The organism is Streptomyces sp. NPDC093568 (assembly GCF_044764945.1).
Classification (GTDB): domain Bacteria; phylum Actinomycetota; class Actinomycetes; order Streptomycetales; family Streptomycetaceae; genus Streptomyces.
Genome location: NZ_JBIWJD010000014.1, coordinates 5750 through 61042, shown reverse-complemented (window position 1 = coordinate 61042; position 55293 = coordinate 5750). Strand labels below are relative to the sequence as shown.

General features: G+C 68.9%; 55 protein-coding genes and 9 pseudogenes. 29 read left to right on the top strand and 35 right to left on the bottom strand.

The features are described from left to right. The first annotated feature begins 113 nt into the window (after positions 1–113). Positions 114–380, top strand: coding sequence for a GNAT family N-acetyltransferase (locus ACIRD7_RS37395; protein ID WP_403460489.1), 267 nt, complete (start codon positions 114–116; stop codon positions 378–380). An 82-nt stretch (positions 381–462) separates the two neighbouring features. On the opposite strand, the gene ACIRD7_RS37390 is transcribed toward ACIRD7_RS37395, so the two are convergent. Next, entirely contained in the window at positions 463–1923 is a 1461-nt protein-coding gene (locus ACIRD7_RS37390; protein WP_403460355.1) for an FAD-dependent oxidoreductase, read from the bottom strand. A 49-nt stretch (positions 1924–1972) separates the two neighbouring features. Beyond that, complete coding sequence (locus ACIRD7_RS37385; protein WP_403460487.1) at positions 1973–3184, bottom strand: polysaccharide pyruvyl transferase family protein; 1212 nt, start codon at positions 3182–3184, stop codon at positions 1973–1975. Between the two features lie 785 nt (positions 3185–3969). On the opposite strand from ACIRD7_RS37385, the gene ACIRD7_RS37380 reads away from it, so the two are divergent. Continuing rightward, positions 3970–4827 (top strand): NAD-dependent epimerase/dehydratase family protein, encoded by an 858-nt coding sequence (locus tag ACIRD7_RS37380; protein WP_403460354.1) that lies wholly within the window; start codon positions 3970–3972, stop codon positions 4825–4827. Positions 4828–4993: 166 nt separating this feature from the next. Beyond that, a complete protein-coding gene (locus ACIRD7_RS37375) occupies positions 4994–5893 on the top strand; it encodes a LysR family transcriptional regulator (protein WP_403460353.1) in 900 nt (299 codons plus the stop codon). 136 nt (positions 5894–6029) lie between these two features. Here ACIRD7_RS37375 and ACIRD7_RS37370 read toward each other — a convergent pair whose 3' ends face one another. The 5 genes from ACIRD7_RS37370 to ACIRD7_RS37350 all read right to left on the bottom strand — a co-directional run bounded on the left by ACIRD7_RS37370 (position 6030) and on the right by ACIRD7_RS37350 (position 9587). Next, positions 6030–6167, bottom strand: a complete 138-nt coding sequence (locus ACIRD7_RS37370; protein ID WP_403460352.1) for a hypothetical protein — start codon at positions 6165–6167, stop codon at positions 6030–6032. Next, positions 6164–6838 (bottom strand): LysR family transcriptional regulator, encoded by a 675-nt coding sequence (locus ACIRD7_RS37365; RefSeq protein ID WP_403460351.1) that lies wholly within the window; start codon positions 6836–6838, stop codon positions 6164–6166. The genes ACIRD7_RS37370 and ACIRD7_RS37365 overlap by 4 nt, the downstream gene beginning before the upstream one ends. Positions 6839–6907: 69 nt before the next feature. After that, entirely contained in the window at positions 6908–7813 is a 906-nt protein-coding gene (locus ACIRD7_RS37360; protein WP_403460349.1) for a transposase family protein, read from the bottom strand. 71 nt (positions 7814–7884) lie between these two features. Then, the gene (locus ACIRD7_RS37355; protein WP_403460348.1) at positions 7885–8388 is read right to left on the bottom strand and encodes a winged-helix domain-containing protein; all 504 of its coding nucleotides are present in this window, start codon (positions 8386–8388) and stop codon (positions 7885–7887) included. Positions 8389–8735: 347 nt separating this feature from the next. After that, complete coding sequence (locus ACIRD7_RS37350; protein ID WP_403460347.1) at positions 8736–9587, bottom strand: tetratricopeptide repeat protein; 852 nt, start codon at positions 9585–9587, stop codon at positions 8736–8738. Between the two features lie 44 nt (positions 9588–9631). Between ACIRD7_RS37350 and ACIRD7_RS37345 the strand changes: the two genes are divergently transcribed. From ACIRD7_RS37345 to ACIRD7_RS37335, 3 genes and pseudogenes are all read left to right on the top strand, one after another. Then, the gene (locus tag ACIRD7_RS37345) at positions 9632–9955 is read left to right on the top strand and encodes a transposase family protein (protein WP_403460346.1); all 324 of its coding nucleotides are present in this window, start codon (positions 9632–9634) and stop codon (positions 9953–9955) included. A 14-nt stretch (positions 9956–9969) separates the two neighbouring features. Next, positions 9970–10404 (top strand): annotated as a pseudogene (locus ACIRD7_RS37340) (nuclear transport factor 2 family protein); the annotation flags it as partial. 58 nt (positions 10405–10462) lie between these two features. Beyond that, entirely contained in the window at positions 10463–10873 is a 411-nt protein-coding gene (locus ACIRD7_RS37335) for an alcohol dehydrogenase catalytic domain-containing protein (protein ID WP_403460345.1), read from the top strand. On the opposite strand, the gene ACIRD7_RS37330 is transcribed toward ACIRD7_RS37335, so the two are convergent. From ACIRD7_RS37330 to ACIRD7_RS37315, 4 genes are all read right to left on the bottom strand, one after another. Next, entirely contained in the window at positions 10834–11226 is a 393-nt protein-coding gene (locus tag ACIRD7_RS37330; RefSeq protein ID WP_403460343.1) for a DUF2267 domain-containing protein, read from the bottom strand. The two genes, ACIRD7_RS37335 and ACIRD7_RS37330, sit on opposite strands and share 40 nt — an antisense overlap. 82 nt (positions 11227–11308) lie before the next feature. Next, positions 11309–11854, bottom strand: coding sequence for a nucleotide exchange factor GrpE (grpE, locus tag ACIRD7_RS37325; RefSeq protein WP_403460342.1), 546 nt, complete (start codon positions 11852–11854; stop codon positions 11309–11311). A gap of 2 nt (positions 11855–11856) precedes the next feature. Beyond that, positions 11857–13713 (bottom strand): molecular chaperone DnaK, encoded by a 1857-nt coding sequence (gene dnaK, locus ACIRD7_RS37320; protein WP_403460341.1) that lies wholly within the window; start codon positions 13711–13713, stop codon positions 11857–11859. A 37-nt stretch (positions 13714–13750) separates the two neighbouring features. Continuing rightward, complete coding sequence (locus ACIRD7_RS37315) at positions 13751–14113, bottom strand: J domain-containing protein (protein ID WP_403460340.1); 363 nt, start codon at positions 14111–14113, stop codon at positions 13751–13753. Positions 14114–14318: 205 nt separating this feature from the next. On the opposite strand from ACIRD7_RS37315, the pseudogene ACIRD7_RS37310 reads away from it, so the two are divergent. From ACIRD7_RS37310 to ACIRD7_RS37295, 4 genes and pseudogenes are all read left to right on the top strand, one after another. Further along, positions 14319–14669, top strand: a pseudogene (locus tag ACIRD7_RS37310) (STAS domain-containing protein); the annotation flags it as partial. 70 nt (positions 14670–14739) lie between these two features. Continuing rightward, complete coding sequence (locus ACIRD7_RS37305) at positions 14740–15129, top strand: hypothetical protein (protein ID WP_403460339.1); 390 nt, start codon at positions 14740–14742, stop codon at positions 15127–15129. Between the two features lie 199 nt (positions 15130–15328). Further along, positions 15329–15481: a hypothetical protein gene (locus tag ACIRD7_RS37300; protein WP_403460338.1), complete on the top strand. Its 153-nt coding sequence runs from the start codon at positions 15329–15331 to the stop codon at positions 15479–15481. A gap of 463 nt (positions 15482–15944) precedes the next feature. Beyond that, positions 15945–16487, top strand: coding sequence for a GNAT family N-acetyltransferase (locus tag ACIRD7_RS37295; protein ID WP_403460336.1), 543 nt, complete (start codon positions 15945–15947; stop codon positions 16485–16487). Between the two features lie 171 nt (positions 16488–16658). On the opposite strand, the gene ACIRD7_RS37290 is transcribed toward ACIRD7_RS37295, so the two are convergent. Further along, entirely contained in the window at positions 16659–17099 is a 441-nt protein-coding gene (locus ACIRD7_RS37290) for a transposase (RefSeq protein WP_403460485.1), read from the bottom strand. Positions 17100–17196: 97 nt separating this feature from the next. Then, positions 17197–17670 (bottom strand): GNAT family N-acetyltransferase, encoded by a 474-nt coding sequence (locus ACIRD7_RS37285; RefSeq protein ID WP_403460335.1) that lies wholly within the window; start codon positions 17668–17670, stop codon positions 17197–17199. Between the two features lie 126 nt (positions 17671–17796). Here ACIRD7_RS37285 and ACIRD7_RS37280 point away from each other — a divergent pair, with 126 nt between their 5' ends. Beyond that, the gene (locus tag ACIRD7_RS37280) at positions 17797–18108 is read left to right on the top strand and encodes a hypothetical protein (protein ID WP_403460334.1); all 312 of its coding nucleotides are present in this window, start codon (positions 17797–17799) and stop codon (positions 18106–18108) included. Positions 18109–18174: 66 nt separating this feature from the next. On the opposite strand, the gene ACIRD7_RS37275 is transcribed toward ACIRD7_RS37280, so the two are convergent. Then, entirely contained in the window at positions 18175–18597 is a 423-nt protein-coding gene (locus ACIRD7_RS37275; protein WP_403460333.1) for an Hsp20/alpha crystallin family protein, read from the bottom strand. Between the two features lie 551 nt (positions 18598–19148). Further along, on the bottom strand, positions 19149–19736 hold the full coding sequence (locus ACIRD7_RS37270) for an HdeD family acid-resistance protein (RefSeq protein ID WP_403460332.1): 588 nt from the start codon (positions 19734–19736) through the stop codon (positions 19149–19151). A 235-nt stretch (positions 19737–19971) separates the two neighbouring features. Here ACIRD7_RS37270 and ACIRD7_RS37265 point away from each other — a divergent pair, with 235 nt between their 5' ends. The 3 genes from ACIRD7_RS37265 to ACIRD7_RS37255 all read left to right on the top strand — a co-directional run bounded on the left by ACIRD7_RS37265 (position 19972) and on the right by ACIRD7_RS37255 (position 21788). Continuing rightward, positions 19972–20394 carry an Hsp20/alpha crystallin family protein gene (locus tag ACIRD7_RS37265; RefSeq protein ID WP_403460331.1) on the top strand — a complete coding sequence of 141 codons (423 nt, stop codon included), beginning with the start codon at positions 19972–19974 and terminating at the stop codon, positions 20392–20394. Between the two features lie 46 nt (positions 20395–20440). Beyond that, positions 20441–20620: a hypothetical protein gene (locus tag ACIRD7_RS37260; RefSeq protein WP_403460330.1), complete on the top strand. Its 180-nt coding sequence runs from the start codon at positions 20441–20443 to the stop codon at positions 20618–20620. Positions 20621–21119: 499 nt separating this feature from the next. Next, complete coding sequence (locus ACIRD7_RS37255) at positions 21120–21788, top strand: peptidase E (RefSeq protein ID WP_403460329.1); 669 nt, start codon at positions 21120–21122, stop codon at positions 21786–21788. Between the two features lie 249 nt (positions 21789–22037). On the opposite strand, the gene ACIRD7_RS37250 is transcribed toward ACIRD7_RS37255, so the two are convergent. Further along, positions 22038–22643, bottom strand: a complete 606-nt coding sequence (locus ACIRD7_RS37250; RefSeq protein ID WP_403460328.1) for a dihydrofolate reductase family protein — start codon at positions 22641–22643, stop codon at positions 22038–22040. 277 nt (positions 22644–22920) lie between these two features. On the opposite strand from ACIRD7_RS37250, the gene ACIRD7_RS37245 reads away from it, so the two are divergent. Next, a complete protein-coding gene (locus ACIRD7_RS37245; protein WP_403460327.1) occupies positions 22921–23094 on the top strand; it encodes a hypothetical protein in 174 nt (57 codons plus the stop codon). Between the two features lie 47 nt (positions 23095–23141). On the opposite strand, the pseudogene ACIRD7_RS37240 reads toward ACIRD7_RS37245, so the two are convergent. Then, positions 23142–23453: pseudogene (locus ACIRD7_RS37240) on the bottom strand (hypothetical protein); the annotation flags it as partial. A gap of 63 nt (positions 23454–23516) precedes the next feature. Between ACIRD7_RS37240 and ACIRD7_RS37235 the strand changes: the two are divergent. Further along, positions 23517–24085: pseudogene (locus tag ACIRD7_RS37235) on the top strand (transposase). A 228-nt stretch (positions 24086–24313) separates the two neighbouring features. Here the strand turns inward: ACIRD7_RS37235 and ACIRD7_RS37230 are convergent. The 7 genes from ACIRD7_RS37230 to ACIRD7_RS37200 all read right to left on the bottom strand — a co-directional run bounded on the left by ACIRD7_RS37230 (position 24314) and on the right by ACIRD7_RS37200 (position 31006). After that, complete coding sequence (locus tag ACIRD7_RS37230; protein ID WP_403460483.1) at positions 24314–24775, bottom strand: ATP-binding protein; 462 nt, start codon at positions 24773–24775, stop codon at positions 24314–24316. A gap of 186 nt (positions 24776–24961) precedes the next feature. After that, positions 24962–25954 carry a hypothetical protein gene (locus ACIRD7_RS37225; RefSeq protein WP_403460326.1) on the bottom strand — a complete coding sequence of 331 codons (993 nt, stop codon included), beginning with the start codon at positions 25952–25954 and terminating at the stop codon, positions 24962–24964. Positions 25955–26075: 121 nt separating this feature from the next. Continuing rightward, on the bottom strand, positions 26076–27098 hold the full coding sequence (locus ACIRD7_RS37220; RefSeq protein ID WP_403460325.1) for an ROK family protein: 1023 nt from the start codon (positions 27096–27098) through the stop codon (positions 26076–26078). Further along, positions 26992–27771 carry a glucosamine-6-phosphate deaminase gene (gene nagB / locus ACIRD7_RS37215; protein WP_403460323.1) on the bottom strand — a complete coding sequence of 260 codons (780 nt, stop codon included), beginning with the start codon at positions 27769–27771 and terminating at the stop codon, positions 26992–26994. Before nagB ends, ACIRD7_RS37220 begins: the two co-directional genes overlap by 107 nt. A gap of 2 nt (positions 27772–27773) precedes the next feature. Further along, positions 27774–29444 carry a phosphoenolpyruvate--protein phosphotransferase gene (gene ptsP, locus ACIRD7_RS37210; RefSeq protein WP_403460480.1) on the bottom strand — a complete coding sequence of 557 codons (1671 nt, stop codon included), beginning with the start codon at positions 29442–29444 and terminating at the stop codon, positions 27774–27776. 17 nt (positions 29445–29461) lie between these two features. Continuing rightward, the gene (locus ACIRD7_RS37205; RefSeq protein WP_403460322.1) at positions 29462–29728 is read right to left on the bottom strand and encodes an HPr family phosphocarrier protein; all 267 of its coding nucleotides are present in this window, start codon (positions 29726–29728) and stop codon (positions 29462–29464) included. 42 nt (positions 29729–29770) lie between these two features. Further along, positions 29771–31006, bottom strand: coding sequence for a PTS transporter subunit EIIC (locus ACIRD7_RS37200; RefSeq protein WP_403460321.1), 1236 nt, complete (start codon positions 31004–31006; stop codon positions 29771–29773). 319 nt (positions 31007–31325) lie between these two features. Between ACIRD7_RS37200 and ACIRD7_RS37195 the strand changes: the two genes are divergently transcribed. From ACIRD7_RS37195 to ACIRD7_RS37160, 8 genes and pseudogenes are all read left to right on the top strand, one after another. Beyond that, positions 31326–32054 (top strand): GntR family transcriptional regulator, encoded by a 729-nt coding sequence (locus ACIRD7_RS37195; RefSeq protein WP_403460320.1) that lies wholly within the window; start codon positions 31326–31328, stop codon positions 32052–32054. A 426-nt stretch (positions 32055–32480) separates the two neighbouring features. Continuing rightward, positions 32481–32657 (top strand): hypothetical protein, encoded by a 177-nt coding sequence (locus tag ACIRD7_RS37190; protein ID WP_403460319.1) that lies wholly within the window; start codon positions 32481–32483, stop codon positions 32655–32657. Between the two features lie 297 nt (positions 32658–32954). Continuing rightward, positions 32955–33185, top strand: a complete 231-nt coding sequence (locus tag ACIRD7_RS37185) for a glucose PTS transporter subunit EIIB (RefSeq protein ID WP_403460318.1) — start codon at positions 32955–32957, stop codon at positions 33183–33185. Continuing rightward, positions 33182–33646, top strand: coding sequence for a PTS glucose transporter subunit IIA (locus tag ACIRD7_RS37180; protein WP_403460317.1), 465 nt, complete (start codon positions 33182–33184; stop codon positions 33644–33646). The genes ACIRD7_RS37185 and ACIRD7_RS37180 overlap by 4 nt, the downstream gene beginning before the upstream one ends. After that, entirely contained in the window at positions 33643–34407 is a 765-nt protein-coding gene (locus ACIRD7_RS37175; protein WP_403460316.1) for an HAD family hydrolase, read from the top strand. Before ACIRD7_RS37180 ends, ACIRD7_RS37175 begins: the two co-directional genes overlap by 4 nt. Further along, positions 34404–35420 (top strand): Gfo/Idh/MocA family protein, encoded by a 1017-nt coding sequence (locus ACIRD7_RS37170; protein ID WP_403460315.1) that lies wholly within the window; start codon positions 34404–34406, stop codon positions 35418–35420. Before ACIRD7_RS37175 ends, ACIRD7_RS37170 begins: the two co-directional genes overlap by 4 nt. Then, positions 35417–36454 (top strand): Gfo/Idh/MocA family protein, encoded by a 1038-nt coding sequence (locus tag ACIRD7_RS37165; RefSeq protein ID WP_403460314.1) that lies wholly within the window; start codon positions 35417–35419, stop codon positions 36452–36454. Before ACIRD7_RS37170 ends, ACIRD7_RS37165 begins: the two co-directional genes overlap by 4 nt. A gap of 150 nt (positions 36455–36604) precedes the next feature. Next, positions 36605–37091 (top strand): annotated as a pseudogene (locus ACIRD7_RS37160) (transposase); the annotation flags it as partial. Positions 37092–37700: 609 nt separating this feature from the next. Here ACIRD7_RS37160 and ACIRD7_RS37155 read toward each other — a convergent pair. The 3 genes and pseudogenes from ACIRD7_RS37155 to ACIRD7_RS37145 all read right to left on the bottom strand — a co-directional run bounded on the left by ACIRD7_RS37155 (position 37701) and on the right by ACIRD7_RS37145 (position 39501). Continuing rightward, entirely contained in the window at positions 37701–37910 is a 210-nt protein-coding gene (locus ACIRD7_RS37155; RefSeq protein WP_403460313.1) for a hypothetical protein, read from the bottom strand. Between the two features lie 376 nt (positions 37911–38286). Beyond that, a pseudogene (locus ACIRD7_RS37150) lies at positions 38287–38471 on the bottom strand (2,3,4,5-tetrahydropyridine-2,6-dicarboxylate N-succinyltransferase); the annotation flags it as partial. A gap of 223 nt (positions 38472–38694) precedes the next feature. Next, positions 38695–39501, bottom strand: coding sequence for a hypothetical protein (locus tag ACIRD7_RS37145; RefSeq protein ID WP_403460312.1), 807 nt, complete (start codon positions 39499–39501; stop codon positions 38695–38697). Between the two features lie 543 nt (positions 39502–40044). Here ACIRD7_RS37145 and ACIRD7_RS37140 point away from each other — a divergent pair. Further along, positions 40045–40434 (top strand): DUF6368 family protein, encoded by a 390-nt coding sequence (locus ACIRD7_RS37140; RefSeq protein ID WP_403460311.1) that lies wholly within the window; start codon positions 40045–40047, stop codon positions 40432–40434. Between the two features lie 1115 nt (positions 40435–41549). On the opposite strand, the gene ACIRD7_RS37135 is transcribed toward ACIRD7_RS37140, so the two are convergent. The 5 genes from ACIRD7_RS37135 to ACIRD7_RS37115 all read right to left on the bottom strand — a co-directional run bounded on the left by ACIRD7_RS37135 (position 41550) and on the right by ACIRD7_RS37115 (position 47834). Continuing rightward, complete coding sequence (locus ACIRD7_RS37135; protein ID WP_403460310.1) at positions 41550–42548, bottom strand: endonuclease/exonuclease/phosphatase family protein; 999 nt, start codon at positions 42546–42548, stop codon at positions 41550–41552. Between the two features lie 114 nt (positions 42549–42662). Then, on the bottom strand, positions 42663–43025 hold the full coding sequence (locus ACIRD7_RS37130; protein ID WP_403460309.1) for a hypothetical protein: 363 nt from the start codon (positions 43023–43025) through the stop codon (positions 42663–42665). Between the two features lie 11 nt (positions 43026–43036). Further along, positions 43037–44506, bottom strand: a complete 1470-nt coding sequence (locus ACIRD7_RS37125; RefSeq protein ID WP_403460308.1) for a S8 family serine peptidase — start codon at positions 44504–44506, stop codon at positions 43037–43039. Positions 44507–44973: 467 nt separating this feature from the next. Continuing rightward, on the bottom strand, positions 44974–45342 hold the full coding sequence (locus ACIRD7_RS37120) for a hypothetical protein (RefSeq protein ID WP_403460306.1): 369 nt from the start codon (positions 45340–45342) through the stop codon (positions 44974–44976). Positions 45343–45566: 224 nt separating this feature from the next. After that, on the bottom strand, positions 45567–47834 hold the full coding sequence (locus tag ACIRD7_RS37115) for a M4 family metallopeptidase (RefSeq protein WP_403460303.1): 2268 nt from the start codon (positions 47832–47834) through the stop codon (positions 45567–45569). A gap of 808 nt (positions 47835–48642) precedes the next feature. Here ACIRD7_RS37115 and ACIRD7_RS37110 point away from each other — a divergent pair. Next, a pseudogene (locus ACIRD7_RS37110) lies at positions 48643–48896 on the top strand (ArsR/SmtB family transcription factor); the annotation flags it as partial. 56 nt (positions 48897–48952) lie between these two features. On the opposite strand, the gene ACIRD7_RS37105 reads toward ACIRD7_RS37110, so the two are convergent. Continuing rightward, positions 48953–49159, bottom strand: a complete 207-nt coding sequence (locus ACIRD7_RS37105; protein WP_403460302.1) for a hypothetical protein — start codon at positions 49157–49159, stop codon at positions 48953–48955. Between the two features lie 186 nt (positions 49160–49345). Here ACIRD7_RS37105 and ACIRD7_RS37100 point away from each other — a divergent pair, with 186 nt between their 5' ends. From ACIRD7_RS37100 to ACIRD7_RS37090, 3 genes and pseudogenes are all read left to right on the top strand, one after another. After that, on the top strand, positions 49346–51664 hold the full coding sequence (locus tag ACIRD7_RS37100; RefSeq protein ID WP_403460301.1) for a PAS domain S-box protein: 2319 nt from the start codon (positions 49346–49348) through the stop codon (positions 51662–51664). 357 nt (positions 51665–52021) lie between these two features. Continuing rightward, positions 52022–52519 (top strand): NACHT domain-containing protein, encoded by a 498-nt coding sequence (locus ACIRD7_RS37095; RefSeq protein WP_403460479.1) that lies wholly within the window; start codon positions 52022–52024, stop codon positions 52517–52519. A 57-nt stretch (positions 52520–52576) separates the two neighbouring features. Further along, a pseudogene (locus tag ACIRD7_RS37090) lies at positions 52577–53069 on the top strand (helix-turn-helix domain-containing protein); the annotation flags it as partial. 1191 nt (positions 53070–54260) lie between these two features. Here the strand turns inward: ACIRD7_RS37090 and ACIRD7_RS37085 are convergent. After that, complete coding sequence (locus ACIRD7_RS37085; RefSeq protein ID WP_403460477.1) at positions 54261–54515, bottom strand: hypothetical protein; 255 nt, start codon at positions 54513–54515, stop codon at positions 54261–54263. A 440-nt stretch (positions 54516–54955) separates the two neighbouring features. Continuing rightward, positions 54956–55138, bottom strand: a pseudogene (locus ACIRD7_RS37080) (transposase); the annotation flags it as partial. Positions 55139–55293: the final 155 nt, after the last annotated feature.

Sequence of the window (55293 nt, the reverse complement as noted above, 5' to 3'; positions counted from 1 at the left end):
GACGGAAGACTCGGTCGCCAACGAAATGCATTTGCACATCATGAACAGTTCACCCGATCCGGTAACTGGCGTGTCTGTCAGCCTCTATGTGAACTCCACACGACAGCGGCGAGATCGGCGGCACTCTCGCGCCCGACCATCGAGGCCAGGGCCTCGGCGCTGAACTTTTCCTCGCAGGCGCGGAGTTCACGCACGGCCACGCCGGTCTTCAGGCGGTACGGGCGGGCACGGCGACAACTGGCCTTGCGTGCCGCCGCGCCCTGGAACGCGCTGGCATCGTCCCAGCCCACCACACCCCTCGAAACCCGGCCGTGGCCAGCTCCAACCCGACAGGAACGGGCAGGGACACGGTCAGCCGGGCTCGTGCCGGGCACTCCTGACGTAGACGCCGCCGGACGGCCCGGAATGAACCGTCACCTCGCCGCAGTCCGACAGCGGTCGCTCAGCGGGTAGATCTTCCGGTCATGGGCTTCCGTTCTTTCCCTGCGTGGGCTCTCGCGGTCCAAGGCGTAGGTGGGCGCCTTGGCGTAGGAGCGCGCGTTGGACGAGGTGGGGAGGCACCCCGCGGGGAGTTCGACCGAGGCGGACAGACAGTGCGGCGCAGACCCCGGCCGCTTGGCCGGTCGCCATAGCGATGGGCATGACGCGGTAGGACGAGTGCGCCACGTGCGAGCCGGAGATGCAGCGACCGGCGACAAGCAGGCGATCGGTGCCCTGGGGAAGCAGACAGCGCAGGGGAATGTCGTAGAAATGGCCACGGGGGACTCGTTTGAGGACGGTGCCTCTGCCGCGGGGATTGTGGATGTCAACCGGGTAGGCACCGTGGGCGACCACGTCCGGGAAGGAACGAGCCGCAAGAATGTCGTGGCCCGTCAGGTGGTAATCACCGAGGATGCGGCGTGTCTCGCGGACGCCGATCTGGACGCCGCTCTGCGCCACGTATGACGTCTCGAAGCCCGGAACACGTCCGCGCAGGAAGCGGTCGATCTGTGCCAGTTGTCGTCGCGCTCGGTACTCGGCCCTACTGAGGTCCCACACATCGATGCCGAGGGCTCTGGTGACCCGGGTGCTGTTGACGCTGACCTCTCGGGGGTGAGGGGTGGCGAAGAACAGGATGTCCTCGCGGGGCAGGCGCAGTTCGCCGGCCTCCGTGGCCTCCTGGACGAGGTCCCATAGTCCGTGCACCCCCCGCCACTGGTCGGGATGCTCGCTGACGTACGCCGAGAAGTCGGGCTGGAGGAAGTCCACGACGCGGAACATCAGCGTCATCGGCTGTACGAGCCCATCCTCGGGCCGCCCGATTTCGTACGGCGACCCGCAGGCGGCAGCGATGTCACCGTCGCCCGTGCCGTCAACGACAACTGCCGCGTCGATCACCACCGGGCCGGACTTGGTCTCGAAGACAACACGCCAGCCGTCATCGAGGGGCAGCGCGGTGGAGGCGAAAGAGTGGAAGAGCATGCGCACGCCCACCTCGTCGAGCAGCTCGGTGAGGACGAGTTTGTAGACCTCCGGGTCGAACGGCACCGTGTAGCCGGTGTCGAGAGCAGGCGGGATGCAGCCACCGCGCGCGATAAGCCGGTCCAGCAGAAGCCACAGGAAGCCGGCAACCACCGGTTCGCCCTCCCCGTGGTCGGTAGGTAGCAGCCGTCCGCCACGCCCGCCTTCTTCGAACACAGCCTGCTTCTGCTCGTTGTGGAACGACATCAGCGGCATCACCAGCGCCACGGTGGCGTTGCCGCCGAGGAATCCGTAGCGCTCCACAAGGACGACGTCCGCTCCGGCGTCGGCTGCCGCGTAGGCAGCGGCGGTGCCGGCCGGGCCGCCGCCGACGACCAGCACATCCGTACGACCGCCGTGCCGGGCAGCTCGCGGGGGCAGGGTGACGGTCCGCTCGTCGCGAGGTGGTTCAAGGATTGGCATCGCTTCTCCCGTCGACTCGGCCTCGGCTGCGGCGCGTGCCCCTCTTCCCTCAGGCCGGCGGCCTCGAGCCCGGCGACAGCATCAAGGCCGGGCCGGCTGACCGCCGGACATCGCGCGGTGCGTGACCATCGATGGAGTCAAGGATGGCTCCACAGCGGTCGCCGGTCTCCCGAGCCAGGGCCCTCAGCGCCTGCACCCGGGCCTTCAGGTCCGCCTGCCGCTGCGGGAACTCGTCCCAGAGCCGGTCCACCTCCGCGAGCAGGAGTCCCGCGTGCTCCCGCGCCACGCCCACCAGCGCCGGCGCCCCGGTCCGGCGAGCGAAGTCGAAGACTTTCCCGGAGTACGGCAGCGGCAGGACGGGCAGGCCGGACAGCGCGGCAAAGATCACGACGTGCAGCCTCATCCCGACGACCAGGTCCAGGTGGTTCATGAAGCCGAGGACCTCACCCGGGCTGTAGGAGTTGTGCAGGATACGGCCCAGGTCCGGGGCAGTCATCCGGGACAGCACTCCGTGCGCGTGCCGGACGTCCTGGCGTTCCATCGGCACGAAGACCACGTACGCGTCCAGGCGCCGCGCAAGGAACTCAGCGACGTCGGCGAGCAGCGCATGGTAGTCATCCTCGTCGAGCTTCTCCGCCGCCCGCCCGGGCTCGCGAACGGACATCCCGACCAGCCGGGTGTCGGTCGGCAGGCCCTCCTGCCGCATCATCTGCTCAGTGAAGGGTTCCGGCGTGAGCAGCAACGCCGGGTCGGCGGTGACGGCGAGCTCTCGGTCGACACCGACCTCCTCCAGGACAAGACGCGACTCCTCGTCGCGCACGACGATTTCGGTCATCTCCGCCAGCACGGTGCGCACGGCCTCCCGGTCATCCGCCTCACGCAGCGGCCCGGCGCCGACGGCATAGGCAAAGGTAGGGACGCCGCGCTCGTGAGCGGCCCTCACCAGCCGCAGATAGCGCCGCGCCTCACCGTCGTAGAGGATCCCACCGCCGCCGAGCACCAGCAGGTCAAGGCCGTCGAGGGCGTGGAGTACAGGTTTTTGCGGGACACCCTCCCAGTCGACCACCTCATCGGCCTCCGGCTGATGGCCGCGGGTGTGGGTGGCGTTCCGGCTGAAGACGACGAGTCGGGCCTGCGGCCGATGCACGCGCAGGCACCTCAGCACACACTTCAGAATCGCCTCGTCGCCGATGTTGCGCCCGCCGTAGGAGCCGAGCAGGCCGATCCGCAGATCTGGCGGGGGGTACGGATTGATCGTCATCCGGAACTCCCATTCGAGGGAAGTGGACGGACCCACGCGAGGTCTTCCATAGCCGACAACACGCGTTCGTGGCGTCGGCCTGAGGCAGCCCGGGTTTTTGGAGGGGATTTCGCCTTGGTTCCGGTAGAGGTGCCGGTCCGGCATGGTGCAAGGCACGGACGGACATGCGCCCACACGGCCCAGTACCAGTATGGGTCCTCCTGGCTGGCCCGCCCTGGCCGCCGCCGAACCTTGGAAGGGCCGCACATCATGCGGTCGGTATGCGTCGCCCGGCGCCTGACACGGGCGGCGAGGGCCTGCGCTGCCACGCCGATCAGGTCGTGCCCGTCGCTCACCGGAAGCCGACGTACTTTGTGCTCCGCCGTCGCGCAGCGCCGGAAGCGGCACTTTGCGAGTCTTTCCCCGCTAATCCTCATGAGGGCCGGGTTCCGCCCCGTGCCCGGCTACCGGGCCTCACCACCCCTTTCGAGCTTTCCATTGCGTTGAACCGGTGAGGTGGTCGGCAGCGACGTGGCTGCCCCGGTCTGCCGGGAGCTTCGATGGTTTCTGCAGGGCGCCGGGTCTGAGGAAGAGGGCTCTGGCCATCATTCGGGCACGGCGGGTGTCCAAGACCTCTTCTGCCTCCGCTGATGCCCGATGGGCATCAGCGTGGGTGCGTCCGGCCACTGACACATGTGTGATGCCTGGCGGGTATCAGAGGCGTCGAAAGAGGTCTTGGACGGAGTGCCGTCGCCGGACGGAGGCTGTGGGGGCAAGACAATGAGCCACTCACAGGAGCTAAGACCATGAGGGTTTTCCTCACCGGCGGATCCGGATACATCGGCAGGGCGACCATCGGCGCACTGATCCGGCAGGGACACACCGTGGCGGCCCTGGTCCGCAGCGACCGCGCCGCCGAGACCGTCCGTGCCCTCGGCGCGACACCGGTGCGGGGCGGGCTCGGGGACCTCGGCGTGCTGAACGCCGCGGCTGCCCGTGCGCAGGCCGTCGTCCACCTGGCGCAGGCCGAGACCGGTGCCGAGGATCTGGAGGCGGCCGGTGCCATGCAGGACGGCATCGGCAGCGGCCCCTACGTGCACACCGGCGGTACCTGGGTCTACGGCGACACCCAGGGCGTGGCCGACGAGAGCGCCCCGTGGAACCCGCCGGCCCTGGTCGCCTGGCGCAAGGCCGTGGAAGACGCCGTCCTCGAGCGCGCCCGGCGCGGTGGCCGCCCCGTCGTGGTACAGCCCGGCCTGTTGTACGGCGGCGAGAACCGTCTGATCGACGTCTTCTACACCACCCCGGGCAAGGAAGCCGGCGCCATCCCCTACATCGGCGACGGGACCAACCGCTGGGCGCTGGTGCACATCGACGACATCGCCGAGCTGTACGTCGCCGCACTCAAGGCCAAGCCGGGTTCGGTGTACGTCGGCGTCGGCGGCGTCAACCCCACCGCCAAGGAGTGCGCCCTGGCACTGAGCCGGGCCGCGGGCATCGAGGGCAAGGTCTCGTCGATCAGCCTGGAACAGGCCCGTGAACAGATGGGCCCGATCGCCGAGGCCTTCGCTCTCGACCAGCAGCTCACTCCGGCCCGGGCCGGGGAGGAACTGGGCTGGACTCCCGCCCACACCGACCCGCTGGCCGTTCTCGCCCGTGGCTGAGCACGCCTGCGCACCGCCGGCCGACAGCGTCTGCGGCGGCGCGCACGCGCCCGGTAGATTGGTGATCGACTGCCATGGCCGTGCCGGAGGAGGTCCGGGACGGCCGTGGTCCACAGCGGCCGACCGACCGGGTGCGCCGTGGCGACGGAGCAGGCGGTGATTCCGGGTGGATCTTGATCTGCGGAAGCTGCGCTATTTCGTGGCCGTGGCGGAGGAACTCCATTTCGGGCGGGCCGCGGAGCGGCTGCACATTGCCCAACCGGTGCTGTCCCGGCAGATCCGCAGTCTCGAGGACGATCTCGGAGCGGAGGTCTTCGACCGTGGCCGCCGCGGGACGCTGCTCACTCCGGCGGGAGAGCAGCTGCTGGAGGACGCCCTGCCCTTGCTCGCCTCTGCCCAGGCACTGATGAGGCGTGTGAGATCGGCGGACCAGGGCACACAGTCGCTGACCATCGGCTTCATGCCCGGCATCACGGTCACCCCGGCCCTGGTCGCCTTCACCGCGGACCATCCGGACGTGAATGTGCGCCTGTTGCGCACCACTTGGGACGACCAGGTGGAGGTGCTGCTGGACGGCCGGGCCGACGTCAGCATCGTGCGTCTGCCCATTGAAGGCAACGGTCTGCAGATGCGTCCGCTCTTCCGGGAGCCCCGCGTCGTCATGGTGCCGGCCGGGCACCCCTTGGCCGACAGGACGTCGGTGAGTATCAAGGACCTCGCCGCCGAGCACCTGCTGCAGGATCCCAACGCCGTTCCGGAGTGGCGCGACGTGGCACTGGAACTGCAGGGCGGGCGGCGCCCCGAGGTCCCGGTGATCCGCCAGGTGGAGGAGAAGCTTGAAATGGTGGCTGCCGGAGCGGGTGTCTGTCTGCTCCCGCTGTCGACCGCCACCTTCTACACCCGGCCGGACGTGATCCCGCTGCGCGTGGAGGACATCGGCCCCAACGAGGTGGCCCTGGCCTGGGTGGCGGCCCGCCGCTCCCGCCTCATCCACGACTTCGTCCAGGCCGCCGCCGACACCCTCGCCCGGCCCCACACCGAGGAACCGCAGCCGTCTTCGGACTGAGGCGATCTCCACGCGGACAGGGGCTGCTCGACTCCAGCCGCGGGCCGTGCGCTCGCCGGGCGAGGTCGTCGTCGCCCAGCGGCAGCCATGAGTCCGCCGGACCCATGTGGCCCAGCGGACCACGAGCCCTCACTCCCTACGCCGCAAGGGACGTCAGCGGCCTCCGGGAGCCCACCGTGTCCACCAGGGCCGCCAGATGCGGGGTACTCGTCCCGGACAACCAGCACAGGGCGAGCGTGGTGGGCGGCAGGTCGGTCACCGGTACGGCGCTCATCTCGCCCGGCAGACGGTCGGTCGCCGCCGATCCGACCACGGTGACGAGACGGCCGAGGGCGTCACGGTCCATGATCTCGTCGAACCCGGACTCGGGGCACTGGGCACGATAGGCCGGCTCGCCCTGGACATCGGCGACGGTGACTCCCGCCCGGCTGGCCAGCGGTGGTCCCTGGGCAGCAGTACGACCGGGAACTCCTCTCCCATCTCAACTCCCTGAAGGCCCGTCAGGTCGTCACTGCCGACACACACCAGGGCCGCGTCCGCGGTCCCCTCGCGCACCGCGTCCGCCCGCCAGTGGGTGAAGACCAACTCGGGCTCGGCCCCGGGGTAATTACACAGAAGCTGGGAGAACAGGCCGCTACCGGTTCCGGGACGGACAGCGATGACGAGGCGGGAGGTGCCGGCGGACCGCTGGGTGCGCCGTACCGCGCCGTCGAGCTGGCGCAGCAACGGCCGGCACTCGTCGCGGAAGGTGCGGCCCGCTTCCGTCAGCTGCGCACTCCGGCTCGTACGGTCCAGGAGCCGGACGCCCATGCGCCGCTCCAGGCGGGCGATGGCACGGGAGAGCACCGGCTGGCTGATGCCCAGGTTCTCCGCCGCGCGGCTGAAGTGAAGTTCGTCGGCCAAGGCCGCGAAGTACTCCAGTTCCCGGGTCTCCAAGCGATCCATGCTCTCAGGGCATAGCCGCATGTCCTCATGGTCATGGCCAAAGAGAAGTTTCCATCCTGACTTCCCAGGTCACCGGGCCGGTGTGTGGCTGCGGTGATGTACTCGCGCCGGTCGGGGGCGTGATCTTCTGCGGGAGATCGTCTGACACTTGTGGATTTCGGTGTTCGCGAGGACGAGCAGGGCGCGCAGGAGGGTGGTGGCGTGCCGGGCGTTCATGCGGATCTTGGTCAGGAAGCGCCAGGACTTCAGGTTCGCGAAGCCGTGCTCGACGGCGGCGCGTTCGCGATTGAGCAGGCGGTTCGCTTCCTTCTCCGCGTCGGTGAGGCGGTGGCTGCGGGTGGCCTTGCGGCCAGTGATGATCACCGGGTCGTCGGGATCGTCGTCCAGGCCGACGAAGCCGAGGTCGGCCAAGGCCCCGAGACCAGCCTCGTGCAGATGGCCGGTGATCTTGTTGTGGCGGGCCGCGGTGATCTCGCTGGACCGACCGGGCTTGGCCGCGGAGATCCAGATCAGGTTGCCCTTCTCGTCGGTCAGCGCGAGAAACAGCAGGCCATGGGCTTCGTGCTTGCCGGAGAAGTTCTTCCGGTTATCCGCCCCGGTGCGACGGCGAGTGCGCACGAGGGTGCCGTCCAACAGCACTACGACACCGCCGCGGCGGGCGATCTTCTTCAGCGCCCGGTCCAGTCGCGGGGCGCGGCCGGACAGCAGGGTGAGGACTTCCAGCGCCCAGCGGCGCACGGTGGAAGCGGAGACGTGGTTGCCGCCGGCCATGTCAGCCAGGCGCTGGTCGTGACGGAGCACGGCGAGCACGATGACCGCCTGGGCGCCCGGGGCGAGTTTGCGCCATCGAGTACCCAGCTGGTTGCGCCGGTGGCGTATCAGGCCGGCGACGAGATCGATGGTCCGCTTCGACAGCGGGAGGCGGACCTGGTAGACAACATCCTGAGGGCCTTCGGCGGACTGGTTTTTCGTCACAGATTCACCAACCACTGCCCGGGCCGTCTTGTTACGGCCGGAATCGGCCGGACCGCCACTGCCCTGACCGGTCAGCGCGTCAGATAGCGTCCCGCGCCGGTCCGCGAGATCCAGCCCCGTTCGGCGAGCTTGCGCAGCTGCCCGCGAACCGGCTCCGCCTTCGCCGGTGTCGTCTCCCTGCCCAGCGCGACCGCGACGTCCTTGGCCATCACCGGACCATCCGAACTGGCCACGATCTCCATGATCCGCCGGTACTCCGGGGTTAGGACCTCCACCCCCATGCCCTCGACACGGTCCGGCACCAGCCGCATCCCACCCGCACCCGGACCAGCCGCCACCGGCTCCGGCTCCGGCTCCGGCTCCGGCTCCGGCTCCGGCTCCGGCTCCGGCTCCGGCTCGATGATGCCGGACGGCAGCCGCCCGCCGTCGGTCGCCTCCGCCCACTGCCCGAAGACGACCTCGGCGGCCTCCAGCCGGGCCACCTCCACCTCGATCTCCGCTAGTTCCTTGCGCAGCAGTTCAGCCCGCTCGGCCAGGTACATCCGCCGCTCGATGGTCCACGTCAGCACGCCCACGATGACGATCCCTCCCGCGGCCGAAGCTACGCGGCAAGCCGAGACCCGCACCCGGGAACCGCGGATAACGCCCCTGACCGACGATCACGTGCTACTGATCTCCGCCCCGACCAGCACGAGAACCCCATCGAAACGGCACACCAGCACCGCTGACCAGCAGGAATCAGGATGACGGGTCCTCAGTGGTGCCCGTGGCTCGGCAGTTCGGGCCGTCGGCTACGGCTTCTTGAAGCCAATGTGCGCGGCGAACCAGACCGCGAAGGAGAACCAGATGATGGGAAGAGCTGCGGCGGAAGGCTCCGCTTCGGCGCCGCAGCGACCAACTGTTGATCGCCAATCAATGGTCACTACGGATCAGATGAGGGGGACGCGGGGCGCTGGTGCATCTCCAGGAGCTGGGCGTCGCGGACGTGCCGGAGTAGGTTCCTATGCACCAGGCGGGCCTCGTTGTTGTTCAGACCGGCGATGTCGTCGATACCTTGACGGATCGTGTTCATTGCGTCCGACGCACGCCCCCACCAGATGTAGACCATGCCGAGCTCGCCGCGTCTGAACGCCAGCAAAGGCCGCGGACAGTCAGCCCGCTGCAATGCCGTGATGTTGCGTTCCAGCAGCGGTATGCCCTCAGGCAACTCGGCATCGAGGTATGTCCAGGCCAACTGGTGACGCAGGTCGACGCTCTCAGGTGCGTCGGGCCCGTAGGTCCGCTCGCAGCTGGCCAGTGCATCCCGGTAGAGCCCGAAGGCATCCTGGATGCGTCCGGCGGACCAGTACGCACCAAACAGTTTCGACCTGCTGCGCACGGTTCGCCGGGCGGCCGTTCCGTGCGGGAGATCAGCGGCGAGCCTTTGCTCCAGCCGCGGGATCGCCTTCACCGGTTTGCCCTGCTCCTCGTAAGCGTCGGTGAGCAGGGCAAGTAGGTACCTGACCTGTGGGTGGTCGACGCCGAGTTGACGTCGGCGGCATTTCAGCGCGTCTTTCAACGACGGCTCTGCGCGGGCGGGCCTGGCCTCCAGCAGATACAGCAGACCCAGCCACTCCAGGCCTACAACCAGGTCCTCGGGGTAGTCAAAGAGGCGGAGCCCCCTCGCTTCCCACAAGGCGTGTTCGATGACGCGGATGCTCCCTCTCCTCGTGCTGGCTTGTAGTGCTTCCCGCGCCAAAGGCGACTTGTGTGCAGGATGCGGGTAATCAGGCATCGAGGTCTCCCCTTCCGAGTGACATCATGCCGAGAACTCGCCCAGTGCTGAAGCGATGGGCGAGGAGAGAGGGACATGTTGGCAGCGCAGGGCAGGCCACCCGCAGCCACCGCCTCACCGACGCGGAGAAGGAAGCGAACCGCCTACTCAATCGCGAACGCGCCGCCGTCGAGCACGGCTTCGCGAACCTGAAGTCCTGGCGCTTCCTGACCAAGATCCGCATGAACGCCCGGCACGCCACCACCCTCCTGCGCGCCCTGCTCGTCCTCGCGAACACCGAAATCCACAAGTGTCAGACGATCTCCCGCAGAAGATCACGCCCCCGACCGGCACGAGTACATCACCGCAGCCACACACCAGCCCGGTGACCTGGGAAGTCAGGATGAAAACTTCTCAAAGGCGACGCCCCTTTGGTCGACTGAAAGCACGTCGTCCCGCCCCATCGGGCGGCATGAACCACGATCACAGGGAGAGCTCAATGATGAGCGACGAGCGCGAGGTGCAGGAAGTGCTCGCCCGCTACGACCGCGCGACCGACGCGCGCGACGGCAAGGCCCAGGGCGCGCTGTTCACGGACGACGCGGCCGTGAACCTCATGGCGCCGCATCCCGAGGGAGGCTCCACATCACCTCGGACCACATCATCGAGGTCGACGGCGACCGCGCGCACTGCGGCGCTCAGTTCGTCGTGTTCCGCGTCCGGGCCGAGCGCCGTCCGAACGCCGGCCGGCCGGGGCGCCTTCGGTGCGCAGGGCACCGTGGAACCGCACGAGTCCGGTTACTACGAGACCGAGCTGCGCCGCGTCCACGGCGCATGGAAGATCGTGCGCCACGACATCCTGCTGGACATGCCGATGGCAGTGCCGGGGGTGCGATGTGAAGGCCGTGGTCTACCGCCGGTACGGCGGTCCCGAGGTGCTCGAATCCGTGGAGCTTCCCAGGCCCAGGACACACGTCGACTCCGTGCCGGTCCGGGTGCGGGCGGCCGCTCTCGATCCGGCCGACCTGGCACTGCATGGCGGCAGGCTGGACAGCGCGGTTCCCACATTCTTCCCGGGGGTCCCCGGCTGGGACATTTCCGGGGTGGTGGTCGGCGCCGGCCCCGGCGCTGCCGAGTTCGCTCCGGGTGACGAGGTCGTCGGCTACATCCGCAGTGACGTGCAGCATGCGCACGGCGGGCTGGCCGTGCGGACCGATGCCGGCGCCGGCGACGTGGCCATACTCGGGGTGCCCCCGGGGTTGTGGTGTCAGCCGGCCAGGTCGGCTTTGCCGAACAAGACGGCGTAGCCGGAGGGGAGCTGGCTGATGATCTGGTTCAGCTCTCCGCCGGAGACGGCGCCGCCCAGGGTGGTCAGGACCGCGCTGGCGTCCCACACCGCGGTGCGCGGCCGGGCGCCGGTGCGCTCGGCGACTCGGCGGTAGAACTCCTCGATTCCGAAACTCTCGGCCTGCGCCTGCTTGGCCTGGGCCAGTGCCTGTCCGAGCGGAGCGGGCAGCTGGGAGGCAAGGTCGTCGACCTCACCCGGGCTGATGCGCTGGGCGAGCACGCTCAGCACCGCGTTGGTGACCTTCGCGGCTTCGTCCTGGCTGGCGTATTCGCCGAGCTCGCGTACGCGAGCGAGGAACTCGTGGTGCTGCATGGTTCGTCACCTCCGCTTGCCTGTGATCTCAGGGCATCGAAAGCGATGCCCTCTTCCCCGGTACCCAGATGGGGCAAGCCTGTCAGTTCCGCATGACAGGCAACGGCGGCTTGTCTGGGTGGGCGGATGGCCCGCGTCCGCCGCACTCCGGCGCCGATGCGCTCCTCGCGGGCGGGGCCGGCCCGGTGACCTCCACAGTCGCCGGGCGCAGCAGGTTCTCGCCCAGCCGGTAGCCGGGACGCAGGACTGCCGAGCACACCAGGCGGTCCGCGGCGGCGCAGACGTGGTGGCTGAGGGCGTCGTGGCAGGCGGGATCGAACGGATCGCCCACCTCACCGAACGAGGTGACGCCCAGCGAGCCGAGCTGCTCATTGAGGCTGTCGGCGATGTCCTTGAGACCGGGCGTGAGCGGTTCGTTGGCGCACGCCCGGTCGACGGCGTCCAGCACCGGCAGCAGCGCCCTGAGCACGTTGGCTGCGGCGATCTCGCGCACGGCCAGGCGGTCCCGCCGCACCCGCTTGCGGTAGTTGTCGTACTCGGCCTTGACCCGCTGCAGGTCGGCGGTCCGCTCCTGAACCAGGCGCCGCAACTGGTCCAGCTCGGTGCTGTGCGGACCGCTCCTGGTCATCGTCAGCCAGCCTCCGCCTTGTCGTCATCAACGATCTCGGCGTCCACCACATCATCCTCGGCCGGACCACCGCTCCTGCCGTCCGTGGAGGCTCCGGTCGGCTGCTCGGCCTGGGACTGCTGATACAGGGCGGTGCCGATCTTCTGCGCGGCCTGGGCGGTGCGGTCAATGGCCTGCCGGATCGCGGCGGTGTCCTCGCCCTGCAGCTTCTCCTTCAGGTCGGCCAGCGCCGTCTCCGTCTCGCTCTTCGCGTCCGCCGGGATCTGCTCGGGGTTGTCCTTCAGGAGCTTCTCGGTGGAGTAGACGAGCTGTTCACCCTGGTTGCGGGTCTCGGCCGCCTCACGCCGCTTGCGGTCTTCCTCGGCGTGCTGCTCCGCTTCCCGGACCATGCGGTCGATGTCGTCCTTGGGCAGCGCGGAGCCACCGGTGACGGTCATCTTCTGCTCCTTGCCGGTGCCCAGGTCCTTGGCGGAGACATGCATGATGCCGTTGGCGTCGATGTCGAAGGTGACCTCGATCTGCGGCACGCCGCGCGGAGCGGGGGCGATGCCGGTCAGCTCGAACATGCCGAGCTTCTTGTTGTAGGCGGCGATCTCCCGTTCGCCCTGGTAGACCTGCACGGTCACCGAGGGCTGGTTGTCCTCGGCGGTGGTGAAGATCTCCGAACGCTTCGTCGGGATGGTGGTGTTGCGCTCGATGAGCTTGGTCATGATGCCGCCCTTGGTCTCGATGCCGAGGGACAGCGGGGTCACGTCGAGGAGCAGGACGTCCTTGACCTCACCCTTGAGCACACCGGCCTGCAGGGCGGCGCCGACGGCGACGACCTCGTCGGGGTTGACCCCCTTGTGCGGGTCCTTGCCGGTCAGTTCCTTCACCAGCTCTGTGACGGCCGGCATCCGGGTCGAGCCGCCCACCAGGACCACGTGGTCGATGTCGGACACCTTGATCCCGGCGTCCTTGATCGCGTTGTGGAACGGCGCCTTGCACCGCTCCAGCAGATCGGCGGTCAGCTGCTGGAACTGGGCGCGGGTCAGCTTCTCGTCCAGGTGCAGCGGGCCCTCCGAAGAGGCCGTGATGTAAGGCAGGTTGATGGTCGTCTCGGTGGACGACGACAGCTCGACCTTCGCCTTCTCAGCCGCCTCCCGCAGCCGCTGCACGGCCATCTTGTCCTTGGACAGGTCCACGCCGTAGTGGTTCTTGAACTGCGTGACCATGTGGTCGACGATCCGCTGATCCCAGTCGTCACCGCCCAGATGGGTGTCACCATTGGTGGCCTTGACCTCGATGACGCCCTCACCCATCTCCAGAAGCGACACGTCGAAGGTGCCGCCGCCCAGGTCGAAGACGAGGACCGTCTGGTCGTTCTCCTTGTCCAGGCCGTACGCCAGCGCCGCCGCCGTCGGCTCGTTGATGATCCGCAGGACGTTCAGGCCCGCGATCTCCCCGGCCTCCTTGGTCGCCTGCCGCTGGGCGTCGTCGAAGTACGCGGGCACGGTGATCACCGCGTCGGTGACGTCCTCACCCAGGTAGGACTCCGCGTCCCGCTTCAGCTTCTGCAGCACGCGCGCGGAGATCTCCTGCGCCGTGTACCGCTTGCCGTCGATTTCCCCGTGCTCCGGGAACCGCCAGGCGTGGTCGCCCATGTGCCGCTTGACCGAGCGCGCCGTGCGGTCCACATTCGTCACGGCCTGCCGCTTGGCCACCTCACCGACCAACACCTCACCGCCCTTGGCGAAGGCCACCACCGACGGGGTCGTCCGCGCGCCTTCGGTGTTGGTGATCACAGTGGGCTCGCCGCCCTCCAGGACCGAGACCACCGAGTTCGTCGTACCCAGGTCGATACCAACCGCCCGTGCCATCTGAGCTCTCCTCCTCGTCCTCACCTCGTTCTCCGTCTCACCGGCAGGGAATCCACCGGACCGGCCCCACACGTAGCGGCGGCTCGGGATGCACGTCCCCGAGCACCACTGCGTACCGCCGTACGGGCCGCGCCGGCAGGGTAGGGGCAGCACCTCGCTCGGGCGACGGCAGCATGCGCTCCAGGCGCTGGTCGTAGGCCGCCCGCAGGAGGGGATCACGCAGCGTCTCGTACGCCGCCCGCACCTGGCCGAACCGTGCGGTGGTCTCCGCGTCCACCTGGGTGTCGGGGCGCAGTTCCCGCACCCGGGCGCGGAAGGCCGACGTGATCGCCGCGGCCGTCGCCGAGGGCTGCACCCCCAGCACCGCGTACAGGTCCGATTCTGGCTTCGGCGCCTGCACCTCCGGCCACCTCCTCGTCCATGCTGAGCTGCTTTTCCCTACTCTCTTGCCTACCTTTATGAGATAAAACTTGAGTCTTGCCCTGTCAAGTCTGGGCGAGGTATAGGGGAGGTGGTGTCCGCTGTACTCCGCGACTGCGAAACGCTGAGCGGTGCAGTAGGCGAAGGAGTGGAAGCAGAGATCAGGACCCGCGGTTCGCGGGCGGCTGGGACAGGCACGGGGAAGCGGACAGTGGGGTGCGGACCATGGCACTGTCCTCGCGGCGCACGGGCGCAACGGCTGGGCCGTGATCGAGGTCAAATGCGCCCTGGACGGGGCCACCGCCCGGGAACCGCGCGCCTTCGCGGCCTCCGCCCACGTACAACACCGGCACCAGCATCTGATCCTTGACCTGTCCGACCTGACCGATGCCGAGGCCGACGGCCTCGACGCTCTGATGTCCGTGCGGACGCTGCTGGACCAGGACCAGGACCAGGGGGAACTACGCCTGGTATGCCCACACGGGCGGACAGAGAGGCTGCTGCGCGGCGGCGGCGCTGCTTCCGACCCGCCCGTGCATCCCTCTCTGACACGGCCCTGTCGGCACCCCGGACCGTTCCCGCACACCGGATGGGAGGTGCAGTGCAGTGATCACCGAACTCGCGGTCGAACGTGTGGAGTTCACCTGCGGCTCGTGCTGGCACCGATGGAGCGTCGACTACGACGTCCAGCGCTACCGAGACGCTCTCGACGCCGAGTGGGAGGTCTTCAACCGCGACAACACCGCCGTCGTCTCCCCGTACACGCCGCAGGGCGCACCACCCTGCGAACACTGCGGCCGCCGCTGGGTCGGACGCCTGGTGGCGCGCAGGCCCGTGCCGCTGCCCGGTGACGCCGAGGCGCCCCGCAGCCGTGTCCCGGCCGCGGGCGGCCATCGCTCCGAGCGGCACACCGCACCGATCCTGCACGCCGCCGGCCACCCGCAGCCGCAGCCCGGCGCACGAGCAGCCCAGCCGTCCACGAAGCCGTCCAAGTGATCCGGGCAGTGCGCGCCTGTTCCGTGACGGCGGGCGCGCACTGCTGTGGGCAGGGACCTCGTACGGCGATCCCTGGGCCCTGGCGGCGGACCCGAAGGGCGTGCACGATCGGCGCTCACGTGTGAGCTGCGGCATTGCCGGTCCACGCAGGCGGCCTCACGATGACCGGACCAGACGAGGTCAAGGAGGGCAGCTCCTCATGGGTGATCATGTGCACGTGCGGCTTGGCCAGAGGCTGAGCGTGTCGGCCGAGGGGGAACTGATCGAGCACTCCCGCTGCCGGTGCGGGGCCACCTTCACCAAGGTGTTCGACGCCGACGGCGGGAATCGGGAGGGCCCGGCCCCTTCCTGATGCGCTCCCGGCGCCGAACGCGAGAAGCCGGCAAGGGCTCTCCCGGCCTGAGCATTCGCGGCTTACCGGGGCGATCCGACACCGATGAGGGAAGCGAGCCATGAGGGACAAACGGTCGGCCGCGTGACGACGCGGTGGGGCGGGGGCGTTCTGGCTTTCTCGGTCGTCGTTCTGCGCGGGGCGGTACCGAGTCGGTGACCGCTCAGAGCGCGCTTGGCCTGCGTAGGCTCCTGTCGGGCCTTTTTCCTGCCGTTGCTCGGCGGCGCGGCCGTGGTGTTCGGTGTGTGGGCACTCGGGTCCCCACGACAGTCGCGGACGCGGCCCCCTTGGCGTCCTAGCCGTCGTCTGCCCGGCCCTTGGACTCCTCGCCGACTGGGGATGAATCCTTGCACTGGTCACTGGGCGTGTATCGAAAGTGCCTGGTGAGGATAGCGAGAGCCCATTTGTGATCCAGAATGATGGGATGGTCACGCTTGAGACTCCTCGTTTGATCCTGCGTCGCTGGCGTGAGGAAGACGTTGCGCCCATGGCTGCCGTCCATTCCGACCCCGAGGTCATGCGGTGGATCCGTGACGGCAGCGTCCTTGACGAACAGCAGACTCGCGGGCGGGTCCAGGCATGGGAGAGCGAGTGGGAGTCACAGGGCTTCGGCCTGTTCGCCGTGGAGATCCGGTCCACCGGCGAACTGGCCGGGTTCACCGGCCTTTCGGTGCCCAACTACTTGCCGGAGGTACTGCCGGCGGTTGAGGTCGGCTGGCGGCTGGGACGTTCCCACTGGGGGCAGGGCTTGGCCACGGAGGCCGCTGCGGCCGCTGTACGGTTCGGGTTCGAAGAGCGAGGGCTGAAGCGGATCGTCAGTATCACTCAAGTGGGCAACGACGCGTCCGAACGGATCATGACCAAACTGGGGATGCATCTGTTCCGTGAGACCGTCAATCCCACCGGTGGTCGGCGAGTACGGGTGTTCGAGTTGTCGTCGGACCAGTGCGTCACGACCACTCGCTGATGGCGGCAACGAGGACGGTGGCCTCGTAGCGGACCGCGACGGTTCCTGCGGGACGCGTACGCCTTGTCCGCCCCCACCTGTCGCGGGCGCACGCGGGGCCCTGCCGCATCCAGTCGAGGCACCCGGATGCGGCCCAGCACGACCTCGAACTGCCGCGCTGCCCGGCCGTGATCAGGATGGACAAGGGCTTCTGCCTCTGTTCGACGGCCAGCAGCTTGGCGGCAAGACCGCCGCGGGAGCCTCCTGACCCGTGGTCCTCCGGCTCGCAGGCCACACCGCCAGGCGGTTCCTGTTGGGACTCCCCTCTTCACCCGCACCGGCGCCGTGCTGGTGGGCCCGCACGATCGTGGAGTCCGGGTTGAGGTCCCAGGTGATCCGCTCGTTGGCATCCGCCCGGGCCTGCGACGCAGTGAAGATCCGATGCCAGTTGCCGTCCCGCTGCCATCGACGGAACAGGTCGTACACCCGACCCCAGGGTCCGTACTCGGCGGGCATGTCCCGCCACGGGACACCGGTGCGGATCCGGAACCGTATGCCGTCGATCAGCTGTCGCCGGGCCCACGTCAGCGGGCGGCCGGGGTTCTTGCCTCTCAGTAACAGCGGCTCCAGCACCGCCCCTTGGTCACCCGTCGGGTCTCCACCTGCCACGAACCAAGATCATCACACGTCTTACGACTTGGGGAGCGATTACCCGGTGACGGTTGGTTGGTCAGGGCCGCGGGACGTTGAGCAGCAGATCTCGGTGGAAGACGGCCATGGCCCGGCCTGGGCCGTTGTAGTCGTCGACGATCTTCGTGTCGAAGCCGAGGCTACGATGGAAGGCGATAGAGCCGGTGTTCTCGACTGACGTGATCGCCTTCAACTTCCGTGCACCGAGACGTTCCGCTGCTTCAGCGAACGCCGTGTACAGACGACGGCCGAGACCGGTACCACGGGCATCATCCCGCGTGGCGATCAGGTGCACGTACCCGGTGCCTTCTGGGGTGACGAACCCGAAGATGTACCCGCGGATTCCGTCCTCGGACCGGGCAACCAAGCAGGTGGAACCGAACTCCTGCACCAAGGCCAGAAGGTGCAGCGACCGAAGGTCGCGTTCGCCCCAATAACGGGAGTGATCAGTCAGGACCTGGTGGAAGTCAGCCACCGCGGCCGGTGCGATGTGTATCCCCATGATGACGATCATGGCAGGCGCCCTGGTCGTTAGCAGGCGAAGGTCTGCACGGATTGGGCAAGTTGCGACGCAAGCCTGGGCCCGTGGGGCCTGTTCCCACCCTCCCCTATCCGGGGTCTCCCGCATACATTCGACGGGTTGATCGAAGAACCCGATCCCAAGTGGCAGGCGGGCTGTTGGCACCGGCCCGAGCAACGCCAGGTCTTCGTTGATCGGCTCCTCGTCACGCTGGTGCACCTGCGGCTGGGGCTGCCGCACGCCGCTGCACCAGTCAACCAGCCGGGCCAATACGTCCCGAAATCAATCGCACCCAAAGTCGTAGGCTCCACTTTCGATACACGCCCTGGTGCCGTGGGGCCCACGGCGTTGGGCTTCGTGGTGCGGCCGGGCTACGGCACCGCCATGGGGTCTGTCACCTATCGGCGCCCTGCAGTCGCAGATGCGCGATGAGCCAGTGACGGCGTCAGGGCCTCGGACTGGTGCCCGAGGCCCTTGAAGAAAGGAGTTGCTGCGGCGTCAGCTGTACAGTTCCTTGCGGTCGCTGCCGCCGCTGATGGCGATCTTGCGGGGCTTGGCCTGCTCGGCGACCGGGATCCGCAGGCTCAGCACACCGGCCTCGTAGGTGGCTTCGATCTTGTCAGTGTCGAGGGTCTCGCCGAGGAAGAGCTGCCGGCTGAACGTCCCCGCGGGCCGCTCAGCGACCACCGTATCGGTGTTCTCGCCGTACGCCGGCTTGCGTTCGGCCTTCACGGTCAGGACGTTGCGCTCGACATCGAGATCGATCGACTCCGCGTCCACGCCCGGCAGGTCCAGCTGCACGAAGAACGTGTCACCCTCACGCCAGGCGTCCAGCGGCATGCCCGCCGGGTGCGCGGCCGTGCCCCAGACCCGCTCGACGAGCCGGTCAAGCTCGCGGAAGGGATCCGTACGCATCAGCATCTTTCATCCCTCCTTCACGTCGTTCCTGAGTCCAATCCGCTCTGCTTCTGATATAGCACCACGCCGGAAAGTTGACAACTATTGGCTCAACTTTTTGGTGATGTTCTGGACGGTGACCTGCCGCGGCCAGGCCGCGTCGCCCTCCGGGTCGGCGGTGGACACCGCTGGGCGGCTGCGCGGGGCGTCGGGAGAAGGTCGTCACCACGAGCACCGGGCCCCCGGCGCGCAGGGCGGCGAAGTCCCGGCGCCGGGGGTGCTCCAGTTCGCCCACGCACCAGCGCCCGGGACGGAAGCGGTAGCGGGGCCCGGGATGCGGGCGCACCGCGCGCCACGGGCGCGGCTCCCCGGACGTCGTCCACGGGCTCAAGACGCAGGCGCACGCTGCGGCGCCGCGCCACCAGCGCCCACCACCACGGCAGACGCACCACCAGGTCGCCGCCGTCGATGCGCAGCCGCGTCACGATGCTCGCCTGCCGTTCGGATGTCCAGGGCGCACCGCATGCCCCGCGCGCCTGCGGTGCGTCGCGCCTGAGTTACTCATGGGGAGCAGGTCAGTGGGCCACGCGGGCACCGGAGGCGGGCCCGGTCCAGGACCGCACACCGCGCCCGGGACGGGTCCGGTACTCGCGCCAGGCCGCAGCCAGCCACAGGCCGCCCGCGATCAGTGCGTAGAGGCCCAGCACCAGCGCGATGGCCACCGCGTCGGCGTCCGGGCGCAGCCACAGCTGCGCACCCGCCGCCGCCGACAGGCCGGCCGAGGCCCGCCACCACCACGCGTGCCGCAGCTCATGTCGCATCCGCGTGGCGACCCACAGCTCCAGGCAGCCCGTCACGATGGCCCAGGCGCCCGCCACGACCAACAGGGCCAGGGCCGTCAGACCCGGCCATACGCCCGTGATCAGTCCGGCCGCCACTCCGAGCGTGCCGGCCGCCGCACAAGTCACGGCCGACCGGCGCTCACGCCGGTGCCACCACGCCGCGCCCAGCAGCATCACACCGTCCACCAGGGCATACGCACCGAACACCCCGGCCAGAGCCAGCACCGTCAGCCGCGGCCAGAGCAGCGTCAGCACGCCGAAAACCACCGCCGCCGCGCCGCGGGCGGCCGGCAGCCAGACCGTCTTCATCCTTGCCGTCACCAGCGATCTCCCTTCCGGCCATCCTGTGCGCGGACAGCCGGACCACTCCGGTGGCGGCCGACGACATCGACGCGACCGAACACGTAGGCACGTATAGGAGGTTGAGTCAACTGCTGTCAACTTCATACAGTGGGCGCTTGTCAGAGAATCTCTTGTCGGGTTATACGAATAGGCGGGTACTCGATCGTCACGCCGCAGTCTTTGCGGCCTGCCTTCAGGAAGAGAGAGGTTGGATATGCTTGCGCGTACGGGTGTTCTGGGCGATCTCGACCGGCTCACGCAGCAGCTCGCGAACGGCTCTGCCTCGGTCGGCACCGTCATCCCGGCGGATGCCTGGCGCGATGAGGAAGCGCTCTACCTGCAGTTCGATCTGCCCGGCATGGACCGCTCCACCATCGAGCTGACCACAGAGCATCAGACGCTGACCCTGATCGCCGAGCGGCCCTCCCCGATCCCGGCCGACGCCCGTCCCGTGCTGACCGAACGGCCCGTCGGCCGCTTCACCCGCCGCCTGGCCCTGTCCGATGCCCTGGACGCCGCAGCCGCCGAGGCCGCCTACGACAACGGCGTCCTCACCCTGCGCATCCCGCTGGCCGCACACGCCAAGCCCCGCAAGATCGCCATCTCTGGCGACGCACCCAAGCAGCTGAGCGCCTGAGCTCCCTCAGCCCTTCCGTCCCAATCCATCGAAGGAGGTTCACACCATGGGCGCCCTGCTGTGGCTGCTCATCCCGCTCTTGGCCGGTCTCGCCGCCAGCATCTGGGCCTGGGACACCGGACGCCGCAACCCCAGCCTGCCCGACCACGACACCTGGGAAGACCTCGACCGCTACCAGCGACTGCGGAGCGTCCTGAGCACCGACGAACACACCACCACGGCATGAGTTGGGTGAGCGCGAAGCCGCGAGACACATGCTCAGCGCGGGCGAGGTTGCCGGGTGTCCCTTCACTCATCGCTGAGCACCGCGTTCGTGGCGGTGGCTGCGGGTTGCACGCAGGGTGCTGGGCGCGCCGAGTCGGTACCCGGCGTACCCCCCGCGCGGGCCTCCGAACGGCCCGGCGCAGCCAGAACGGAAGCCCACGAACTGCGCGTGGTCGTACCCGATGACGACCTACACGCACGGGCAGAGCGGACCATCGGGATGATCGGCGCGCTTCACCGGGCAGCAGGCCGCCAAGAACTACGGACGCGGTCGACCGAGGCACGGGCCTCCCCTAACGCTGGTGGGGGTGAAGCGTCGGCGGTGCGCCTTTGAGCTTGTCGCCCAGGTTGAGCCTTCTCACCGAACCCTGAGTGCCGGCTCCTGGTGCGGCCATCCCACGGCGGTATTGGTGGAAGGTGGGTCCGTTGCGCGCGTCCGTCAGCCGTGCTTGGCTCGCCCGATGAACTTTCTGTTGACGGCGAGTGGCCTGCGCAACGAGACGCTGCGGGATGCGCTGCGGGACATGCTGGGGAAGCCGTTCGGATCGGCGAACGTCGTGTTCGTTCCCACGGCTTCAGTCGCCGAGCGCGGGGACCACGGGTGGTTCGTCGCGGATATGAACCGGCTGCACGGCCTCGGCTGGCGGGAGTTCGACGTCCTGGAGCTGAACGGCCTGCCCCGGCAGACGGTGCTCGACCGGCTGCTCCACGCCGACGTCATCTATGTCGAGGGCGGCAATCACTACCACCTCGCGCGCAGCATCACCGGCAACGGCCTGGCCGACGGTTTCCTGGAGGCGCTGGCGAGCCGGGTCTATGTGGGGGTGAGCGCCGGATCAATGATCTTCAGCCGTAATCTCACCGGACACTCCGCCGACGTCATCGGGGACACCACGGACCTCCACGTGCTCGGCGCGACGACCGTGGAGCCGCCGTTCGGCCTCTTCGACTGGTATCTCAAGCCCCACCTGTACTCGCCGAGTTTCCCCGAGCGGGACGACGCCTGGGCTGATCGCATCGCTGCGCGGGCGGACTTCCCGATCTACTTCATCGACGACGAGACGGCCGTTCGCGTCAGGGACGGCAAGGTGGATGTCATCTCTGAAGGCCGGTGGCGTTTCCATCCGTGACCCAACACGTGGCGGGGAGCCCCGGACAGGGCAGTGCGGCGCCAAGGGCGCGCTGATGGGGGGTGCCGCTGTTCGACTCGGCGTTGTTCGTAGGCCGTCCGGCGCGTGGTGGCCTGAGCACCATTCCGGTGGACGTCCCAGGGAAGCTGTGAGGAGTGGACCACCACTCGCCCCCGCCCCCCATCAGATCTTGCTGCGCGCCCGCCGGCGCCGGCCTGGCGGCCGTCCAGACCGGCGGACCGGGCGACGTCACGCAGGGGCGCCGAGCGGCGGGTGCTCGAGTACGCGGGGCTTGTACTCGACCAGCTGGATGCGGCCGTCGAAGGTGCGGTGCTCGATCATCTCGAGGGCGACGTCCGGATAGCCGTCGTAGATGCGTTCCTCGCCCGTGGCCCCCGTGATCACCGGAAACATCACGACCCGGAAGCGGTCGACGAGTCCGGCTCGTAGCAGGGACCGGCACAGGCTGAGGCTGCCGATCGTGCTGAGGAGCCCCGAGCCACTCGACTTCATGGCGCGGACCGCCTCAACGGCGTCGTCGCGGACGAGCGTGGAGTTGGCCCACGTCAGTGGCTCCTCGAGTGAGGAGGAGAACACCACCTTGGACGCTTGCGTGAGCTGGTCGACGGACGCCTCTTCTTCGGGCCTGAACTCGTCTTGACCCTTCGGAACCTCACCTGCGGCGAATCCCGACATCAGGCGGTAGGTGTTCGCTCCCATCAGATAGGTGGCCTCGGGCTGCTCGCCGAGCCATGCGAGGTACTCCGGGCCCTCGAGGCCCCAGAACCCGGGCCATCCCTCTCCCGATGCGTAGCCGTCGAGGGAGGTGATGAAGTCGACCAGGAGCTCCGACATGACGGTGTCCTTTCCTAGGGTGTCCCGAGCTTGGACCGGCCGTGAGCCACAAACTCATCGGCCGCGCCGTGAACAGCGAGAAAACCCATGACCGGGGGGATGCGCCATGGCCGACGCCGCCCTGCACGCGCTCACGACATGTTCGTACCCGTCGATGTGACGGCGTGGCGCTGACTCCCTCGATCGAGCCGATGCTCGCCGAAGCCCGGCGGCAAATGCCCCCGGACGGGGCACTGCCGGGGCAATGGATCGCGGAGCCCAAACCGGACGGGTCGGCGTGCGCGGAGCGAAACGCGCGGCCGCGGACGCCTGCGTCGGCTACCTGACCGGCCACTTCGGCTACGCCACCTCCCCTGCGACGGGCCGGCCGATCGTCACCGGCGCACTCGAGGGAGCTTGCCGCCACCTGATCGGCAACCGCCTCGACATCAACGGCGCACGCGGGGCCTGACGGGCAAGCCGTCCTCAATTTCGCGCCCTGGACAAGAACGACGACTTCCCGATACTGCCGATGATGTCGAACGGGGTGCCGCTGTGCGGCCCGGCCGTCAGGAGCAATGACGCCGGCATGTCGGGGAAGGACCCGCCGTCGAGGGGCATCGAACCGGAGCCGGAGGACGACGGTCCGTCTTCCGCGAGGCTCCGCAACGCGCCCTTGCCGGCGAGCAGCAGGGACATGCCGTGCGCGGTCCCGGTGAGGCCGGCACCGAGCGCGGCCAGGCGCTTCCGGACGGTGCCGGAGGACAGGTCGAGGCGGCCCAGCGCCATGCCCGCGACCACGAACGACATCCACGGGAGCGCCGGGTAGAAGCTGGCGGCGGCGCCTTCGTCCTGCTCGACGCCTCCCTGGACGCGACCTACTGCAAGGCGCGGGTGAACCACCAGATCGTCTCCCAGGCCGTGGGAATCGCGACCGGCATCACCGAGGGCGGAGGGCGCGAGGTCCCCGGGCTGATGGTCGGCGCGAGAACGAGGCGTTCTGGAAGGAGTACCTGCGCTCCCTGCGTGAAACGGGGCCTTAGCGGGGTCCGTCTGGTCATCACCGACCAGCACTCCGGGCTGGTCGCCGCACTCCGCAAGGTGATGCTCGGCGCGGCCCGGCAGCGTGCAGGGTTGACTTCCTGCGCAATGTCTTCAACGTGATCGACAAGGAGTCCGGCGAGATGGTCGCCGCGATGATCCGCACGATCTTTACCCAGCCCACGTCTGACCTCGTGCGCGCTCAGCTGGCCACCGTCGCCGAGATGCTCGGGAACCAGATCCCCAAGATCAGAGCCATGTCGCTGGAGGCCAAGGAGGACCTGACCGCCCTCGCGGACTTCCCGCAGCGACACTGCAACATCCAGTCCACGAACCCGCTGGAGCGGATCAGCGGGGAGATCAAGCGCCGCGTCGACGTCGTCCAGGTCTTCCCCAACCCGCCCGCCTGGAACGGCTGGTGACCCCAGTGCTCTGCGAGATGCGCGACGAGTGGATCGCCTTCCCCGCCGCTACCTCCCCGAGGGCAGCATGGACGTGCTCCACCCCGAGCTCCCCGACGGCGCCCCGGCACTACCCAACACCACGACCACAACCGCCAGTTGATCCCCTACACCACGACTAGGACACCGTCCGTCCCGGCCGTCAGCAGCGTCAGCCGTTGAGGATCCCGCGAGGGCTGGTGAGGGTTCTCAAAGGGGCAGTTCGACCCACCGAGTAGCGCCCTGTTCGTGTGTGACAGTGCCGTGATGAGTGGCGAGGGCGGCAACGATCTGCATTCCACGGCCGTGCTCCTCCATCGGGTCGGTCCGTGGCGGCGTGCGGAGCTGCGGTCCACCGTCCGTCACTTCGATGCGAAGAGTGCTGCGGGGCGTACGGCAGAGCCGTAGGGCTGCCGGTGGGAGGGCGTGGGTCACAGCGTTGGTGACCAGTTCGGAGATGACGAGCAGTGCGTCCTCCCGTGTTGCCGACTGCACGGGCAGGCCCGCGAGGAAGTCGCGGGCGACACGGCGTATCCGGCTCACGTCTTCGACGCCGGCGCTCACCCGGGTGAGGCAGCTGTCTCCTGCGTCAGGGAAGCTGCCCTGCGGTCCGCTGGGATGGGGCTTAGGTGCTGTGGCCACAGCGCCGAGATCTGCCTCGAACAGACGCATCGGCTCGGTCGGTTCGGGGAGTACCTGAGCAGACATGGCAAACCTCGCGTCTTCCGGCGCACACGCCGAGGGGTTGTGCTGATCTTCAGGACCGCTGGTAATAACCAGTTATGACCACCTTGGCCTGCTGGGGTTGGTTTGTCAATGAACTCCGGACAGCTCTCTTGCGCTGTTCGCGCCTGTGGATCAGCTGTTCGTGTGCCGGTTCCTTGCCCGGAAGGCCCGGCGGTGCTCCTTTTGGATCTGCTGCAGGGGGTCGCCGTCGAGTTCCCAGGGCCAGCTGGTGGCGACCGCCGAGATCGCCTCGAAGACCGGCCATGCCTCGCGCGGGCGCGTGGCTTGCATCAGGACGTAGGCAAGGAGGTTGAGGTCGGCGCACGCTGCTGCGTGGGTGAGGAAGCCCGGCTGCGGCCAGGTTTCGAGGGCTTGGTCGACGAGTGCCAGCTCCTGCGGTTGGTTCCAGTGCCGGTGCGCGGTGATCGCCGGGATCCCGCCGGCCGCCAGGATCCGGCGGTACCGGTCGAGTGAGGAGGTGAGGCCGAGGGCCGTCACGGGGCTCCCTGAAGGCGCGGTGGTAATGACGGAGTCGAGGAATTGCAGGGTCAGGGCGTTGGAGCCGCATTCCTCCGGGGAGACGTAGTGCAGCATCTGCCAGTGTGCTTCCCGATTCCAGCGGTCGCGTGCCTGGACGGCCTCCCACACCGGCTGCACCGCTCTCCCCAGGGCTCGCTGCATCCGTTGGCAGTTGAGCAGGGCAATCCAGGGGGCAGGATCCGGGGGCGCGAGCTCCGCCGCGTGCCGGCACAGACTTACGGTGCCCTCGATGTCGATGGCCGCGCCGGTGGCGCGGGCCTGGTGGATGTCGGCGAACACCTGCAGAAGCACGGCGTCGGCGCTGGTGTGATCCCGGTTTCGCCATTGGCGGGCGAGGACGGGGGCTTCTGGCAGGGCGCTGAGCACGAGCAGGCGGTGCATGCGGCGGTCCCAGTCGTGGCCGGGGTCGCGCAGTGCCTGTTCGATGGGGTAGGTGAGGGCGCCACGGTCGTTGGCTTCGGCCAGGTTGTTGCCCTGGGCGGCGATCTGGGCCTCAAGCTGAGTCAGGGTGCGGGCGAGTTGGCTGTCGTCCAGTGCCGGGCACAGTCGGCGGGGTGGTCGTTGGCGTCCTCTTCGGGGCCACATGGTCACCTGGTCCTTCCGTCCGGGGCGGGTGGTGCGGCAGCGGGGGCGGCTTGCCGCTGCCGCACGGTGGCAGTCACGCTGTGCGTGGGGTCTGCGCCTGTCGGGGGGCGCTTCAGGAGGCTCAGCTCACCCGGGCCGGGGCCGCGCCGGTGACTGTCACGGCGTGCAGGGCCGCCCCGAGGAGCCCGGCGTCGGCACCGAGGGGGGAGATCTCCACGGCCGGTACGGCACGCCAGGCCAGTCCTCGTTGCAGGCTCCGTCGGACCGGGGCTGTGAGGCGTGGTCCGGCCGCGGTCATTCCGCCCGCCAGGACGATGCATTGGTGATCGAGCAGAAGGGTCGAGGTGACCAGTGCCCGGCCGAGGGCGTCTGTCGCCTCCGCCCAGATGTGGTCGGCGTCGGGATCAGTGTCCAGGCGCGCGCTGATGTCGGCGGCGGTCTCCGCGCTGTTGCCGGTGCGGCGGTAGCGGCGGACCACGGCATCGGCGGCGGCGTACGCCTCGACGCATCCACGCTGGCCGCAGGAGCACAGTTCTCCGTCGGCGTGCACCGGGATGTGGCCGAATTCCCCGGCGATGCCGGTCCCGCCTCGTATGAGACGGCCGTCGCTGACGATGCCTGCGGCCAGACCGGAGCCGAGCACGACCACGAGCAGGTCGCTCACGTCGATGCCGAGCCCGAGCTGCCGTTCGGCCAGGCAGGCAGCCCTCGCATCGTGCTCAAGCGTGACGGGCAAGCCCACGGCGTCGGCCACGGCTGCGGCGAGGGGCGTGTCGCGCAAGCCGAGGTTGGCCGCGTAGCGGATCACCCCGCCCTCGGTGTCGATCAGCCCGGCAGCGCACAGGCCGACGGCCCGCACGCCCGGGCGGGTGAGTGCCATGGCTGCCTGCACGACCGCGGCGACGACGGCATCCTGCCCTTTCGACGAAGGTGTGGGGAGGCGAAGGGTCTCCTCGGCGATCCCCTGGGGGCCGTAGCGGGCTGCCTTGATCGTTTGCCGCCGAGGTCGACGGCGACAACGTGTGCCGGGTGCGTCATCAGTACCTTTGGCCGACGGGCTTGTGACGGGCAATGCAGCGGTAGTAGGCCCGCTGCCGCAGCTGGGATGCGGCGAGTTCGTCCACCACGACGGTGACGTGGGCATGTAACTGGAGGATCGAGGCGGGGCAGGCCGCGGTGACGGGGCCTTCGACGGCGGCGGACACCGCGCGGGCCTTGTGCGGACCGGTGGCGATCAGCACCAGGTGGTCTGCCTCACCGATCGTGGCGAGCCCCTGGGTGATGACGTGGCGCGGTACATCCTCGATGCCGCCGAAGAAACGTGCGTTGTCCCGGCGGGTGCCCTCCGTGAGGGTCTTGAGCCGGGTACGCGAGGCCAGTGAGGAGCCCGGCTCGTTGAACCCGATGTGGCCGTTGACCCCGATGCCGAGCAGCTGCAGACCGACAGGACCGGCTTCGGTCAGGCACTGCTCGAAACGGCGTGCTTCCGCAGCGGGATCGAGTGCCGTCCCGGAAGGCACGTGGAGCCGTTCGGAATCGAGGTCGATGTGCGCGGTCAGCTCGCGCCGTATCACCTGTGCGAAGGCTTGCGGGCTCGAGGTCGGGAGGCCGATGTACTCGTCGAGCAGGAAGGCGTCGACGCCGCTGAAGCTGAGGCCCTCGTGGCGGTGGCGGCGGATCAGGTCGCGGTAGACCGCCAGGACCGAGGAGCCGGTGGCCAGTCCGAGCGTTGTCACACCGTCGGCGAGCGACTGCTGGACGATGCCGGCGGCCGTCCGGCCGACGTCATCGGCGTCGGGGCGGATCACCACCTCCATCTCTACCGTCCCTCCCGGTCATGGGCGGCGGCTGCGCGGAGCGTGTCGCTCATCTCCCGGGCGGTGGCGCGTGCTGCTGCGGGCGTGGGGGCATCGAGTGCGGCGTCCGCGAGGCTGCGGCACTGCTCGAGTGTGAGCTGGGCCAGCGTGTCGCGGACGGCGGCGACGGCCGGGGCGGCCATGGACAGGCTGCTTACTCCGAGGCCGACCAGGACGGGGGCGAGCAGCGGGTCAGCGGCCGCTTCGCCGCACACGCCCACCGGCCGCTCCAGCGCCGCGCCGGCGCGGCACACGCCGGCGACGAGGGTGAGCAGGGCGTGCCGCCAGGGGTCCAGGAGATGGCCCAGGACATGGGATGTGCGGTCGGCGGCCAGGGTGTACTGGGACAGGTCGTTGGTGCCGATGCTGGCGAAGTCGACGTGCTGGAGCAGGCGGTCGGCGTCGAGGGCAGCGGAGGGTACTTCGATCATGACCCCTACGGTCTGCAGGCCGAAGCTGCGGGCGAGGTCGGCGAACTGTGCGGCTTCCTCGGCGGTGGAGACCATCGGTGCCATGACCCTCATCTGTGCGCCGGTGCGGCGCTGGGCCGTGGCGAGGGCCTGAAGCTGGGTCACCAGGATGTCGGGGCATTGTGCGGCCGTGCGCAGTCCCCGGATTCCGAGGGCGGGGTTGTCCTCCCGGGGCAGGTGCAGGAAAGGCAGGGGTTTGTCGGAGCCGGCGTCCAGGGTGCGCACGGTCACCGCGCGCTCGTCGAAGGCGGTCAGGACTTGCGAGTACGCCTGGATCTGTTCCTCGAGCGTGGGGGGTTCGCGGCGGCTCAGGAAGAGGAATTCGGTGCGGAACAGCCCCACACCCTCGTTGTCGGCCTGCGCGGCGTGGGCGGCGTCCGAGAGGGTGCCGATGTTGGACAGGAGCGTTACGGCATGCTGGTCGGCGGTTCGGCCTGGCCCCCTGGTCTGCGGCTGCCTGCGCGCAAGGGCGGCTTCCAGGGCCTGCTGTCGGCGCTGAGCCGAGGGGTGCGGCTCGACGGTGCCGGCCCCTCCGTCGAGGAGGACGAGTGTGCCGTCCGGCAGGTCGGCTGCCTGCGGGCATCCGACCACTGCGGGCAGACCGAGGCTGCGGGCGAGGATCGCGGTGTGGCCGGTGGGGCCGCCCTGCTCGGTGAGCAGGCCCACCACGTCGCCTTCGGCCAGTTGCGCGGTGTCCGCCGGGGACAGGTCCTCGGCGGCGAGGACGAAGGGATGTCCGGGCCGGGGTATGCCGGGCATGGGCACCTTCATCAGCAGCGCCACGGCCCGGTTGCGTATGTCGCGCAGGTCGGCCGCGCGTTCGGCCATGTAGCCGCCGGCTTCCTCGAGTTGGGCGCAGAAGGCGTCGATCGCGAGGGAGAGGCTGTGGGCGGTGGGGGTGCCCCGGCCGATGTGGTCGGCGGCGGCGTGGACGAGAGCGGGGTCGCCGGCCATGGCGGCGCTTGCCTCCAGGATCGCTCCTGCGGTTCCGCCGTCCGCGACGGCGCGGAGTTGCGCGGCCACATCCGTGAGCGCTTGGCGGATCCGCTGCACTTCGTGGCCGGGGTCGGCCCCCGGTTCCTCCTCGGGGTCGGTGACCACCGGCGGCGTCATGCGGACCAGGGGTGCACACGCCAGGCCGGGGCTGACGCCGTAGCCGGCCATCGTGACGGAAGCAGAGTTCACGCGTCGAGCTCCTTGCTCAGCAGGTCCGCCAGCTCATCCAGGACGGCCTCGGCCTGCTCGCCTTCGGCGGTCAGCGTGACCCGGTCGCCGTGGCGGGCGGCGAGCGTCATCACCCCGAGCACGCTGTCGGCGGCCACCGGGGGCTTGCCCTCGATGGCGATCGTGACCGGCACGGATGCCTGGGAGGCCGCCTGGACGAAGGTGGCGACGGGCCGTGCGTGCAGGCCGCTGCGGGAGCCGATGGAGACGACGCGCTGCGCCATGAACGTTTCCTTTCGAAGGGTGGGTGGGTGTGCGGGGCCCTGTCAGGCCGCGGGCTGGGGCTGGCGTTCCTGCTCTGTGTCCGGGCTGTCTTCCTCTCGGCCGGGGGTGCGCAGGTTCCAGCGGCGGATGACGAAGCGGAACAGGACGTAGTAGAGGAGGGCGTAGCCCAGGCCGATGGGGATCAGCAGCAGCGGCTGGGTGGCCTTGCCCCAGTTGAGGACGTAGTCGATGAGCCCGGAGGAGAAGGTGAACCCGTGGTGGATGTCGAGTGCGTTGACCAGGGCGAGAGAGGTTCCGGTCAGCACCGCGTGGGCGAGGTACAGGGGCCAGGCGACGAAGAGGAAGGCGAACTCGATCGGCTCGGTGATGCCGGTGAGGAAGCTGGTGAGACCGGCGGAGAGCATGATCCCCCCGACCGCCTTGCGGTGTTCGGGGCGGGCCTCGCGCCAGATGGCCAGGGCGGCGGCGGGAAGGGCGAACATCATGATCGGGAAGAAGCCGGTCATGAAGATGCCTGCCTCGGGATCGCCGGCGAAGAACCGGTTCAGATCCCCGTGGGCGCCCTGGTAGTCGCCGATGATGAACCACACGACGGAGTTGAGGATGTGGTGCAGGCCGAGCGGGATGAGCAGCTTGTTCGCCGTTCCGTAGATGCCGCCGCCCACGATGCTGTTCTCGTCGACGGCCTCACCGACCGAGGTGAGGCCGCTGTTGAACAGGGGGTAGACCAAGCTCATCAGGACCCCCACCACCAGCGCGGTGAAGGCAGTCAGGATGGGTACGAGCCGACGGCCGCTGAAGAAGCCGAGGTAGGGCGGAAGCACGGTGCGGTAGAAGCGCTGCCAGAGCATTGCGGCGAGCAGACCGATGATGATGCCGCCGAGGACCCCGAAGTTGACGACGGCCTGTTCACCCGCGAGGTCCTTCTTTCCCTCGAGGACGACCGGGGACATCGCGGTGAAGACCCCGTCGAGGACGAGATATCCGACCACCGCGGCCAGTGCTGTGGAGCCGTCCGCCTTCTTGGCGAACCCGATGGCGATGCCGACGGCGAAGATCAGCGGCAGATGCGTGAACAAGGCTCCGCCGGCGGCGGAGATCACGTGCGCGGTGTCCTGCAGGGCGGAAAACCGGCCCAGGACATCGTCCTGCCCCAGCCGGAGCAGCAGACCCGCGGCGGGCAGCGTGGCGATCGGCAGCATCAGGCTGCGGCCGAGTTTCTGCAGGCCGGCCAGGCCCGGACGGCGGCCTGAAGATGTGGACGTGACGGTGCTCATGACGAACCTCGAAGGTGAGCGGAGGACGGGAGGCGCGGAGAGCCGGGCAGGAACGCAGCAGCGCGGAGCTGCTGGATGAGCCGAATCCCGCTGGTAACGTCTGGTCATGACCAGTTGCCCCTCAGAATGGCGCTGGGCTCCAAACGTGTCAATGCCTCGACGCAGCAAAACCCCAGCCCGTCACGGGAGACGTCGTGGCTCACCTCGAGCAGGCGCAGTCGTCACTGCGGCAATATCGCGGAGCCGCGTATGCTGCATACTGGTAGTAACCAGCGAGGGAGTGCGGCGGAGGCTCCCGGAAACCGAGAGAGGGGTCGCAGTGACCGCACAGCAGATCGCCGGCAAAGGCATCATGTCCAAGCACGCCCAGCTGCGCGCGATCCTGGTCGACATGTGCACCAACCAGCTCTCCCCCGGCGACGCGCTGCCGAGCGAGCGCCAGCTGTGCATCGACCACGGCGTCAGCCGGGTGACGGTACGCGAAGCCCTCAGCCAGCTCGTGGCGGAAGGCCTGGCCGTGCGGGTGCACGGGCGCGGCACCTTCGTCGCCGAGCGGACCCACCGCTCAGAACTCGGCCTGGCCTCCTTCCATGAAGACATGCGCCGACTCGGCCTGGAGCCGGGCACCGTAGTCCTCTCCATCGACAAGGAGCCCCCCACGCCGGCCGCCGCCGCGGCTCTGGGGATGACCGAGGAGCAGCAGGCGTGGCATGTCCGCCGCCTCCGGCTGGCCGACGGGACTCCCATCTCCGTCGAAGACGCCTGGTACGACGCGGAGCTCCTGCCCGAACTGGACTCGGTCGACTTCACGGCGTCGGTCTACGACACCCTCGAGTCCCGCTTCGGACACCCCGTCAACCGCGCGGAGCAGACCGTCGGAGCCGGCCCGGCCTCCACGGAGACAGCCGCACTCCTGGGCATCCGCAAGGGCACGCCCGTCATGACCTTCGACCGCATCGCCTACAGCGGCAAGCAGCCCGTCGAGCACGCATACTCCTGGTTCCGCGCCGACCGCTACCAACTGCACATGACCCTCTCCGACCGCTGACCTTCTCGCCCACTCCCCTCCGGGCCGAGTGCCCTTCGGCCTCCCCCAGCTCACGACCTCAGCATCCGTATCACCGGCCGCGGCGCAGTCGCCCTTCGCCGAGTGGGACGGAATCCTCCGAGCCCCGGCTCTGCGCTCGCACCACACCGACTGGCGGACGGATGCTGTTCGACGGCCTGCACGCCCTGATCAGCGGGGATTTCGTCACGCCGAAGAACGAAACACCCGCGGACCGGCTCGGACCATGGGCAGGCCTGTTGTCCGCAGGGGGCCTCGACCCGCGGTCGGTGCTGGTCGAGGTCACGTTTGTCGGACGCCAGCGCCTACCTCGCGGCCGGCATCGCATTCGCTGCCAGAGCACAGGGGGCATGGTGGGCGGTGCCCACCCTTGCCGTACTCGGTCTTTGGTATCTACGGTCCGGCGCCGTGGCCAACCTCGCGGTCGTCGCCCTTGTTCTCGCACCGGCGCTGCGATCACCCGCATGGTCGGACTTGAAGAAGGTCCGTAAAGCCCCCCAAGCCGGCCACCGGGGCGCCTGTTTCGCCGACCTCCTGCCGGCACTCCAGCGCGCCGACTTCACGACATCCGTCCACGAACGCTGACCACTCCCTTCGGGCGCCGCCCGGAGTCCACGGAACAAACAGCCGGGGCCGGTCCGGTACCCCCAGCAGTGGCGCACCGCAGCGGGTGACCGCCCGGCCGATCCCGACAAGCCGCTGCCGACCGCCGCAGCCTGCCCGGGTGACCCTTTCCCGAGGCCAGGCGATTGGCATGCCCATGGTTAATTTGCCACCGAACCCCCCAGCCGCTAATCTCTGGTCACTACTGGTAATTACCAGTGTGGGTTCGCGGCGCCTCACGAAGCGCCGTTCGGCACGCTCATCATCGAGGGGGCACATATGTCCAAAGCACAATCGATCGTCGAAGGGCTCGGCGGTGCCGGGAACATCACCGATATCGAGGCCTGCATCACCAGGCTCCGCACCGAGGTGAACGACACGGACGCCGTCGACGTCGGCGCTCTCAAGAAGGCAGGGGCTCTGGGAGTCCTCGTCTCAGCCGGTGTCGTACAGGTCGTCGTGGGCCCGGAGGCGGACTCCTTGGCCGAGGACATCAAGGAGCTGCTGTGAGGCTCGCGGTCTACGCCCCGCTGTCCGGGACCCTCGCTGCGCTCGGCAACGTCCCGGACCCCGTCTTCGCTGCTCAGATGGTGGGCTCCGGAATGGCGGTGGAGCCCGATGCCGACACGGGGCCCATCGACGTCGCGGCCCCCGTCGCCGGCCAGGTCGCCACGGTGCGCCCGCACGCGTTCGTCATCCGGACCGGAAGCGGGGCAGCCGTCCTGGTACATCTGGGCATCGACACCGTTCGGATGAACGGCGACGGATTCCGCACCCATGTCGCCGAAGGAGAACACGTCGAGGTCGGCCGGAATGTGATCACGTTCGATCCCGGCGCGGTTCGCGCCCGCGGTCTGTCCGCGATCTGCCCTGTCGTCGTCCTCGACAGCGCTCCCGGATCCGCTCAGGCACCGTCGGTCACCGGACCGGTTCGGGCCGGAGCCCTGATGTTCAGCTGGGCTGCGTCATGACGGCCGCCCGCCGTGGCATCCCGAAGCAGTGGGGCGCACTCGGCTCCGGCCCCCGGGACCAGTGCGAGGCAGTCCTGCTGGACCTGGACGGAACCCTCGTTCTCAGTGAAGAGGTCCACCGCCTCGCCTGGCAGGCCTTCTTCGACACCTGGGGCGTCACGGTGACCGAGGCCGACTACGAACAGCACTACATGGGACGGCGACCCAGCGACGTCATCGCCGCCGTTCCCGGGCCCTGGACCGACACCGACGCAGCAGCCGTGCTCTCCACCATGACCGCCTTCACGCTGGAACACGCCGGCAGCGTCCAGGTCGTGCCCGGCGCCGCCGCACTCATCCAGCAACTGCGCGTGAAGTACCCCGTCGCCGTCATCACCAGCGCCGGCGCCCCGTGGGCGCAGTACCTCCTCGACAAGGTCCTCGGCGTACGGCACCTGGTCGACGTGGTCATCACCGCCGAGAACACCACCGCGGGCAAGCCCTCCCCCGAGGGCTATCTGAGGGCCTGCGCCGCGCTGCGCGCCCGGCCCGAGCACTGCCTGGCCTTCGAGGACTCGCCGTCCGGGGTCCGCGCCCTGGTCGCCGCAGGGGTGCGGGACATCGTCGGCGTCACCACCACCGCCGCCGCGGCCGACCTCACCGACGCCGGAGCCCGCTGGACCGTTCCCGACCTCACCTCCGCCCGCGTGCGCGGCGTCCGCGGCGCTCTCCGGGCACGCAACGCGGCAGGACGAAGCAACGATGAGGAGAACCGAGCATGAGCAGACTCGATGTGGCTGTGATCGGGGCCGGGTTCATCGCCCGCACTCACGTGCCGGCCTGGATCGCCCTCGGGGCACGTATCCGCATCTTCTCCACCGACGGACAAGCCGCCCTGCTCGCCGAGGAGTTCGGCCTCACCGAGGCCGCCTCCCTGGAGGAAGCCCTGGACTGGGCGGCAGTCGCCGATATCTGCACCCCCACCACCACCCACCACGACATCGCCCTGGCCGCATTCGAGGCGGCAGCGGACGTCCTGTGCGAGAAGCCGCTCGCCCTGACGCCGCAGGACGCCCAGGAGATGGCCGACGCCGCGCACGAGGCGGGACGACTGCTCTACCCCGGACATGTCGTGCGGTTCTTCCCCGCCTACGTCCGCCTCCGTGACGCCGTCACCTCCGGGGAACTCGGACGCATAGCCGTGGCCCGCTTCACCCGCGCCGGCCGCTATCCCACATGGAGCAGCTGGTTTGCCGACCACGCCCTGTCCGGCGGCATCGTCACCGACCAGATGCTCCACGACATCGACATCGCACGATGGCTCTTCGGTGAAGTCGTCAGCATCCACGCCGTCCAGCGCGGAAACCCCACCGCCCCGGACGGCCCCGTGGCCACCGGAAGCGCCACCCTCACCCACGAATCCGGCGTAATCTCCCAGGTCCTGGGCGTATGGGGCCCGCCGGCCACCCCGTTCCGCTACACCTTCCACGTCGCCGGCCCCCACGGCACCCTCACCCACGACTCCCTCGCCCACCCCTCGCTGCGCGTCGTCGGCGACCCGGCCGCACAGGGCGACGGCGTACCGACAGGTGACTTCGGCGAAGACCCGTTCGCCACACAGATACGCGAGTTCGCAGCCGCGTTCCAGGGCGGCCCCCCGCCCCGGGTCAGCGCCCACGACGGCGTCGCAGCCGTCCGCATCGCCGCAGCAGCACGGCAATCCGCCGCCACCGGCCTGGCCGTCGCGGTCGACGCCACCTACCCGCACCCGCTCGTGGAGGAGAACCACCGATGAAAGTCGCCGTCCTGTCCCTGGCCCATGTCCACGCGGCGACGTACCTGCAACTGCTGCGCGAGCGCCCCGACATCGAACTCATCGCCGCCGACCCCGACGCCGACCCCGCGGACCCCACACGTGGCCAGGCCCTCGCCGACGAACTCGGCGTCTCCTACCGCCCCAGCTATGAAGCAGCCCTCGCCGAACAGCCCCGTGCCGTCATCATCACCAGTGAGAACACCCGGCACCGACACCTGGTCGAACAGGCGGCAGCCGCAGGCGCCCACGTCCTGTGCGAAAAGCCCCTGGCCACCACCGAGGCCGACGCTCTCGCCATGATCGAAGCCTGCGAAAAGGCCCGCGTCAGCCTCATGACCGCCTACCCCGTACGCTTCCACCCCGCCTTCGCCGCCCTGCGGCACAGCCTCACAGACGGCTCACTCGGCCGGCTTCTGAGCGTCCACGGCGTCAACAACTCTTCCCCGCCCGCCCTGGAACGCTCCTGGTTCGCCGACCCCGGACTCTCCGGAGGCGGCGCGGTCATGGACCACACCGTCCACATCGCAGACCTCCTCGACATGCTCCTCGAAGGCGAACAGCCCACCCACGTCTACGCCGTCGCCAACGACCGGCTCTCCCCCGCAGACGCAGACCCGGACCCGGAGTCAGCGGAAGGCGTCGAGACCGCCGGCCTGATCACCCTGACCTATCCCCGTGGCCTGGTCGCCACCATCGACTGCAGTTGGAGCCACCCCGCCACCCACCCCACCTGGGGCGGCCTCACCCTCACCTGCGTCACCGAACGCGCCCTGGCCGAGTTCGACGCCTTCCCGCCCCTCCTCACGGGCCACAACACCCCCCAGGCCACGCCCCGTTGGGAACCCGCCGCCACCGACCTCGACACCGCCATGCTCAACAGCTTCCTCACCGCCGCCCGCACCGGCCAACGCGCCCACCCCGACGGACAGGCGGGACTACGCACCCTGCGCATCGTCCTCGCCGCCTACGAATCCCTCATCACCGGCCAGCCCGCCACCGTCACAGCAGCTTGACCAGCCACCAAACCCGCCCCTCGTTGGCTGGGCCGCAGCACGCGGAGGCTTTGACCATCACGAGCAAGGCGTATGCCGCTCCCGGTCAGGCGGCGAAATCACGAAGCTGGATGCGGCCCGGCCAGGCTCCTACGGTGCAACTCAAGCCGCGTGAAACTACAACTCGGAGTCCCAGCTACCGACGAACTGTTCGATCTCACCGACGCGTTGCTGTGTGCGGACGGGCCCGTGAGGGCTCCGGTGGACCTGACGCTGGTGGCCACGCACCGGCGCGGGCACGGCGCCATGTATGACGCGCTGAACTGCGGGAAGGTGGACGTGCCGACGCTGCGCCAGGTGCAGGTCGGCCCGCCGATGCCGCGGGCCGCCGACGGCGGGCCTGGTCCTGGCGGTCGACGTCAGCAACTGGCTCCGCCCGGACGCGCCGACCAGCGCGGACCGCCTCTTCTGCCACGTCTACGGCCGCGGCGGCCGCTCCTCGGACCAGTTCGCTCCCGGCTGGCCCTACTCGTTTATCGCTGCTCCCGAATCGGGCCGGTACGAGGGCTGCTACGGGCAGCTGATCCTCGGCGCTGACGATCTTGCGGAGACGGGCCAGCTCAAGGATGTCCGGCGTGCCGCCAGGGAGGCAGGACGGCGTCTCGACCGGAAGGCAACCATGCACCTCGTCGGCGGGAGGCTCTTCGTCCTCGACGAGCGCGGGGTGCCCGAGAGGATCGAGCGGTTGGCTGGGGATGCGGCCGCTGCTGCGATGGACCGGTTCTGGGAGGAAAGCCGCCGGCCGTGCCTGACCTGATCAGACGGAGACGACACACATCAGGCGGCATCTTCCTCCAGGGTTGCGGCCGTCTCGGCGGCAGGCTTGTTTCCCGCGGTCTACGTCAATTGCTCGGCTCAGTACGCGGCGACGTCCTCTCGCCACCGTGGGCCTCGGCGAGTGGCTGCCAGACCCTCGCGCTCAGCGCCATGCCCCGGCCCTTGACGGCCCCATGCGCCCGGCATGGCCTCGGCGTCCTCGACGTTGGTTGCGTCCCCGAGACACCGGGATCATGAGACTCGGCCGGAGACGCGCCCGCGCCGGCTCGGTGAACAAGCACTCGAAGCTCCTGGCAGCGACGTGGCCATTGTCAACAGCCCGTTGCCGCCAGGAGCTTCACCTTCCGGTACCGCCTGCATCCACCAACGCCCCAACCACTTCAGGCTGGCCAGGCTGGCAGGGAGTCACCGACTGACGGTCGTTCGAAGGTCAGAGAGAGGCGCTGACGCCGACATGGTTGTACTGGCCAGCTGCGCCCAGAACCTCGTTCTTGACGGCGTCGAGCTGGGCCAGGGCATCCGCGCTGTTGACCGCCGTGGGGCCGACGATGAGGCTGGCGTGCGGGTTCAGGCCGCCGGAGACGTTGTCGAGCTCGGCGTCGGAGATGCCAACGGTCTGAACCTGGGGAGCGGAGTTCATGAGGAAACTTCCCTTCGTATGGATGATCCACAACGGGGGCGGCCCGCTGGGGACAGGTAGCGGGCCTCGGCCGCAGGCACGCGAAACCCGATTTCGGAGACTGTCGCGCGGCTCCCGCGGTGCAGAGGATCAAAGCACGGAGCACACCCGGCGACCAATCAACCGGAGCACGCATCCACGAAGTGGAACGAACACGCGGCGCATCCGTGCAGGCGTGCGCACGACTTGAGGGCTGCTTCTCTACATCCCGCACGGCAGGACGCGACTGATACTGCCGCGAACTGAACACTCCCCACCATCACGGCAGTTTCCGGCATGCGCTTGTACGGATACCTCGCGCTCCGTGACGCGGTTGCGCATCCGCTGTGCAGATTCATTGAAGTCCGAATTGGCGTCCGAACGCGGCGGCTCTCGCGGCTCCCTCGCCGATCAGCTCCACGGCCTGTGGGCGGAGAGCCGCTCGGTGCCGGAGGGCCCGGGTTTGGTGGTGAGCGCCGGAGCCGGGAACCAGGTGTCGAGCACCGTGCTGGCGGCGGCGACGGTAGCAAGCCCGGCGGCCAGGGCAACGTACCGGGGAGCGTGGGACGCATCTGCTGCTAAGGAAGGAGGTGGTCATCCATAAATCCGGCGAACACAACCGCCGGAAGATCGTGTAGGGCAGACGTCAAGCGTCACCCGACGCCGACCCGTCAACCATCAACTGAGACTCGACAGACTAGGCGCGTACCGTCCGCAGGCTACGTGCTCCGCCAGAAGTGTCCTGCGGCCCGGCGGGGGCCTCAAGTCATGGTGCGGGGAAGGGATCTTCCAACTCGGGCCCCTCCCAGAATTCGGGGCCGAGAGTATCTTTCAGCAGGGCATACATGCTCTTGCGGAAGTGGGCGGTCACGAGCCATGGGCGGGTGAAGATTCGGATCCCCCCGACCTCGCCCGCACCGTTGAGCGTAAAGATTTCGACCAGTTGCTGAACGTGACCGCCCTCCACGTATTCGTCGATCACCACCGCGAATCCCGACTGGCCCTCGATGTCGAGGACGGCACGTACCTTGAGGTCGCTGAAGCTCTGCGCCGCTGCTTTGAGGACGGGCCCGACGACGGCTTTCCCCGTCGGCTCTTCACGCAGGATCGGGGAGTACAGGGTGACGTCCTGCGCCAGCGGCGGGACGGCTGGGTGGTCAACCCAGACCGGTGTCGGCCCCTCCGGGGTGTACGGTCCGGATCCAAGGCTCGGGTCTGCCAGAGCGGGGTCTGTCTTCGCAATCACTTCGCGCAGAGCGGCCATGAATGGCCACGGCCGACCGTAGACGTCGATGGTGGCGATCAGGCCCGCAGCGTTGTGCCGGGCGAGCGCGACGATCTCTGTTTCCCGTCCGCCGGAGCTCGCGCTGTACACGACCCCCTCCAGCTCGTCTCCCTTGAGCCGGACTGTAGCCTCAGGCGCGGCAAGCGCCTGCTGGTACGTACGGAGAGCTGCCGAAGCAGCGTCGCGACCCGCGATGCGGGGTGCACTCAGCGGAGTCGCGAGAGAGACGTCCTCGGCAAGCGCCGTGGGGGCCTGTCCTGAAAGTGCGGCGTTCAACTGATCCGACATCGCGCGCTCCTCGTGGTCACGATCGAGGCGAGCCTGGGCTTCGGGGGATACTCGGGCGCGAGGTCTGCGGTCGCGCGCTTGGCGCCGGGGCCCCCTTCTGATGTATTGCGGCTCTACCCGGGCGGTGTCGCAGAATCCTTGCCCTCAGCCAGGTCCGTCGCCGCTCTTCCAGCATGCGCCTGGAGCACTGCCCAGCGCATGCTGAAGGATGCGGCCGCTCCTTTGCCTGGGAATCAGTGGCCTGGAGGGTTTGGGTGCCAGCCCGGCAGAGGGCACGGTGTCCCCTGGCTAGTAGCTAGTGCTCTGACCGCATACGTTCGCCGGGTTGGCGGCGTCGGTGCTCGGACCGGCTGGACTCGGTGTGGGAACAATGCGAACGGCCGCGGAGCCGATCAAACTAGGCTTCCAGCATGTCTGGTCCGCCGTTGGTGATCGAGTTGGCGGAGCCGCTCTCCCCGGCTGCGCTGCGGGAGTTCCGCGCGTTGATGGTGGGCTCTCCTCCCAATTCGACGAGAAGCGGCCCAGGTTCGTATCGACGTCAACGTGCCCGTAGACCGACTGGGCGCCGAGGACAGGCGAGAGAAGGACTGGCGAAAGCCGTTCCCGCTGCCACTCCTCGGCAGCACCTCCGCGGACGAGGAGCTCACAACCCTGGTGGGATGCAATCCGCAAGGCGAGGACTGGCGTCGGCCCTTCCTGGTCTACTTGATGGGGCCGGGCATCGGCGACGAGAGCACCTTCGAGGCTGAGCACGCGGACGAGCCCGAGGTGGAGGCCATCCTCGGCTTCAGACCGACCCTTGCCGTCAATGTCAGCGCCGGCTGCGATCACGAGATCGACCACGTGACCACGGCCCTGCTGACCGCCGCTGTCATGGACGTCATCGGGGACGCGGCCAATGTCGAGCTGCTGAATGGACAGGCGCCTCGATGAACATGACAAGCTGGCCCGCCCGAGAGCGTTTCGCCTGGCGGAGGATCGTCGGACAGCGGCTCGTACCTTCCCCCTCGCGGCACAGACACCTTGGTCAATGCGGCTCGCGTCGAGAAACGGGAAGAGCACGGTGACGTGCGCCGAAACACCGGCACACGTGGAGGGGTCAAGCCGGTCACGCCACGCTCGCACCAAAAGGCTCCGCCTCCGGAAACCTCACGATCAGCCCGGACTGTCCTGCCTGGAATCCCTGCGCGTCGCCATCCGCCATCACCTCTGCCTATCAGCGGGCCTCGACCGGCGGCGACCGGACACTCCCGCTCTGGAAGCAGGAGGAGGCGCCGCCCAAAAGGTCATCAATTGGTGGACTAGGGTCTCGGGCGGGTAGACGCGCGCGAGGTCTCGAGGGCGGGTGCTTGGAACGGAAGTCGCGCGGCGCGGCGCGCTAGGTAACGTCTCGTCGATCAGGTGTCGAGCCAGATGAGTGTGCTGGCCAGGGTGATAGCGGCGCGGAACGGTCTGGCTGTGGCGATGCCACACCATTGCTTGAGGCGGCGGAAGCAGCGTTCGACGACGTTGCGGTGCCGGTGGGCGGCTCTATCGAAGCCGCAGGGGCGTTCGCAGCGGCGACCCGGCCTGCAAGTTGGCCGACATGTTCGGGGACGGTCGCTTTGATTCCTCCTTCTGCGCCGGTAGGCGCGGAAGGAGCCGACCGAGCAGCCCTTGTCGGCCACGACCCGTTCGGCCGCCGGCGGGATCGTCCCGGTCCGAGCCGGGCGACCCGGATCGCGTCGGTGACGGCTTGGGCCTGGGTGCAGTCGTTGCGCGCGCCGGCCGTGACGGTGAAGGCCAACGGCCGGCCGCGTCTGTCGCAGATCAGGTGAACCTTGGTGGTCAGCGGGAGCGTCCAAGACCACGCTGTTCGCGCTCCCTTGGGCGGCGGCGTGCTGGTGAGCTCTGACGATCGTGGGGTCGAACGCGACCAGCCACCCCACCTCGGCCCGTGTCTCGGCCGCAGCCAGGAGCCGGTCGAGTGCCGTCGGCCGCCCAGCGGGCGAAGCGGCCGTGCACATCGGCGGCGCCGGGTCGGCGCAAGTCCCCGCCGCCACGTGGCCTCAGTCGAAGTCGAAGGTGGCCACCACCGGGGCGTGGTCGGACTCGGGATACTTGATGTCGGTGGCGAAGGCGATGGAGTCGTCGTGGAGGATCTCGTTGTGGATCTCCGAGCCGCGGTAGTGGGCGAGAAGGTTGCGGGTGACGAGCATGTGGTCGATCATCTGGCCCCGGCCGTGGTGGAAGAGGGTGTAGCGGGCCTCGTTGGGGATCGTGTGCTCGATGGGGACCAGGACCCGGCTGGCGAGGTCGCCGTTGTTGGTGTCCTCGACGTTGCCGCAGATGGCCAGGACCGGTACCTCTTCGGGCTCGGCGTTGAAGTCACCGGCGACGATGACGCGCGCCTCCGGGTCGTCGTCGAGGATCTGGTCGATGAGCCGTCTGACTTCCAGGGCCTGACTCATGCGCTTCATGGACGACAGGAAACTGCCCTCGGCCCAACTGTCGGCGCTGCTCCAGATATCCCCGTGGGGGCCGGTGAGTTGCCCGGGGATGTCGCTCGGGAGTTTGGACTTGAGATGCACGTTGATGATGTGCAGCACACGGCCGGGGGCCGCGTGGTCGATGTCGATCTGCGCGTGCAGGATCGGGCGCTCGATGCCGATCGCGACCGGTCCGGTGTCAGGGGGTTTCGCGGTGAGCCGTTGGTAGCGCGGCTCATTGACCAGGTCGTTCTTCAGCTGCTGGTGCTTGATGACCGGCAGGTGGGTGGCTATGACCAGGTTGCGCAGGTCGAAGACCGCGTCGTTCGCGGGCTTGGTGCTGGTCAGCGACGCGCCGTCGAGGTTGGTTCCGGCCAGCAGCTCTTTCAGTGCGAGCAGGTCACGGGGCTGGCCGGGACGTTCCTGACCGTGCACTTCCTGGAAACAGGCGATGTCCGCCCGCAGCCGGGTGATCTGAGGCTTCATCAGCGCGATCCGGTCGGCCAGCAACGGGAGCACGCCCGGGGCCGGCTCGTCGAAGTTCTCCAGGTTGAACGTCGCTATCCGTATCTGTGTCACAGGTTCCTCCCGTGTGTAGTGCCGTGGTCGAGACACACGGCGCGGTTCATGACCCACTGGTCCACAGCAGCGGGGTGGGGATCGGGGATGTGGACTGCGGGCGCCTCGGAGTTCTCATGGATGGGCCGGGCCGAAATCCGGGGGCGCGGCGAAGGTGATCTCGCTGATGTGCCGGGCCACGTCCCCGGGCAGGGCGTCGGCGTTGAGCGCCTCTGGTCGAGGGACACCCTCCGAAAGACCGAAGGTGACGTGGAACAGGGATCGCGGTCCGGTGAGTGCGAAGGAGATGCCTACTGCGTCACCGACCTCGAAGCCCCGTGCTGTGAACCAGCGACAGACTGTCCGGACGACGTCCGGGGAGGGGACGAGCCGGTGGACGCGGTCGGCGGTCAGCTCGCCAACGGCGGGCTTCTCTTCCCCTCCCGGACGAAGGATGACCAGCGCGGACAGGAGGTCCTGCTGTCGGCCCTCGGACACGGCGGATGCCGCTACTGCTGGCGGGCGGCGGTGACGGCAGCCTGCGCGTCGACAAGGCCCGTTCCGGTCGCCAGGTCGGGTCCCGGGACGGCGAAGTGCCCCATGCCTTCCCGGAGGAAGCAGCGGCCTGCGGCCACATCACGGGCCGTGCTGCGCAGGATGTCCCGGACCTGAGCCGGGTTCAGCTGGGGGGCGGCCTGCTTCACCAGTGCGCAGACACCGGCGATCTGGGGAGCGGCGGCGGAGGTCCCGCTGATGGCTGCCCAGCCGTCGTCGGCCAGGGTCTCGTCGCCGTGGGGATGGTTGTTCCCGGCGAGGTCGCGGTCGATGTCGTCGTTCGGCTGGACCGGAAGCATGATGTAGGCGGCCTTGGGCCGCATGCCGACGAGACCGCACAGGTCGGGCGAATTGCGGCCGAGGAAGATTTCACTGGCGAAGCCGCTGGAGTAGTCCGATGCTCTCAGGGCTCCCTCGGGCGACATGAAGACCCCACCTGCGGAGATGACGTCGGGGTGCTGGCCGGGAAAGCCGAATTGGCCGTTGCCCGCGGAGAAGACCACGGTGATGCCGCTGGCGACGGCCACGGCGATTGCGGCGGACAGCGCCAGGTCCGCCGCACTGAACTCACTGGCGAACCGCTTGTTCGAGCCCCAGCTGTTGCTGATCACGTGCGGGTTCAGCGCAACGGCCCTGTTGAAGGCCCCGATGGAGTTGAAGAAGCTCATCTTGACCATCGTGAAGTCCACGTCCGGCGCGACGGCGAAGATGTTGGCGGATTCGGCGGTGCCGTGCCCGCTCTCGTCGTCGGCCGGCGCGGTGGCGCCCGGCCCCAACTCCACGGGCCTCACCCGGTATCCGCGCGCCGAGAAGAACGGGTGCGCGAAGTGGCCCGAGTCGGTCATGACCACCTTGACGTTCTTGCCGGTGACGCCGCCGCGATGGGCCTGGTCGGCGTTGCAGCCCAGCGATACGTCGCCTGGGACGTCCAGGTGCCAGTAGTCCGCAGTCGGTGCCAGCGCGGTGGCGAAGAAGAATCGGGGCTCCTCGAGGGCGACCCCCTCCAGGACGTTGGAGAAGTCGGTGTCCGCCGTGTCGATGAACCCCGGCATGTCGGTCTGGGGGCATTCCACGAACGTGGCGAGATCTTCCCTCTGTTGCTCCTTGAGCACCGGTCGCTCCTCGGGCTGCAGCGAGCAGTGGAAGGCACGCTCGTAAAGGTCGGGAGGCCCGGATATGTTGAGTGTCGCCTCCGGCGCGAGTTCGGCCGGGCCGCCTCGGCCGCGCCCGGCCTCGCGGAACACCGTGAACCCGGCCGCACGCAGTTTCTGCGCCGCCTGCTCCACCAAGCGGACCTCCGACTGGACCGACTGCGCCGTACGCACGGTGGCGGCTCCGGCTTCGAAGAGCGAGGTCCCTCCGATCGAGCGGGGTGAGGCCTGGGCGTAGACGATGCTGGGCAGACCGTTGTCCAGCTTCGGCATCTTCGGCTTGCTGAGGAATCTCTGGGCTCCGTTCGGGCTTCCGTTCGGGCTTCCTTTCGGATACGACGCGTTCACATCTGTCACCTCGTTCCACCTGGGGATATGTGCTGCACAGCAGCCGGCGTCGTGTGAGTACCGTGTTCAGCCCTCGTTCGGGGCCGCGCGCTACACACGCCGCACGCCGAGAATCCGATTACCTCCACAAAACATCAATGTCGCACAAAAGCCAGTAGTTCACCTTTTAAGGTCTCCAGGGAGGCGGGCAGCGCCTCCCTGCCCGACAATGCGATCCGACAACGCCCGGCTCGCGAAGACGAAGTGCGCCGGGTGGGTTGGGTGTGGAGGCCCTGGCCACATACGTGTGCGGCACGTCGGCGCCGTGAGGTGGTGTGCCGAGAGGCTGAAGAGCGCTTCCCCGACGCGGGGCTCCCGTCACCAGGACGGCGCGGCCTAGTCCGGTTGCCCTACTACGCGTAGTGTCTCCTGGGTGCCTTGCGCTGCCCGGTAGGCGCTCCCCCATTCCCCCAGTCGTCGATCAGGTAGCCGAGCACCTTCGCGCAGTCCCCGTCCGCATAGTCGACTGCTTCCCGCGGATCGATGTCGGTGATCTCGCTGGCGGCCGTTACCGCTTGGCCGAAGTCACACCGCCACTCTGCTAGTCGCAATTCCGCGCTCTTCGTAGCTCCGAACGCGTCCATCAGTTCGACAAGGAACCGATCCTGCTCGTCGGCTGCGCGAAGCCCTTCACGGATGCCCCGCTCCATGCCGGGAGACAGGCGGACCACTTCGGCGATGAACCGGGACCAGCCACCGGCCGCGTGGTCGTATGCTCCCACCGCGGTCAGCCCGCCTACTACAACGGCGAGGTCGGCATGTCGCACTTCCTGAACCAATGGGGCGGCATCCAGGGCAAGTCACGGCCCCCGAGAGAGGAAACGGCCCGACGAGCCTCGGCTCCCGAACGCTGACTGGGATCCGAGGGGGACGTCACGCCGCCGCCCGGGTCCCGAGGGGCCTGAGCGGCGGCGCTGTTCCGTCGATGTGTCAGGGTCTCAGGGGATCAAGGGGTCAACGTCCAGCGGGCGATGTATCCGACGTCGATGGATGCCCGGTCCTGCACGCGCAGCTTCCACGTGCCGTTGAGCGGCTGGGCGGAGGCGTCGACCGTGAAGGTCTGGTCGACGTTGTCGGCGGAGCCGCCGCTGCGGTTGAGCAGGGAGTACACGGTGCCGTTCGGGCCGACGAGGTCAACGGTCAGGTCACCGCGGTAGGTGTGGATGATGTTGACGTGGACCGCGGTGGTGGCCGAGGCGTTGCCGTCGCGGCCGGTGATGGTCACCGGGGATTCGACGGCGGCCCCGTTGTCGGGGATGTCCACGCGGGTGGCGTTGGCGTAGACGTAGGCGATCTGCCAGCTGAAGGTGTCTGTAGCGGTGGCCCCGGTGCTGTCGGTGACCGTGATGGTGACGTCACTGGTGCCGAGGGTGGTCGGTGTGCCGCTGATCAGTCCGCTCGGGCTGACACTCAGGCCCTCCGGCAGCCCGGTGGCCTCGTAGGTGAGGGAGGCTCCGGAGTTGGTGGTGTAGGCGTCCAGTTGGAGATTGACCTCCTGGTTGACGCCGCTGATCTGGTCGGCGGTCGGGGCGAGGTTGACGCCGAGGGCGATGCGGTTGCCGACGTTGATGCCGGCCCAGGCGTCGGCGACGGCGAGGTAGGTCGGGCTGTAGGCACCGAACAGGTCCGCGGCGGCCGCCAGGGTGGCGGTGCGGGCGCCGGCGTAGTTGGTCGTGGAGGTCATGTATGTCGTCAGCGCGCGGTACCAGATCGCGGCGGCGTTCTGGATGCCGATGCCGGTGACGGGCTGTCCGTCGTACGTAGGGCTGTCGTAGGACACGCCGTTGACGGTCTTGGCGCCGCTGCCCTCGGAGAGCAGGTAGAAGAAGTGGTTCGCGGGGCCCGAGGAGTAGTGGACGTCGATGCTGCCCAGGGTGGAGCTCCAACTGTCGCGGGAGTTACCGTCCTTGGAGGGCTTGTCCATGTAGCGCAGTGGGGTGCCGTCACCGTTGATGTCGATCTTCTCGCCGACCAGGTAGTCCGCGGGGTCGGCGGGGAGGTCCTCGTAGAACTCCACGGCGGCGGCGAAGATGTCGGAGGTGGCCTCGTTGAGTCCGCCGGACTCGCCGGAGTACACCAGGCCCGCCGTGGCGGCGGTGACTCCGTGGCTCATCTCGTGGGCGGCCACGTCGAGTGCGGTCAGCGGGTGGGTGTTGCCCGAGCCGTCGCCGTACGTCATGCAGAAGCAGGAGTCCTGCCAGAAGGCGTTGACGTAGTTGTTTCCGTAGTGGGCGCGGCTGTAGGCGGCGACGCCGTCGTTGCGGATGCCGTTGCGGCCGTGGGCCTCCTTGTAGTAGTCCCAGGTGGCCGCGGCGCCGAAGGCCACGTCGACGCCGGCGGTCTGGCGGTTGGAGGGCTGGCCGTCACCCCAGACATCGTTGTCGTCCGTGAACAGCGTGCCCGTGCCCGAGGTGCCCTGGTTGAGGTCGTACGTCTTCTGCCCCGCGCGGTCGGGGTCGACGAGCTGGTACGTGGATCCGGACTGGCTGGTGCCGAGCGGGACCTCGCCGACGTACTGGCCCGTGCCGGAGCCGGTGTGGACCTTCTCGGCGGCCAGGAGCTGCTTGCCGGTGGCGGCGTCGGTGACCACCTGGAGTTCGCTGGGGGTGCCGTCCTCCTGGACGCCCTCGACGAGGGTCTCCCAGGCCAGTACGGGCTTGCCGCTGCCGGCCCACACCACGAGCCGAGGCGCCCGCTCCGTCTCGGAGCCCTTGACCTCGGACTTCTTCGACACGTCCAGTGCCTTGCCGCCGGCGTCGGCGGCCGTGATCCTTGGGGTGAGGGAGGACAGCGAGAGGTTGGCCCTGTTCGCCCAGGTGACGGTCGTACGACCGCTCTTGTCATGGACGACGAGGTCGCCGCCGAGGACGGGCAATCCGGCGTAGGTGCGTTCGTAACGGGTGTGCGTGGTGCCGTCGGCGTCCTTGATGACGTCCTTGACGACGAGCTTCTCGTTGCCCCCGAGCCCGATCCGCTCCGCCGTGCCGGCCGCCGCCGACTGGGCGGTCTTGATCAGGGCGGTGCGGCCGACGGGTGTCAGAGAGGTCTGGGCGGCGCCTGCACGGGGTTTCGCGGTGATCTTCGCGGGAGCCGGGTCGGCCGGCACCGCGGCAGCCAGACCGGGGGCGGCCAGGGCCAACAGGGCCCCTACGGAGGTGAGGGCGACAGCGGCGGCGCGTCTGCGCCGGTTGAGAGTGCGGTGTCGCAGGGACAACGGGTTCTCCTTCAGTACGGCGGTGGCCCGAGGTGGGGACCGTGGACGAGATGGAGCGGCGGGGTACGCCGGTCCGATGCGCTGCACGGCATGCGGGTGGAAGGAGGTGGGGGGTGGAGGGAACGCGGTGGCACCGTGTGGTGAACACGTCAAGAAGCAGTGAACTTCTGCAGAAGAGTGACACCGTGCCTGCCGAGTTGTCATGCGACTGCCAACTTGACGGCTCAAAATGACCATGCAAGTCAGGCAAACCGGCACGGAGAGCGAAGGTTTTCGGCCTCACCCGCACATGACAGACTTCCAGGACTGGGCGACTGGACTGGAACAGGCCCTTCCCCCGCCGGAGTTGGTGTCGACTCGAGAGAACCCGTACGAGCCCGCGGGTGGGCATCGACGCGTGAGAGACCCGTACGAGCCTGCCTTCGTGCGGCGCCTGTCCCGGCAGGAACAGCGCGCGTCCACACGGCCGCCCGTGTGCCCGCACTGGCTCGAGCCCGCTGGAGGCCCCTCCTGACGCTCCGGTCGGCGGCCCCGTCTCACCACCGACAGGCCGGCGGGCCGCATGGAATACTCGCCAGCCCACGAAGCCATCAACCAGTGGATGAAGACATGGGGCAAGCGGGGCAAGCTCTCGTACGTCTATGTCCAGAACGGCAACTCCACCGATCCGCGCGGGCCATGGCTCACCAGGACGACACCTCGGCAGGACGCCAAGTACGACGTCAAGCGCGAGTTCAAGAAGTGCTTCGCGCCCAGGAACACCGACTGGGAACTCGTGGACATGCCGTTTCGCGCATCAGCGCCAGGTGCCGACGACACCCGGCTGCGCACCCTGCGACTTCTCGCCGAACACCCGTGCGGCACGCAGGAGTTGGCCCCGCTCGTCGGCGTCAGCGAGGCCGCCTGCTCCACGCACCTGAGGGTGCTGGCGGACGCGGGCGCTTGCTGGAGCGCCGCCGCGAGGGCTATGACGTCCGGCACCGGCTTGCGCCCGGACAGGCGGCGGGCCTGACCCCCAGCCTGGAAAGCTTCCTGCACGGCGACGGCGATGCGACTGATTAGCTATCGGCCTAATAGGTGGATTCCGGCCCCCGACGGGATTCGACAGTGGCCGCACGTCACTGCTGAGGGACTGCAACTTCCTGCTTCTCTTCGCCGGCCAGGGGGTTGTCGACGGGTTCCAGGGTGCGGATGAGCCGCTTGCTCTTGCTCTCGGTGATGGCTCGGCGCAGGCACACCACTCGGGTCTCCCGGCCGCTCTGCGCCTCGGCATCCGGCTGGTCCAGGATCTCGGTGAACAGCAACCGCCGGTATGGGACGAACACGCGTCGGACGATTTCGACCGGCGGCATCGCGTTCCCCCTCGTTTTCGCCAGACAGGGGCGGCGTCCGGTCGCAAGCAGGCAGGTGCGGCCGTCTCGGGGCCAGTAAGGGGCAGACCAGGGCGGGCACGACCGGGATGCGCTGGGATGGCCCGACTCACCGCAACCTGCCAGTCAGTTGGGGCCGCCATGAACGACGCGATCACATCAGGGTCGACCGGCAGACGAGGACCTGCCGCGCAGGCCAGCCGCCGACGCGGCGCCACGAGCCGCGCGAGCACGCCCGGAACAGTCGAGGACCGGTTTCGGGGGCTGTTGGAAGCGGCCCCGGACGCGATGGTGATCGTGGACGACAGGGGAACCATCAAACTCGTCAACGCCCAGACCGAAGCCCTCTTCGGCTACCGGCGCGACGAACTCCTCGGCCACCCCGTCGAGGTCCTCATCCCCAGCCGATTCCACGCCCACCACGCCACCCATCGCGACGGATACGCCACCACCCGGCAGGTGCGCCCCATGGGAGCCGGGCTCGAACTGCACGGACTGCGCAAGGACGGCAGCGAGTTCCCCGTCGAGATCAGCCTCAGCCCCCTGGAGACGGCTGACGGGCTCCTCGTCTCCGCCGCCGTCCGCGACGTCAGCGAGCGCAAGGCCGCCGAGGAACGGTTCCGGGCACTGCTGGAGGCGGCCCCGGACGCGATGGTGATCGTGGACGACAGGGGAACCATCAAACTCGTCAACGCCCAGACCGAAGCCCTCTTCGGCTACCGGCGCGATGAACTCCTCGGCCGTCCAGTCGAGTTGCTGGTGCCCAAGCGGTTCCAGACCCACCACACCCGGCACCGGGACGGCTATGCCGCCACCCGGCAGGTGCGGCCGATGGGGGCCGGGCTCGAACTGCACGGACTGCGCAAGGACGGCAGCGAGTTCCCCGTCGAGATCAGCCTCAGCCCCCTGGAGACGGCTGACGGGCTCCTCGTCTCCGCCGCCGTCCGCGACGTCAGCGAACGCAAGGCCGCCGAGGCGCGTATCACCGAGCTCGCCGCCCTGGTCGAGTCCTCTCAGGATGCCATCCTCGCCAAGACGCTCGACGGGCGCATCACGTACTGGAACACCGCCGCCCAGAGGCTGTACGGCTACACATCCGAGGAAGCCGTCGGGCAGCACGTGTCCATGCTGGCCACGCCGGAGCGCAAGGACGAGATCGTCCAGCTGCTGGAGCGGCTTCAGCAGGACGAGAAGATCGAGCATTTCGAAACTCTACGGGTCACCAGCACCGGTGCCATGCTCGACGTCGACGTCACCCTGTGGCCGACCCGGGACGCCACCGGAACGGTCGTCGGTGCCTGCGCCATCGTCCGTGACATCAGCGACCGCAAGCGCGCCGAGGCCGAACTCACCGAGTTGTACAGGCAGCAGAAGCACATCGCCCTCACCCTCCAGCGCAGCCTCATGGGCACCCCGCCTGCCATCCCCGGCCTGGCCGCCGCCAGCCGCTACCGGCCCGCGACCCAGGGCGCCGGCGTGGGCGGCGACTGGTTCGATCTGATCCCGCTCGGCGCCGGCCGGGTCGGTGTACTCATCGGCGATGTGATGGGCCGAGGTCTGGAAGCGGCCTCCGTGATGGGCCAGTTGCGCTCCGCCGCCCATGCCCTGGCCAAGACCGGAATGCAGCCCCGTCAGCTCATGCAGGCTCTCGACGCGGTCGTCGCCGACCTCGATGTCCCCGACCAGTTGGTCACCTGCTGCTACCTGGTCATCGCCCCGGACGCCGGATCCGTCACCCTGTGCTCCGCCGGCCACCTGCCCACCCTCGTCGCCACCCCCGGCGGCGGCGTCAGCCGACTGTCCACGCCGGTGAACGCCCCTCTCGGCGTCGGCGACATCCTCTACCAGCAGTCCAGCGCGGCCATCCCACCCGGCGCCGCCCTCGTGCTGTACACCGACGGCCTGGTCGAAACCCCCGGCAGCGACATCGAGTACCAGATCGACAAGCTCACCACTGCCCTCGAGGACGCCTTCACACTCTCCAGCGGCCTTGAGGATGCCGCCGACCACGTACTCGCCGCGCTGCTGCCCGACGCCGAGGGCCACGACGACGACGTCACCCTCCTTCTGGCCCAGCTCCCCGCCGCCCCACTGGACATCGCCTTTACAGAACTACCGGCCACCGCTTCCGCGGTCTTCACGGGCCGCTCCTTCGCAGTCGAGACCCTCACCTCCTGGGGATGCGCCCACAAAGCCGAGGACGCGAGACTGCTGGTCTCCGAGGTCCTCACCAACGCCGTCCAGCACGCGGAAGGCCCTGTCGTCCTCCACCTGCGCCGCACCGCCACCGAACTCGCCGTCGAGATCAGCGACCTCAGCCCGCACCTGCCCCAGCCACGGCTGGCCGACCAGGACGAGGAATCCGGACGCGGCCTCATCCTCGTCGACACCATCGCCGACAACTGGGGCGTCCGCCCCGATGAGCAGGGGAAGACCACCTGGTTCGTCCTCCGGCTGTGACCGGCGAAACCCCAGCATCCCGCACATGTACGCGGTCCGGCAGACCATCCACGGTGGTCTGCAGCCCGGCGATACTGCAGCTGTACTGGGTCTCCCCGTTGGGCATGGCCGGCCTCGTGGCTGCGGTTGTGGCGCTACGCAAGCCGGTCGAGGGCGATGACGCCAAGCTTGCCCGTGGCTGGGAGGCGACGCTGGCCAAGCAGGTCGAGGCCGGGGAGAGCGCGGTATGGCGGCAGCTGCTGGGCGACGATAATCGGCGCATCAACCTCACCTACATCCTGAACCCCGGCGCGATCCGCCCGGCCACCGCGCCGGCCGTCGGGCGCCTGGGCGCGCGGTGGACCGGGCCCGGCGACGCTGCCGCGCATCGTCACCTACTACCGTTCAATCCAGCCGCTCGGCCTGGTCGTCACCGGCGCCGCCGGGGCGGGCAAGGCCGTCCTGGCCTTGGAACTCCTGCTGGCTCTCACCGATGGCCGCAACGAGGGCGACCCCGTATCGATCCGCATCCCGCTGTCCCTGTGGGACACCGAGCGCCAGCCCCTGTCCGAGCTGCTGCAGCAGCGGCTGACCGAGGCCTACGACTGGCCCGTGGAGCTGGCTGCCGGCCTTGTCCGCCACCACCTCGTCCTGCCGGTCCTGGACGGCCTGGACGAGATGGACCCCTGGCCCTCGACGGGCTCCCCCGACGCCGAGGCGACCCGCGCCATCGCCGTCGTGAGCGCCCTCAACGCCTACCAACAAAGCCGTGACGCTGGGCCCCTCATCCTGACCTGCCGCACCCGGCACTACGAGGCCCTAGCTGTGCTGTCCCTGGACGTTGGTGACACGCGTGCTGGGTGCTTGAACAGGTGAGGGTCTTCTGGGTTCGGTGTGGATTGCGACGTCTACGCCCGACCGCGGGAGGCCCTCATGCCCCACCGTAATGCCCCGCTGACCCCGACCGGCAGGCTGCGTGTAGCCCGGTGTGTCGTGGCCGACGGATGGCCGTTGCGGCGGGCTGCGGGACAATTCCAGGTCAGCCACACCACCGCCGCCCGCTGGGCAGACCGCTACCGCAAGCACGGGCCCGCCGGGATGCAGGACCGTTCCAGCCGCCCGCACCACCAGCCCTACCGCACCCCCGGACGCCCTTGACGAACGGGTCGCGCGATGCGCCGCGAACATCGCATCGGACCAGTGCGGCTCGCCGCCCGCACCGGCATCGCCGCCTCCACCGCCCATCGCATCCTTGTCCGGCACGGCCTGCCCGCACTGGCCGCCTGTGACCGCGCCCGGCGAACCGGTCCGCCGTTACGAACGCTCCCGGCCCGGCGACCTGGTCCACATCGACGTCGAGAAACTCGGCCACATCCCCGACGGCGGTGGCCACCAGGTCCTCGGCCGCGCGGCCGACCGGACAAACCACGACCGCCGTAATGATCTACGGCAGGTCGGTCTCTTCACCGGCGGATCCCGGCTCGCGCAGATGGTACGCAGCAGTGCGTCAACATGCAGTGCCGGCAGCAGGCAGTGCAGGCTACGCTGCGCCACCTCGGGATGAGCGGCGGCGCGGTCGGTGAGCGGTGACCAGGCAGCAGCTGCGGGGCGGGGAGAGGCGCTCAGGGCTTCCGCCCAGCCCGACTCATCCGTAGGACCTTCTGCGGAGCGGACTACGCACGGATTGCCCCACGGGCCGCGCCAGGCCGGCCAGCGCTGCCGCCCCCCCAGCCGGTGCAGGCAGCGGACCATAGAACACCGCGAGGGCAGCACCTCTGCCCGGGTCGAGGCGGACGGTCGACGAGACCGGGCCACTGACACAATCCGGTGCCGACCACACTGCTACCGCTGCGTCCTTTGGCCCCGGAAGTCCGTATCCCCGTCCCCTGGACATCGCTGACCAGCGTCTACGCCTCGTTCGTGGCTACGAACGGAAATACCCGCGCCGAAGAGTGCTCCTTTCCTGCGACGACTTGCCCCCTTTGAAGAAGGTCACGTCGTTGCAGGCCAAGAGCACTCTCGGCACGTATGATCACTTAACGGAGGGCCTGCCTCGGGTAGCGTGAGGCAGGTTTATCGCGGACCTTTACTTTTCCTTCAGAGAGACCCCTTACCCCGACCGACAGGCGAGGAAAACGAGCTGCCGCTGATTCCCGCCCAGAGCCGGGAGTAAGTAGGCCTCACCGTGCGCGGTTTTGAGAGAACCGCCGTCGGCTGTGCGTCAGTTGCAGAAGTTGAGAATGGGCAGGAGACCGTTGCCGCACTGGAAGTGCTCGCCGTCATCGCCACCACCGTAGGCTGGAGAGCCCTTGGTGGCGACGTGTGCAGCGGGTGTCGCTGCCACGGCGGAGGTGGCAGTTGCCACTCCTGCCGCGCACGCGATGCCCACGGCGGCGCCCACCGCGAGTACTCGCGGAATCCGAGAAACGACCTTTTTGGGGTGAGGTGTTGTGTTCATGGACTCACCATGCACACTCGCGCGTTGTGATGCTCATCGTGCGCATCCACGCGGGTGAGCCCGCCCGCAGGACCGGCCCAAGCCCCCGCTGTTGGGATACCAACCACGAGACATGCGGGTCACCCCTCTCCGCTTTGTGCTCACGATTGGGGTCCGTCTTCAAACGGATCTTTCCCAGAGGAGGAATGACGCGGGACTGACCGCTGCTTCGTAGGAGGTGGCGGTCTTGTGGTATCGGGTGGCGATGCCACGGAAGTCTTCGAGCCGGTTGAAGCAGCGTTCGGCGATGTTGCGTCGGCGGTGATCTGCCGGTCGAATACCGGTGGCCTGCCCCCGTGGCGGCCGCGGTTGTGGCGGTGTCGCTGCTGGTCGCCTTTCTCGGGGATGGTGCACGCGATTGCCGCGTTTGCGCAGGTAGGCGCGGAAGCCGCGGGAGCTGTAGGCCTTGTCGGCGACGACCTGGTCGGGTCGGCAGCGGAGGTGGCCGGGGCCGGTGCGTGGGACCCGGGTCCGTTCCAGGGGGGCGTGCGCAGATGCTGTCGTGGCGGTGGCCGGGTGTCAGCAGGATGGCGAGGGGGCGGCCGCGGCCGTCGCGGGCGAGGTGGACTTTGGTGGTCAGTCCGCCTCGGGATCGACCGAGGGCGTGATCGTCCGGTTCGTCCGGACGGTGGATCCCCCCTTTTCGCCCCGTCGCGGCGGCGTGCTGGTGGGCGCGGACGATGGTGGAGTCGATCTGCACGAGCCGGTCGATGTCGCCGACCGCGTGCGCGCGGGGCCTGGATCTGCTGGAGAGCCCGGGTGAACACGCCGTCCAGGGCGTAGCGGCGAAAGCGGGTGTAGACCGTCTGCCGTGGGCCGTAGCGTTCCGGCAGGTCGCGCCAGGAGATCCCGGTGCGGATCTTGTAGACCATCCCGTTGACGACCTGCCGGTCCCCCACGCGCAGGCGGCCTGTCGCGGCCCGCGGTATGAGGGGAGCGAGTAACTCCCACTCACGATCAGTGAGTTCATGGCGCCGTATCCCCCCACCATGATCCACCAGCCGATGATCTTTGAAGACGGACCCTAGTCCACAAAACCGAGCGCCGTGGCGTCGAAGTGCTCCCCCTCCCCCCCCCCCCCCCCCCCCCCCCCCCCCCGCGCGCCGGGGGCGGGGGGGGGGGGGGGGGGGGGGGGGGGGGGGGCCGGGCCACA

What these genes read in the sequence shown, in the direction of transcription:
- ACIRD7_RS37205 (WP_403460322.1), bottom strand. Translation starts at nt 29,728, where the DNA reads ATGGCGCAGCGCGTCGTCTCCATCGGCTCCCGCAGCGGCCTGCACGCA.
- ACIRD7_RS37385 (WP_403460487.1), bottom strand. Translation starts at nt 3,184, where the DNA reads ATGACGATCAATCCGTACCCCCCGCCAGATCTGCGGATCGGCCTGCTC.
- ACIRD7_RS37365 (WP_403460351.1), bottom strand. Translation starts at nt 6,838, where the DNA reads ATGGATCGCTTGGAGACCCGGGAACTGGAGTACTTCGCGGCCTTGGCC.
- ACIRD7_RS37265 (WP_403460331.1), top strand. Translation starts at nt 19,972, where the DNA reads ATGCTTGCGCGTACGGGTGTTCTGGGCGATCTCGACCGGCTCACGCAG.
- ACIRD7_RS37225 (WP_403460326.1), bottom strand. Translation starts at nt 25,954, where the DNA reads ATGTGGCCCCGAAGAGGACGCCAACGACCACCCCGCCGACTGTGCCCG.
- ACIRD7_RS37145 (WP_403460312.1), bottom strand. Translation starts at nt 39,501, where the DNA reads ATGTCGGATCAGTTGAACGCCGCACTTTCAGGACAGGCCCCCACGGCG.
- ACIRD7_RS37370 (WP_403460352.1), bottom strand. Translation starts at nt 6,167, where the DNA reads ATGAGCGCCGTACCGGTGACCGACCTGCCGCCCACCACGCTCGCCCTG.
- ACIRD7_RS37285 (WP_403460335.1), bottom strand. Translation starts at nt 17,670, where the DNA reads ATGATCGTCATCATGGGGATACACATCGCACCGGCCGCGGTGGCTGAC.
- ACIRD7_RS37380 (WP_403460354.1), top strand. Translation starts at nt 3,970, where the DNA reads ATGAGGGTTTTCCTCACCGGCGGATCCGGATACATCGGCAGGGCGACC.
- ACIRD7_RS37185 (WP_403460318.1), top strand. Translation starts at nt 32,955, where the DNA reads ATGTCCAAAGCACAATCGATCGTCGAAGGGCTCGGCGGTGCCGGGAAC.
- ACIRD7_RS37390 (WP_403460355.1), bottom strand. Translation starts at nt 1,923, where the DNA reads ATGCCAATCCTTGAACCACCTCGCGACGAGCGGACCGTCACCCTGCCC.
- ACIRD7_RS37220 (WP_403460325.1), bottom strand. Translation starts at nt 27,098, where the DNA reads ATGCCCACGTCACCGTCGTGGTGGACGAACTCGCCGCATCCCAGCTGC.
- ACIRD7_RS37200 (WP_403460321.1), bottom strand. Translation starts at nt 31,006, where the DNA reads ATGAGCACCGTCACGTCCACATCTTCAGGCCGCCGTCCGGGCCTGGCC.
- ACIRD7_RS37300 (WP_403460338.1), top strand. Translation starts at nt 15,329, where the DNA reads ATGGGTGATCATGTGCACGTGCGGCTTGGCCAGAGGCTGAGCGTGTCG.
- dnaK (WP_403460341.1), bottom strand. Translation starts at nt 13,713, where the DNA reads ATGGCACGGGCGGTTGGTATCGACCTGGGTACGACGAACTCGGTGGTC.
- nagB (WP_403460323.1), bottom strand. Translation starts at nt 27,771, where the DNA reads ATGGAGGTGGTGATCCGCCCCGACGCCGATGACGTCGGCCGGACGGCC.
- ACIRD7_RS37255 (WP_403460329.1), top strand. Translation starts at nt 21,120, where the DNA reads ATGAACTTTCTGTTGACGGCGAGTGGCCTGCGCAACGAGACGCTGCGG.
- grpE (WP_403460342.1), bottom strand. Translation starts at nt 11,854, where the DNA reads ATGACCAGGAGCGGTCCGCACAGCACCGAGCTGGACCAGTTGCGGCGC.
- ACIRD7_RS37295 (WP_403460336.1), top strand. Translation starts at nt 15,945, where the DNA reads ATGGTCACGCTTGAGACTCCTCGTTTGATCCTGCGTCGCTGGCGTGAG.
- ACIRD7_RS37175 (WP_403460316.1), top strand. Translation starts at nt 33,643, where the DNA reads ATGACGGCCGCCCGCCGTGGCATCCCGAAGCAGTGGGGCGCACTCGGC.
- ACIRD7_RS37170 (WP_403460315.1), top strand. Translation starts at nt 34,404, where the DNA reads ATGAGCAGACTCGATGTGGCTGTGATCGGGGCCGGGTTCATCGCCCGC.
- ACIRD7_RS37260 (WP_403460330.1), top strand. Translation starts at nt 20,441, where the DNA reads ATGGGCGCCCTGCTGTGGCTGCTCATCCCGCTCTTGGCCGGTCTCGCC.
- ACIRD7_RS37250 (WP_403460328.1), bottom strand. Translation starts at nt 22,643, where the DNA reads ATGTCGGAGCTCCTGGTCGACTTCATCACCTCCCTCGACGGCTACGCA.
- ACIRD7_RS37330 (WP_403460343.1), bottom strand. Translation starts at nt 11,226, where the DNA reads ATGCAGCACCACGAGTTCCTCGCTCGCGTACGCGAGCTCGGCGAATAC.
- ACIRD7_RS37230 (WP_403460483.1), bottom strand. Translation starts at nt 24,775, where the DNA reads ATGCGTCTGTTCGAGGCAGATCTCGGCGCTGTGGCCACAGCACCTAAG.
- ACIRD7_RS37275 (WP_403460333.1), bottom strand. Translation starts at nt 18,597, where the DNA reads ATGCTGATGCGTACGGATCCCTTCCGCGAGCTTGACCGGCTCGTCGAG.
- ACIRD7_RS37165 (WP_403460314.1), top strand. Translation starts at nt 35,417, where the DNA reads ATGAAAGTCGCCGTCCTGTCCCTGGCCCATGTCCACGCGGCGACGTAC.
- ACIRD7_RS37100 (WP_403460301.1), top strand. Translation starts at nt 49,346, where the DNA reads ATGAACGACGCGATCACATCAGGGTCGACCGGCAGACGAGGACCTGCC.
- ACIRD7_RS37125 (WP_403460308.1), bottom strand. Translation starts at nt 44,506, where the DNA reads ATGCCGAAGCTGGACAACGGTCTGCCCAGCATCGTCTACGCCCAGGCC.
- ACIRD7_RS37350 (WP_403460347.1), bottom strand. Translation starts at nt 9,587, where the DNA reads ATGCCTGATTACCCGCATCCTGCACACAAGTCGCCTTTGGCGCGGGAA.
- ACIRD7_RS37155 (WP_403460313.1), bottom strand. Translation starts at nt 37,910, where the DNA reads ATGAACTCCGCTCCCCAGGTTCAGACCGTTGGCATCTCCGACGCCGAG.
- ptsP (WP_403460480.1), bottom strand. Translation starts at nt 29,444, where the DNA reads ATGGCCGGCTACGGCGTCAGCCCCGGCCTGGCGTGTGCACCCCTGGTC.